Annotated in this window: 36 protein-coding genes; 17 read left to right on the forward strand and 19 right to left on the reverse strand. The window is 65.3% G+C overall.

The genetic code is table 11. From position 1 onward, the window contains the following. Positions 1–193 precede the first annotated feature (193 nt). On the forward strand, positions 194–1,099 hold the full coding sequence (locus tag BLV20_RS00005) for a LysR family transcriptional regulator (RefSeq protein ID WP_092295168.1): 906 nt from the start codon (positions 194–196) through the stop codon (positions 1,097–1,099). 53 nt (positions 1,100–1,152) lie between these two features. On the opposite strand, the gene BLV20_RS00010 is transcribed toward BLV20_RS00005, so the two are convergent. From BLV20_RS00010 to tssA, 17 genes are all read right to left on the reverse strand, one after another. Continuing rightward, the gene (locus BLV20_RS00010; RefSeq protein ID WP_092295171.1) at positions 1,153–2,412 is read right to left on the reverse strand and encodes a TIGR02270 family protein; all 1,260 of its coding nucleotides are present in this window, start codon (positions 2,410–2,412) and stop codon (positions 1,153–1,155) included. A gap of 61 nt (positions 2,413–2,473) precedes the next feature. Beyond that, positions 2,474–3,388, reverse strand: coding sequence for a hypothetical protein (locus tag BLV20_RS00015; protein WP_092295174.1), 915 nt, complete (start codon positions 3,386–3,388; stop codon positions 2,474–2,476). Between the two features lie 107 nt (positions 3,389–3,495). After that, positions 3,496–4,503 carry a PAAR-like domain-containing protein gene (locus BLV20_RS00020; RefSeq protein WP_092295177.1) on the reverse strand — a complete coding sequence of 336 codons (1,008 nt, stop codon included), beginning with the start codon at positions 4,501–4,503 and terminating at the stop codon, positions 3,496–3,498. Then, entirely contained in the window at positions 4,503–5,543 is a 1,041-nt protein-coding gene (locus BLV20_RS00025; protein WP_092296930.1) for a 3-oxoacyl-ACP synthase, read from the reverse strand. Before BLV20_RS00025 ends, BLV20_RS00020 begins: the two co-directional genes overlap by 1 nt. Then, a complete protein-coding gene (locus BLV20_RS00030) occupies positions 5,540–6,652 on the reverse strand; it encodes a DUF2169 family type VI secretion system accessory protein (RefSeq protein WP_092295180.1) in 1,113 nt (370 codons plus the stop codon). Before BLV20_RS00030 ends, BLV20_RS00025 begins: the two co-directional genes overlap by 4 nt. A 15-nt stretch (positions 6,653–6,667) precedes the next feature. Next, a complete protein-coding gene (locus BLV20_RS00035) occupies positions 6,668–7,114 on the reverse strand; it encodes a DUF6484 domain-containing protein (protein ID WP_092295183.1) in 447 nt (148 codons plus the stop codon). A gap of 160 nt (positions 7,115–7,274) precedes the next feature. Next, positions 7,275–9,500, reverse strand: a complete 2,226-nt coding sequence (locus tag BLV20_RS00040) for a type VI secretion system Vgr family protein (protein ID WP_092295186.1) — start codon at positions 9,498–9,500, stop codon at positions 7,275–7,277. 30 nt (positions 9,501–9,530) lie between these two features. After that, positions 9,531–12,242, reverse strand: coding sequence for a type VI secretion system ATPase TssH (gene tssH / locus BLV20_RS00045; protein ID WP_092295189.1), 2,712 nt, complete (start codon positions 12,240–12,242; stop codon positions 9,531–9,533). Then, positions 12,235–13,269 (reverse strand): type VI secretion system baseplate subunit TssG, encoded by a 1,035-nt coding sequence (gene tssG, locus BLV20_RS00050; RefSeq protein ID WP_092295192.1) that lies wholly within the window; start codon positions 13,267–13,269, stop codon positions 12,235–12,237. Before tssG ends, tssH begins: the two co-directional genes overlap by 8 nt. Further along, positions 13,251–15,110: a type VI secretion system baseplate subunit TssF gene (gene tssF, locus BLV20_RS00055; RefSeq protein ID WP_092295196.1), complete on the reverse strand. Its 1,860-nt coding sequence runs from the start codon at positions 15,108–15,110 to the stop codon at positions 13,251–13,253. The genes tssG and tssF overlap by 19 nt, the downstream gene beginning before the upstream one ends. After that, positions 15,107–15,622: a type VI secretion system baseplate subunit TssE gene (tssE, locus tag BLV20_RS00060; protein ID WP_038633344.1), complete on the reverse strand. Its 516-nt coding sequence runs from the start codon at positions 15,620–15,622 to the stop codon at positions 15,107–15,109. The genes tssF and tssE overlap by 4 nt, the downstream gene beginning before the upstream one ends. Positions 15,623–15,785: 163 nt before the next feature. Next, positions 15,786–16,229, reverse strand: a complete 444-nt coding sequence (locus tag BLV20_RS00065) for a hypothetical protein (RefSeq protein ID WP_092295199.1) — start codon at positions 16,227–16,229, stop codon at positions 15,786–15,788. Then, positions 16,226–16,657 carry a type VI secretion system amidase effector protein Tae4 gene (locus BLV20_RS00070; RefSeq protein WP_175540129.1) on the reverse strand — a complete coding sequence of 144 codons (432 nt, stop codon included), beginning with the start codon at positions 16,655–16,657 and terminating at the stop codon, positions 16,226–16,228. Before BLV20_RS00070 ends, BLV20_RS00065 begins: the two co-directional genes overlap by 4 nt. Positions 16,658–16,732: 75 nt before the next feature. Beyond that, the gene (locus tag BLV20_RS00075) at positions 16,733–17,221 is read right to left on the reverse strand and encodes an Hcp family type VI secretion system effector (protein ID WP_009044340.1); all 489 of its coding nucleotides are present in this window, start codon (positions 17,219–17,221) and stop codon (positions 16,733–16,735) included. Positions 17,222–17,318: 97 nt separating this feature from the next. Continuing rightward, on the reverse strand, positions 17,319–18,812 hold the full coding sequence (tssC, locus tag BLV20_RS00080) for a type VI secretion system contractile sheath large subunit (RefSeq protein ID WP_092295205.1): 1,494 nt from the start codon (positions 18,810–18,812) through the stop codon (positions 17,319–17,321). 15 nt (positions 18,813–18,827) lie between these two features. Continuing rightward, on the reverse strand, positions 18,828–19,343 hold the full coding sequence (gene tssB / locus BLV20_RS00085; protein WP_009049566.1) for a type VI secretion system contractile sheath small subunit: 516 nt from the start codon (positions 19,341–19,343) through the stop codon (positions 18,828–18,830). Positions 19,344–19,398: 55 nt separating this feature from the next. Next, positions 19,399–20,427: a type VI secretion system protein TssA gene (gene tssA / locus BLV20_RS00090; protein ID WP_092295208.1), complete on the reverse strand. Its 1,029-nt coding sequence runs from the start codon at positions 20,425–20,427 to the stop codon at positions 19,399–19,401. A 375-nt stretch (positions 20,428–20,802) separates the two neighbouring features. On the opposite strand from tssA, the gene tagH reads away from it, so the two are divergent. The 16 genes from tagH to BLV20_RS00170 all read left to right on the forward strand — a co-directional run bounded on the left by tagH (position 20,803) and on the right by BLV20_RS00170 (position 44,520). Next, the gene (tagH, locus tag BLV20_RS00095) at positions 20,803–22,215 is read left to right on the forward strand and encodes a type VI secretion system-associated FHA domain protein TagH (RefSeq protein WP_092295211.1); all 1,413 of its coding nucleotides are present in this window, start codon (positions 20,803–20,805) and stop codon (positions 22,213–22,215) included. A gap of 107 nt (positions 22,216–22,322) precedes the next feature. Then, positions 22,323–22,790 (forward strand): type VI secretion system lipoprotein TssJ, encoded by a 468-nt coding sequence (gene tssJ / locus BLV20_RS00100; protein WP_092295214.1) that lies wholly within the window; start codon positions 22,323–22,325, stop codon positions 22,788–22,790. Between the two features lie 21 nt (positions 22,791–22,811). Continuing rightward, positions 22,812–24,146 carry a type VI secretion system baseplate subunit TssK gene (tssK, locus tag BLV20_RS00105; RefSeq protein WP_092295217.1) on the forward strand — a complete coding sequence of 445 codons (1,335 nt, stop codon included), beginning with the start codon at positions 22,812–22,814 and terminating at the stop codon, positions 24,144–24,146. Between the two features lie 6 nt (positions 24,147–24,152). Continuing rightward, positions 24,153–25,520, forward strand: coding sequence for a DotU family type VI secretion system protein (locus BLV20_RS00110; protein ID WP_092295220.1), 1,368 nt, complete (start codon positions 24,153–24,155; stop codon positions 25,518–25,520). Next, positions 25,517–29,029, forward strand: a complete 3,513-nt coding sequence (gene tssM / locus BLV20_RS00115; protein ID WP_092295223.1) for a type VI secretion system membrane subunit TssM — start codon at positions 25,517–25,519, stop codon at positions 29,027–29,029. Before BLV20_RS00110 ends, tssM begins: the two co-directional genes overlap by 4 nt. Then, positions 29,026–29,718, forward strand: a complete 693-nt coding sequence (gene tagF / locus BLV20_RS00120; RefSeq protein ID WP_092295226.1) for a type VI secretion system-associated protein TagF — start codon at positions 29,026–29,028, stop codon at positions 29,716–29,718. The genes tssM and tagF overlap by 4 nt, the downstream gene beginning before the upstream one ends. 16 nt (positions 29,719–29,734) lie before the next feature. Next, complete coding sequence (locus BLV20_RS00125) at positions 29,735–30,460, forward strand: PP2C family protein-serine/threonine phosphatase (protein WP_092295229.1); 726 nt, start codon at positions 29,735–29,737, stop codon at positions 30,458–30,460. A 34-nt stretch (positions 30,461–30,494) separates the two neighbouring features. Next, on the forward strand, positions 30,495–33,572 hold the full coding sequence (locus BLV20_RS00130) for a serine/threonine-protein kinase (RefSeq protein WP_175540130.1): 3,078 nt from the start codon (positions 30,495–30,497) through the stop codon (positions 33,570–33,572). Next, positions 33,572–34,288 carry an ABC transporter ATP-binding protein gene (locus BLV20_RS00135; RefSeq protein WP_092295232.1) on the forward strand — a complete coding sequence of 239 codons (717 nt, stop codon included), beginning with the start codon at positions 33,572–33,574 and terminating at the stop codon, positions 34,286–34,288. The genes BLV20_RS00130 and BLV20_RS00135 overlap by 1 nt, the downstream gene beginning before the upstream one ends. Beyond that, positions 34,288–35,475, forward strand: a complete 1,188-nt coding sequence (locus tag BLV20_RS00140; protein WP_092295234.1) for an ABC transporter permease — start codon at positions 34,288–34,290, stop codon at positions 35,473–35,475. The genes BLV20_RS00135 and BLV20_RS00140 overlap by 1 nt, the downstream gene beginning before the upstream one ends. A gap of 73 nt (positions 35,476–35,548) precedes the next feature. After that, positions 35,549–37,213, forward strand: a complete 1,665-nt coding sequence (locus BLV20_RS00145; protein ID WP_371914289.1) for a formylglycine-generating enzyme family protein — start codon at positions 35,549–35,551, stop codon at positions 37,211–37,213. Between the two features lie 144 nt (positions 37,214–37,357). Continuing rightward, positions 37,358–38,296, forward strand: coding sequence for a type VI secretion system-associated lipoprotein TagQ (tagQ, locus tag BLV20_RS00150; protein ID WP_092295240.1), 939 nt, complete (start codon positions 37,358–37,360; stop codon positions 38,294–38,296). Positions 38,297–38,751: 455 nt separating this feature from the next. After that, the gene (locus BLV20_RS00155; RefSeq protein ID WP_092295243.1) at positions 38,752–40,542 is read left to right on the forward strand and encodes a type I secretion system permease/ATPase; all 1,791 of its coding nucleotides are present in this window, start codon (positions 38,752–38,754) and stop codon (positions 40,540–40,542) included. Then, positions 40,508–41,836 carry an HlyD family type I secretion periplasmic adaptor subunit gene (locus tag BLV20_RS00160; protein ID WP_175540111.1) on the forward strand — a complete coding sequence of 443 codons (1,329 nt, stop codon included), beginning with the start codon at positions 40,508–40,510 and terminating at the stop codon, positions 41,834–41,836. The genes BLV20_RS00155 and BLV20_RS00160 overlap by 35 nt, the downstream gene beginning before the upstream one ends. Before the next feature lie 3 nt (positions 41,837–41,839). Continuing rightward, positions 41,840–43,234, forward strand: coding sequence for a TolC family outer membrane protein (locus BLV20_RS00165; protein ID WP_092295246.1), 1,395 nt, complete (start codon positions 41,840–41,842; stop codon positions 43,232–43,234). Between the two features lie 569 nt (positions 43,235–43,803). Further along, positions 43,804–44,520 (forward strand): response regulator transcription factor, encoded by a 717-nt coding sequence (locus tag BLV20_RS00170; RefSeq protein ID WP_092295250.1) that lies wholly within the window; start codon positions 43,804–43,806, stop codon positions 44,518–44,520. Between the two features lie 251 nt (positions 44,521–44,771). On the opposite strand, the gene BLV20_RS00175 is transcribed toward BLV20_RS00170, so the two are convergent. Then, positions 44,772–55,010 carry a T1SS-143 repeat domain-containing protein gene (locus BLV20_RS00175; protein WP_092295253.1) on the reverse strand — a complete coding sequence of 3,413 codons (10,239 nt, stop codon included), beginning with the start codon at positions 55,008–55,010 and terminating at the stop codon, positions 44,772–44,774. Between the two features lie 425 nt (positions 55,011–55,435). Beyond that, a partial coding sequence (locus BLV20_RS00180; protein WP_092295256.1) for a T1SS-143 repeat domain-containing protein occupies positions 55,436–57,156 on the reverse strand: 1,721 nt, incomplete at its 5' end.

Raw genomic sequence — 57,156 nt, forward strand, 5'->3', positions numbered from 1 at the left:
CTGCGTTGCCGTTCGCAGCCTCGCAAGCTCGGCAGCGGCTACACAGGCATCGCGGTCCCTGTAGCCGCTGCCGCAGGCTGCGATCGGCGGCGTAGTCGTCGTAAACCAGGTGATGTGGTTTTCCAGGTGGAATGAGGCGCCGGAACGCGAAAAAGCCGCTATAAAGCGTTCAGCTGTCAACCAGAGAGTGACAATGAATCCGTTCGAAGATATGCGCATTTTCTGCCAGGTCATGGACTCTGGCAGCTTCACCGCGGCGGCGGATCAGTTGGGCCTGTCCAAGCAGTTCGTCAGCCGGCGGCTGATGCAGCTGGAAGAGCGCCTGGGCGTGCGCTTGCTCAACCGCTCGACCCGGCGCCTGGACGTGACGCCCCTGGGGCAGAGTTACTACGAGTCGGCCTTGCGCCTGCTCGGCGAAGTCGAGCAGGTGGAGCAGGGCATCGCCGGGCAGACCGTCGAGCCCCGCGGCACCATTCGCCTGAGCGCGCCGCTGTCGTTCGCCATGGCCCATCTGGGGGACCTGCTGCCGGCGTTCCTGCAGCGCTATCGCGGGGTCTCGGTCGAGGTCGACCTCAGCGACCGTCCGGTGGACCTGCTCGGCGAAGGCTACGACCTGGCCCTGCGCATCGGCGTGCTGGAAGACTCGACGCTGATCGCCCGGCGCATCGCTTCGATCCAGCGGGTGTATTGCGCCAGCCCGGCCTACCTGGCCGAGCGCGGCACGCCGCTGCGCCCCGAAGAACTGCATGGGCACGACTGCCTGCCTTACGGCCATGGGCGCCAGGTGCAGTGGCGGTTCGAAGGGCAGGGCCACAAGCCCTTGCTGGTCAATGTCACCGGCCGCATGCGGGTCAACAACGGCGAATTGCTCAAGGACGCGGCCATCGCCGGCATGGGCATTACCTACCTGCCGACCTTTATTGTCGAGACGGCCCTGCGCGACGGGCGGCTGGTGTCGCTGCTGGACGCCTTCGAGCCTGCGCCCCTGGCCTTGTCGGCGGTCTATCCGCAGCACCGCCAGGGTTCGCGGCCGGTGCGGGTGTTTATCGAATACCTGCGCGAACAGTTGAATCGCGGCGTGGTGCCGGGAGCACGATAAGCGCTAGGGAGAATGCAGTGCGTTAGCGGGGGCAGTCCGGTGCAGCTGCCTGTTTATCGTCGCCCGAACGCCGCCGGCTCTCCCAACAATGCCTTTTGCCGCCAGGCGGGTGCGCTGGTGGGGAACAGCACTTCGGTCGGCCGCAAGCGCGCGATGCCGCATGCCGCGGCGATCCGCTGGCGTTGCTGGCCGCGGACAAGCGCTTGCCGATAACTGCTTTCGCTCTGTTGCAGCCCCAGCACATAGCCCACGCCCGCCTGGAAATCGCCTGCATGGGCTTGCCACCAGGCGGCGATCAACTGCGGGTCGGGCCAGGGCAGGTTCTCATCGGGGTCCATGACGACATTGGAGTCCTCAGGGTCGTCGTTCGGCCCGGCATCGAAATCCGGCAGATCCTGCAATTCCAGATCGAGCAGCGCCAGGTCCGCGCCGGTCATCAGGCTGAAGGCCTCGCCAGCGACGCGGGCATGCGGCAGGTCGCTCATCTGCTGGATCAGCCAGGGCACGCTGACCGGGTCGCCCAGCAGCCCGACGGCCTGAATGCCGATGCGCCGCTGTTCGGGGTTCTGCATCAACTGGCGGATCCAGGCGATGCTGTACTCGCGCTTTTGCCAGGCCAGCCATACGCAGAGCGCGCGGTACTGGAATTCGCCCGCTTGCTCGGCGAACTGGCGCAGCGGCTCCAGCGCTTCCTCGTCGCCCATCTGCGCGGTAGCCCAGTTGGCCCAGAAGCGGGTGGCTGCATCCTGATGCTGGCGATGGGCGTGAATCGCCGGCATCAGGTCGCGACGGCGCAGCTCGCCGGCAGTACGGGCGGCCCGCGCCAGCACGCTGGGGTCGGCATGGGACAGCCCGGCCAGCAGGGCGGGGCCGGGATCGTGGCGGTGCATGCCACAGGCGGCCAGGCCGAGGCGGCGGAACAAGGGCTCGGGGGAGGCGAGCATGCGCTCGATCCAGGGCGATACCCGCTCCCAGTCGAGCCAACCCAAGGCCGCGGCCATAAAGCGTTCACTGCCCGTATGCAGGCGTACATGCTCGACCAGGATGCCCATGGCTGTCGCATTGTTTGTCTCGAAGGACAACACCGTGGCGGCAAATACCTCGCCCCGTGCGTTGGGGCCCAGTTGCTGCGACAAGGCCTCCAGTCCGGGCAAATCCGCTATGCGCAGACCATCCAGATGGGCTTCGATGCGGTTGTCCAGGGTGGTCAAGTGCTTGAGGTCATAGTGGGGCGCTCGTACGGCATAGTCGCGCAGGCCGGCGAGGAAGGCGGCTTCTTCGGCATGTTGGTCTATAACCTGAGCGATAAACATATGATCGGTCAGCCTCTGAGGCTTGAGTAAGATGAGCAGAATTGGGTAAGCAGTCGAAGCATTAACTCATGATTGTTTGCCATTGATCGTTCTGAATGAGCCCAACAGTGCGCTCGGCAAATGACCATACGCCCCAGTCGCTGCTGCGCAGAACGGTAAATTGCAGATTCTTGCTGTTCGGTATTTTCAGCGCGATGAGGTCTTCCCCCGATACTTTGTCAATCCCCGCAAGATGAGCCGCGTAAATAGAACCGGCATGGGACGCTATACCCCAATAGTGTCGTTCTTCATCGTCATGGTTGAGGACTTGCCACTGGTCGCCCGAGCCAATCAGAACCACGCCATCGCCACCTGAAATTGCATAGTTCTGACCTGCAAGGGGGCAGATGCTGGTTAGGTCGGTATTGGTCGGAATATCCAGCGTTGCCCAGCGTTTGCCGTTGAAGTGTGCGGCATAGCCGTCGGATGTGACGGCAACGAAATCGTTTCTGCTGGTGCCGGCGATGTCTTCGATGGTGACGTAATTGCCCTCGACTCTGAGGGACGGTAGCGCTTCGATTTTCTCATTGTTCAACCAGTAAACTTGCCCGACTGAGCCTGCGCAGATCACATCGCTGCCAATGATGCGTATCCGCCGTAACGGTCCTTTGTCGTATACCGGCAGGTTTGGAAACAGCGTTCGGGACGCGCCCAACTCATCCTTGGTTGCAGGGCGCTTCCAATTGAAACGGACAATGGTGCCGTTCTCCCCTAATACATAGGCGAGGCCGTCGGCGCTCGCATCGATCGACAATATCGCTTCGCCGGCCAAGGAAAAGTCGAGCCAGAGGTCACCCTTCTTAACACCTACTCGGTTCTTGGGGTCGTCATAGTCATCGCCAACAGTGCAAGCGAGGATGAAAACATCGGGTGTGGGGCTTACGCCTTCCTGGATAAAGGCATCTTGGATGAATTCGGAGTCTGAAATGTCATTCATGGGCGGCTTCCTTTATTAAGAATCTGTCTCAAAGTTGCTGCGGTTTGGCGATCCTTCTGCGCTTTTATCCTTGCCTGCCTCGCGAGAGCCGAAACAGGTTCCGAGCATCAGGTTCGCATCGGTCGGCGCGGCTGTTTGGCTCGTGGTAGCGGGTCGTTGGGGCCTACGGTCAAACTCATCTTGGCGTGGCCTGTATCCAATTGTTTTTTCAAACACTTCTCATCACACCCTTCTGCTCCGCGTGGCACTTTCACTTTGCCCACCGCTGATTTGGCTCCCACAGCGCAGCCCACGGCCAAGGTGTAGGTTTTGTTTTGATTGGCAGGGTCGTTCAGCCAATTGTTTCGCTCGACGGTGTAGTTGCAGCCAACCTGGCCGTGTTCCGTGCGTTTTGAGTGGCTGGTTCCTTCCACGCACAGACAGGGCGCTTTGTTGGAAACGTAATTGGTTGCGGCATCCGGCGCTCCACGGCCTTCGTGAGCCACGAACTCTTTGGAGGGTAAGAGGTGATGCCCCGTCATTTGTTTTCCGTCGGAACCGTTGCAACAGCGATTCGGCTCCTTCGGCATGACCAAGCATTTGCGCGCCTTGCAGCATTTGGCGCTGTAGTCGGTGGCGCCCGTGCAGTCGCTTTTAATCTGTTTGGCCATCCCGCGGCAGGGGTGTCTGGCCTTATCCATGGCTATCGCGTCTGAGTAGGGCCAAGGCCCGGTGTTCGAGGTCGAGCCGTGGTTATGGGTGGTCAGGTCGAGATTACGGACCACGTTTTCGCCCTCGAACTTCACATTCATCGACCAAGCGGTGAAGTACACTTTTCCCTTGATTTTGCTGGTGATCACCCCCTTTTTCGGCGCGCATCCGGCCTCGTCGCCGTAACTGGTCTTGAAGTAACTCTTGTCCTTAAGCATCACCTCTTTTCCGGTAATTTTTACTGTACGCGTGCCGTTGGTGGTGTCCTTGGCCATGCCGGTATTGGGGTAGGGAATGGGCACTCCCGTCGGAGTCGGCGGCGTCTGAGGCGGGGTAAAGCAGACATCGGGGAAACAAGCGATGGATTTCCCATCCGCCGCCTTGCAGGAAACTTCCATATTGTTGGCATACACCTCGTTGCCCATCAGGCGGCCCTCACGGTCTGATAACTGAGCAGGGCGGCGGCGCGTTGGCCGGCGTCGTTGCCGAGGTGGCAGAAGATATTCGGGCCTTCGCCATAGCCCTTGCGGCTGGCGGCCAGGGCCACGGCGAGCATCGCCGGGCCGATGGCGGCGCCGGTTTCGCCGATGCAGTCGGCGGGGTGCCAGAGGTGGAAGAATTCCTTGCGCACCCGCAGGGTGCGGCTCAGGGCCAGGGAGGCTTCCTTGAAGTAGTACTGCTCGCCGGAGAGGTCGGTGAGCCGATAGTCCATCTGCTCCAGCCCGCAGCCGGCTTCGCTCAGGGCCGCGCGCACGGCCTGGGTCAGGCCGTCGGCGCGCAGCGGAAGGTCTTCGGCCTCCACCGTGGCTTTTTCCACGCCGAACCCCAGGCCGATGCAGGCCAGCTGCGGTGCTTCGCTGGCGGTCGGGGCGTTGACCAGCACGGCGGCGGCACCTTCGCCGGGGATAAAACCATTGGAGTTCTGGCTGGTGAGCAGGCGTTCGCGCTCTTCGAAAGCGGCCAGGGTCGGGCCGCTGAGGAAGGAGTCGACGCCGGCGATCAGCACGTGGCGATGGCCTTGCTGGTAAATCAGTTTGCGCGCATTGAGCAGGGCGACCGCGCCGCTGACCCGACCACGGGCAATGACATTGGAGCTGCCATGAAAACGCAGGCCCAACTCATGCTCAATGTCGTGCAGCAGGCCCAGGTCCAGGCCGTCGAGACGGCCGGGGCGGTCGGCCTCCGCCACCCCGAGCAGCAGCGGGGTGTTCTCCGGGTCGACGCCCGGCGTGCCCTGCAGCGCCTCGGCGATGGCCCGCGCCGCCATCTTGACCAGCTTGCTGCGCCCGCGCCAGGGCTGTTCCAGGGGCACGCTGGCAGCGATCAGCCATTCGCCGCCGCGGTCGATAAAGCGGGTTTCCTGGAAGTTGTCGATGGCGCAGCGGATCGCCGCGCAGCTCGCGGGGGCGCTCAGGCCTACGGCGCTGACCATGCCGGAGCCGATGATGCACAGCGCGGTCATCAGGGCGTCTCCTCGGGTGTGCGTTTGGCTTTCACCAGGGCCGACAGCGACGGGTAATAATCCTTGCCCAGTTCGCGGGCGCGCCACCAGCCCGTGGACATGCTACCCACCAGTACCTGGGCGATTTCGAACAGGTTGCGTTGTAGCGGACGGGAGACACGCCAGGTCAACTGCACCTGGCACGTGTCGGTGTCGATCAGCAAGGTGTCGATCACCGCCTGCACGGTTTCATGGCCGCCTTTTTTCAGGAAGAAGGTCACCGGCACCTCCATCTGGGGAATGCGAAAGCCCGCGCGCTCCTGGGGCGTGAGGTTGAGCAACAGCACATCCTCGCCACCGCGCAGGTAGTGGGTCTGCTGATCCTCGGGTGCCGCCTGAAAGTAGCGCTGGTCGAAATCTGCCGGCAGAAAGGGAAAGCAGTCGGCCAGCCAGGCCTCGTCGTAGGTGCCGGCGAAGCGGGCGCGTTGTGGCCAGCCACGGCCGAGGGGGCCGAGGGCCATGGGGCGGAAGTCGCCAGAGGGACTGTCGATCGGTTTGCCCAGCTCCTCGGTGCTCGGCATCGGCATGCCGACGATGTCGGCACTGTCGGCGCTGCGCGGATACCAGCCGCAACCGGTCGGGTTGTCCAGGTAGCAGTGACGCAATTGGGGGTCGTTGGCGATCGGATGGCTGCCGCCAAACGCCCGGGCGTAGGAGATGTCCTGCTCGGTAAACGGCTGCGGCAAGCCGGGAGCAACGCCCAGCAGCCCCGATTGCCATTGCCGTGGACCGAGGACGGAAAAAGCCTTGCTCATCCGCCCGACGCGAATGCCCGCGGTCAGCTGCGTCACGGGGCGCCCGCCGGGGGCGTAGGCCTTGCCGCGCACCAGGACATCGCAGCATGGTTTGACCGGGGCGAAGTCCATTTCCTGCAGCGGCGCGCTGAGGCCGGGCTCGCCGAGGAAGGTGTCGGCCATCAGCAGCGGTTGCTGGGTATCGGCGAGGGTGGCCGCGCGGCCGTCCAGGGGCAGGTTGAACGTGCCTTTGGCCACCACCACCAGGGATTCGCGGCCATCGGGCGCCAGGCCCTGGGTATAGGCCGCAAGCAGTTGGCTGGCGTTGAGCAGTTCCATAGGCCGGATACCTGTCTAGTTGATCTGCACCGAACCGCCCTTGATGCGGTTGACCCCGCTGGAGCGGCTGGACAGGTAGGCGCCCTGGATGATCACCTTGCCCGCGCGGGTCAGGGTGATGCTGGCCTTGCCGCAACGCAGCACGATCTCGCGTTCGGCGCTCAGTTCCAGGCACTGCTCGTCCAGCCGCACGTGGGCGACGGGCTCGGGCGCGGCATCCGCGCCGAGCAGGCGGCCGATCACCAATGGGCACGCCGGGTCGCCGCCTTCGAACATCAGCGCCACCTGGCCGCCGATATCCGCCGGCCCCAGCCGCGCGGTGCAACGGGCAACGACGCCGCTGGCATCCGGGCAACCCGGGTAAACGACCCTGGGCGCACTGGCGTGCGGCAGCTCGAGCAGGGTGCCGATGACGACAGCGTCGATGCGGGCCTGGGCGGGTAGCGGGTGTTGAACCGTCATATACATACCTCCACTGTGCTGGCTCTGTACGAAAAGTGGCTGCGCTCGGCCATGCTGCGTTAAAAACAGGCTCGGAATGCTCATTTAGGCCCCTAAACTCCGCTTCCTCGCCTGTTTTTGCCTTGCCTGACCTTCGCTCGCCGACTTTTCGTACAGACCCCTAGTTCTGCAGGATCTTCTGGCCTTTGACGACGACGTTCCTGTTGGCCTTGATGTTGATGGCGCCGGAGCCGTCGATGGTGATGTCCTTGCCGCGAATCATGATGGTGCCGTCCTTCTTCATGGTGATGCTGGCCGCGCCCGTGGTCAGGGTGATGGAGTCGCCGGCGGTGAGGGAGAAGTTCTTGCCGACGTCCAGGCTGTCGTCCTGCTGGATGTTGGTGGTGCGGTTCTGGGTGACGTCGCGGGATTCGTTCTGGCCGATCTGGGTGCTCTGGTTGCCGTTGATCTCGATACCTTCGTTGCCCTTGACCGTTTCGTTGCGGTTGCCGGTGATGTCGATGGTCTCGTTGCCGCCCACGTCCTCGGTGCGGTTGCTGACGATGGTGATGGTTTCGTTGGCACCGACCTTTTCCGTGCGGTCCGCGCCTATGGTGATGGTCTCGTTGTTGCCCACGTCCTCGGTGCGGTTGGCGCCGATGGTGATTTTCTCGTCGCTGCCGACATCTTCGGTACGGTTCACGCCGATGGAGATGGTCTCGTTATTGCCGACCTTTTCCTTGCGATCCACGCCGATGGTGATGGTTTCGTTGTTATCGACGGTTTCGGTGCGGTCGTGTTTGACGTGCACGGTTTCGTCGTTGTCGATGGTCTTGCTGCGGTCGTGGCCGACCCAGTGGGTCTCGTCGTTCTCGACCTCGATGTCCTGGTTCTTCTCGGCGTGGATGAACAACTGCTCCGCGCCTTTCTTGTCCTCCATGCGGATTTCATTGAAGTTGGCGGGCGAACCCTCCTTGCTCGAGCGGCTTTTCACCCCGCTCTGGGTGGCATTGGCCGGCAGTTCGTAGGGCACGGTCTGTTCGGCGTTATAGACGCGGCCGGTGATGATCGGGCGGTCCGGGTCGCCTTCGAGGAAACCGACTATCACTTCCTGGCCGATCCGCGGGATCTGCACCGACCCCCAGTTCTTGCCGGCCCAGGCCTGTGACACGCGCATCCAGCAGGAGCTGTTCTCGTTGGATTGGTCGTGGCGATCCCAATAGAAATGCACCTTGACCCGGCCATACTGGTCGGTCCAGATCTCCTCGCCAGCGGGGCCCACCACCCTGGCGGTCTGCGGCCCGCGGACAATCGGCAGGGGCGTCAGGGGCAGGGGGCGGAAGGCCTGGCTGGCATCCATGCAGTCCAGCTCGCTGGTGAACTGCTCGGCCAGGTCCAGTTGCCCGCTTTCATAAAGCTCCTGGCGGATCTGATAGCGGGCGACCACCACCAGGTATTCGCGATTCTGGTCGGCGCGCTCGTAGCCGGTCAGCTTGAACAGATGCCCGCAGCCCAGGCCACGCGCCCGACCGCGCAACTGCACGCGCTCGAACTGGCTGTGAATGGCCTGGATACGGGTGCGTGCGTAATGCTCGCCATCCTTGCTCTGGACGTATTCGCCCGGGTAGTCGTAGAGCGGATGGTCGCCGTTGCTGTGGCTGCGCGACACGCTGGAGCGCACTTCGAGGCTGGCGCCGGGGCGCTGGAAGTCGTAGTCGTTCAACGCCAGCGAGCCCGGCTGGACTTCCCGCGCCAGTTGCCAGTCGTAGAAGTGGTCGCGCTCGCGCATCTGCTGATCGGGCGGGTAGAAGGGCACCGAGGCGTAGTCGGCCACCGTCGAGTGGGCGCCGTAGGCGTCGGCCAGCACCAGGACATGCCGCGCTTTCTCATGGCGGAAGTAGTAGTAGATGCCTTCCTGCTCCATCAGCCGGCTGAGGAAGTCGAAGCTGGTTTCGCGGTATTGCACGCAGTATTCCCACTCGCGGTAAGTGCCGCTCAGGTTGTCTTCGAAATCGGAGAAACCGAGGTCGCGGAACACCTGCTTGATGATGTCCGGCACCGTCTTGTTCTGGAAAATCCGGCAGTCCGAGGTGCGCGTGAGCAGCCAGAACCAGGGCCGCAGGCTGACCCGATAACCGGCGAACTGGCCGTGGCCGGTCAGTTGCCGGCAGCCGCAGGCAATGCCATGGAAATAGCGTTTGCCGCCGCCGTGCAGCTCCAGGGTCAGGCCCATCGGCTTGCCCAGCAACTGGTCGAACTTGATCGCCCGGTCTTCGGACGTGAGGTCCAGTTCGTAATGGAACAACCGCCCCAGCTCCTCGCTGCCTTCCATGCCCTGCAGCAGCAGGACCTCGCCGCCGAGGGGGCTGTCGACCTGCACCAGGCGGGTGCTTTGCGTGATTGCCATAAACGGCTTCCTCCGGCTCGCGTTCGGGCGTCAGTCGGTATGCGGGTCGAATGCGTAATGCAGCGCATTGTCCCGCTGGCTGATGCGCACGCCCGCCAGCGGCTTGCCCTCGAGCATGCGGGTGAGAAACTCCCGGCTCATATCCGGCAACAGGGTATTGGTCAGGATGGCGTCGATCATCCGTCCGCCGCTCTCGATCTCGGTGCAGCGCGAGACGATCAGGTCGACCACGCTGTCGTCGTAGGCGAAGGGCACCTTGTGCCCGCTTTCCACGCGCTGCTTGATCCGTTCCAGTTGCAGGCGGGTGATGGCCTTGAGCATTTCGTCGCTCAGCGGGTAGTAGGGGACGGTCACCAGGCGCCCGAGCAGGGCCGGCGGGAACACCTGGAGCAACGGCTCGCGCAGCGCCTTGGCGATGGCATCGGGATCGGGCAGCCGTTGCGGGTCGCGGCACAGGCTGGCGATCATCTCGGTGCCGGCATTGGTGGTGAGCAGGATCAGGCAGTTCTTGAAATCGATCAGGCGGCCTTCGCCGTCCTCCATCACCCCCTTGTCGAACACCTGGAAGAAGATTTCGTGCACGTCCGGGTGGGCCTTTTCCACCTCGTCCAGCAACACCACGCTGTAGGGTTTGCGCCGCACCGCCTCGGTCAGCACGCCGCCTTCGCCATAACCGACATAGCCGGGCGGGGCGCCCTTGAGGGTGGAGACAGTGTGGGCCTCCTGGAACTCGCTCATGTTGATGGTGATGATGTTCTGCTCGCCGCCGTACAGCGCCTCGGCCAGGGCCAGGGCGGTTTCGGTCTTGCCCACGCCCGAGGTACCGGCGAGGAGGAACACGCCAATCGGCTTGCTGGGGTTGTCCAGCCCGGCGCGCGAGGTCTGGATGCGCTTGGCGATCATCGCCAGGGCGTGGTCCTGGCCGATGATGCGTTTTTTCATGTGCTCGTCGAGCCTGAGCACGGTGTCGATTTCGTTACGCGCCATGCGCCCGACCGGAATGCCGGTCCAGTCGGCGACCACCGCGGCCACCGCCTGGTAATCCACCGTGGGCAGGATCAACGGGCTTTCGCCCTGCAAGGTGGCGAGGCGGCTTTGCAGTTCGCCGAGCTTGTCGCGCAATGCCGTGCGTTCGGCTTCAGCCAGGCGCGGCGATGCAGCGCCGGCCTCGCCGCTGGTGTCGTCCAGCGGTTCGGCGGCGGCGCGCAGGGTGGCGCGGGTCGCCAGCAGTTCATCGACCAGGGCTTTCTCTTCGCTCCAGCGACCTTCCAGGGTCGCCAGGCGTTGGCGTTCCTCGCAGAGGGCCGCCTCGACCTCCTGCTGGCGAGTGCCGATGGCGATGCCAATGGCCTGCTCGCGGCCGATGATCGCCAGCTCGGTGCTCAGCGCCTCGATGCGTCGGCGGCTGTCGTCCACTTGCGCCGGTACCGCATGCAGGCTGATGGCGACCCGCGCGCAGGCGGTGTCGAGCAGGCTCACCGATTTGTCCGGCAACTGCCGGGCCGGAATATAACGGTGCGACAGCTTGACCGAGGCCTCCAGCGCCTCGTCGAGGATCTGCACCTTGTGGTGCTGCTCCATGGTCGAGGCAACGCCGCGCATCATCAGGATCGCCTTGGCCTCGGACGGCTCGTCGACCTGCACCACCTGGAAGCGCCGGGTCAGGGCCGGGTCCTTCTCGATGTGCTTTTTGTATTCGGCCCAGGTGGTTGCCGCCACGGTGCGCAGGGTGCCACGGGCCAGGGCCGGCTTGAGCAGGTTGGCGGCATCGCCGGTACCGGCCGCGCCGCCGGCGCCGACCAGGGTATGGGCCTCGTCGATAAACAGGATGATCGGCCTGGGCGAGGCCTGCACATCCTCGATGACCTGGCGCAGGCGCTGCTCGAACTCGCCCTTCATGCTCGCGCCGGCTTGCAGCAGGCCGACGTCCAGGGTGCGCAGTTCGACGTCCTTGAGGCTCGGCGGCACGTCGCCGGCGACGATACGCAGGGCGAAGCCCTCGACCACCGCGGTCTTGCCGACCCCGGCTTCGCCAGTGAGGATGGGGTTGTTCTGCCGGCGGCGCATGAGGATGTCGACCAGTTGGCGAATCTCCTCGTCGCGCCCGACTATCGGGTCGAGTTTGCCGCTGCGGGCCTGTTCGGTGAGGTCGACGGTAAAGCGCTTGAGCGCCTCCTGCTTGCCCAGCGCGCTGGGCGCCAGGGCGCCGCTCGCTTCGCCCGGCGCGGCGGTGGCGTTGAAACCGTCACTGGCGGCCAGGCCGTTTTCCGGCGAGTCGCCGAGGTATTCGTCGAAGCGCTCGATCAGGTGCTCTACCTTGATCTTGTCGAACTCGCGGGAGATGGCCGAGAGGGCGTGGCGCAGGCTCGGTGTCTTGAGCATGCCGACAATCAGATAGGCACTGCGCACCTGGCTCTCGCCGAACAGCAAACTGCCATAGACCCAGCCGCGCTCCGCGGCTTCCTCGACCTGCAAGGACAAGTCAGTGATCGAGGTCGAACCACGCGGCAGGCGGTCCAGGGCGTCGGTGATATCCCTGGACAGGCGCGCCGGGTCGAGGCTGAACTGGCGGACCAGGCGATGCAAATCAGAGTCCTGCAATTGCAGGAGCTGATGCAGCCAATGCACCAGTTCCACATAGGGGTTGCCGCGCAGTTTGCAGAACACGGTGGCGGCTTCGATGGCCTTGTAGGTCGGGCTGTTCAACTTGCCGAACAGCGCGGCGCGGCTGATCTCACTCATGATCGCTGCTCCTTGAGGGGGTGGTATGGCTGGCGTATTCGCGGGCCAGCAGCAGGTCGCCGGCATCCGTCGGCGGGCTGCCGAGCCAGGTGTCGAAGCCCAGGCGGGTCTGGCCGTCGAGATCGATGCGCGGCACTTCCTGGTGCCGCAGCAGCAGATTGACTTCCCAATCCAGCTCCTCGCCCTGGTACTCGGCGACCCAGGCGGCCAGTTCGCCGAAGCTTTCCTGGCCGGGCAGCAGGCGGCGGTATTGCTCCAGGCTCAAAGGCCCCAGGCGGATGCGGAATTTATGCTGGCGATCCCAGACGTGGGTGCCCAGGCTCAGGTCGCTGCCGAGCGAGCAGAGCGCCACGCCCAGCTGGCTGCGCTGCGGCAACTCCAGCCACTGGCCGACGTATTCCTCGATGCTCACCGGCACGCCGAAATAGTCTTCCAGGATCGCGCGCAAGCCGTCCGGGTAGCGGGTTTGCGCCGCCAGGTGGCCGGTGAAGTGGTAGCGCGCCGAGTCGGCGATCGGGCCCTGGCCGAGCAGGCTGCTCATGCCCCGCCCGGACAGCGCGGCCAGGCGCATCGACCAGTAGTCGTGGTCGGGGCGGTCATGGCTGACGGTCGGCCGCGCCTCGGCCCAGGCGCGGTAGAACAGGCATAACAGGCGGTGATTGAACACGTCGAGAAAGCGCGTGAAGCTGGCGTCGTCGTTGTTGCGCTGGCGATCGCGGGCGTATTCGGTCAGGTGCAGCGGCAGCGGGCCATTGGGCCCGGTGAGGCCGAAGAAGAACTGCTCGATGCGCGGCGCGGCGCCCTCGGGGCCGGTCTCGATGCTGGCCAGGGTCGAGGGGGCGAAGCCGCAGTCGGGTTTCTGCCCCAGGCGCAGCGGGTCGTCGTGCAAGCGCAAGGAGTGGCCGATGCGCGGCCAGTCGCTGGCCTCGCACTCGATGCGCCGTAGCGCCTGGAAGAAGTCGTAGGCCCAGGGCTCGTCGGTCATCCGCTCGATGCTGTGCAGCGGTTTCAGAGGTTCGGTCGACATCCGGGGTGCGCCTGCCATCGCATGATTTCGCCGCGCTCGGTGGTGCGCAGTACGGTTTCGGTGAAGCTGTTGATCGACACGTAACGGGCCAGGAAGCGCTCGAACACCGCGCCCAGCAGGTACACGCCGGTGCCGCGGAAGGCGTTTTCGTCGAACTCCATGCTGATCTCCAGGCCACGGCCAAACACGATCGGTCCCGGCATCGGCAACCGGCGGGTGCAGGGCGTGCTGCGCACCTGGCGCAGGCCTTCGATTTGCAACTGCAGCGCCGAATCGCCGGGGTCGCCGTACAGGCGCAGCAATTCGCGCAGCGCCGCGGCCCCCTGGCCCTGTTCGCTCAGCGACAGGTAGTTCAGCGACAGCTGGCTGATCAGCCGCCAGGCGCTGGCATCGTGCGCGCGGCTCGGCCGCGGCCGGCTTGGCCCGGCCAGGCAGCGCACGGCCAGCACCGGGGCGCTGTCTTCCAGGGTGAAATCGCTTTTGCCCGTCCCCACCGGCATCAGCAGCGGCAGGTCGCGGTTGGTGCACAGGGCGCCGAGACCGAGCTGGCGCAAGTCGTGGCGATAGGGCGCCTGGTTGACATCCACCAGCGAGACGAAGGTTTCGCTGCCGATATAGGTCGAGCGTGGCCCGCGTCGCCGTTGCTGGCTGGACAGGCGACGCGGCTCGCGGCGGAGGATGTAGTAGGCCTGCTCGCGGCCATAACGCAGCGGGTCGCGGATCGCATAGAACGGCTGGAACGGCTGCTCGGGGCCGCTGCCATGGCCGGTGACCTGGGTCAGGGAATGGATCTCGAAATCCAGCGGCCGGGTGCGGTCGGCGATCACCTGGTGCTCATGCACCCGCTCGCTCAGGTGAATGCGATCGGTGCGGCGTGGAAACAGGTTCACCGCCGGGGTGCAGAAGGGCAAGAACTGGGCCGCCGATACCGTGCCTTCCAGGGTGCTGTCGAGGCGATCGAACAGCACCACCAACTCCAGTTCCTGGCTGGTGCAGCGCTGCACACCGGCGCTCAGGCCGGTGAAGTCGACGAACAAAAAACGATTGGGCAGGGCGAAATATTCCTGCAGCAGGCGATACCCCTGGAAGGCCCGGGGCACCACGGGTAGCACCGCGTCCTGATCGTCGAAGCCGCGGGGTTTGAGGCTCTCCACGGGCAAGCGCTCGACCCAGTCGCCATCGACGCTCTTGATAAACACCGCGCAGGCGTTGCCGAGCAACTGCTCGTACAGACGAAAAGGTTGTTCGTCGGCGCCATTGAGGTAGAGCGGCAGGCTGTCCAGCGCCAGGGCGTTGAACGGCAACCCGGCACCACAGCGCAAGCGCAGGCGCAGCCCGGCCTTGGCCCTGGGTTCGCTGGCGGCCAGTTGGCCGAGGGTCGCGGCTGGGTTGCCGAAGTATTCGGCATGGCCGACCTGCAACGGCCACAGCGTCACGGCATGGGCGCTACGGTATTCGCAGGCGGTCTGCTCGCCATGGCCGAGCTGGCCGCGCAGGGCGGCCTGGCGTTCGACCGTGAAGCCGCTGGTCAGTGAGCCCTCGTTGGGGTCGGCGAGCAGTTGAACCACCACCACCGAAGGCGTCGGCGCCAGGTAGTGGGGGTAGGCGATTTCCAGCAGATTGTGGGTGAAGGTCGGGTACTCGGCGTCCAGCTTCAGGTGGACCCGCGCGCTCAGGTAGGCGAAGCCCTCCAGCAGGCGCTCGACATAAGGGTCGGCGCATTCGATGCCGGACAGGGTCAGGCGGCTGGCGATCTTGGGGAACTCATGGGCGAACTCGGCGGCGCTCTCGCGGATATGCTGCAGCTCCTGGTTGTAATACTCGAGCATGCGCGGGTTCATTGGCGTCTCCTGACGGGTTCGGCCGGCGTCACCTTGACGTGCCCGGTTTCCAGGTCCAGGGCGGTGCTGAGCAGCAAGCGCAGGGGCACCGGCTCGGCCCACAGATCGCCCTCGATCTCGAAGCTCAGGGCGTTGTGACTCATGTCATTGCCGTCGAGTCGCGCGCGAACCTTCAACGAGCCTTTGAGGATGCGCGGCTCGAAGGTGGCGATGGTGTCGCTGAACAAGGCTTCGATGGCCTGTACATCGACACTCGAGGCGGTATGTCCGGCCAGGGGCGGCAGGCCGAAATTCAGCACCGAGTTGCCCGCCGGCATCTGCGCGGCCTGCTCCGGATCGAACAGCACGCAGGTGTTGAACAGCCAGGCCAGATCGCGCAGCACGCAAGCTTTCAGCTGGGTCAGCGACATGACGCGGCGCTCGGCGGCTTCTTTCGGGTTGTGCGGATCATCGTCGGTCAGGCGATCGAGCAACGAGGGTTGCAGGCGTTCTTGCAGGGTCAGCTCGGCCATCTTCAGTTATCCCTGTCGGCGCAGCCGAGGCTGCGCAGTTGATCCCGCAGGGCCCGGAAGGCGCCGCCCAACTGACCTGCAGACATCGGCTGTTCGGCGTTCATGGCCATCTCCTTATTCGCAGGTTTAGTTCGCAGGCTTCGAGCCGAGCCCTGGCGTGCGGTCAAGCGTCGGGTTCGAACAGGCCGATAAACATTTTCTCGTCCCACTGGAAGGGCGGGCAGGCCGTCACCCGGCTCACCGCCGACGAGGCTTCCAGAGTCTGGTCGGAGCCGCTGCGTATCGCCTGGATCTCGGTGCGGCAGTCCCGACTGGGCGAGGGCAAGTGCTCGCTGCTTTCCACCAATATCACCTGGCGTGTCCCCACCTGCCTGGTGCGCAGGGTGCCGCTGGGGTCACGGTGGAACTGGCAAGGCCATTTCAGGCTCAGGTCGATGCCGGGCTGCTGCGGGACCAGCACGCGACAGTTGCCATTGCGCTCTTCCAGCAGCAGGTCCCGGGCCAGGAAGCGCGCCTGGGTGGCGTTATCGGCCGGGTTCTGCGCGCAGGCGGGCAAAATCAAACCCGCCAGGCCTGCGACGATAAGGCGAAGCAGGCGCTGACTCATGACAGCTCCCAGAACCACACCTGGGCGGAGTGGTTGGCCGGGTCGTCGTAGGTCTTGGTGAAACCGCGGCTCCACAGGTCGATATGATCGCCGACCGCGCGACTCTCGCCACTGCGGGTAAAGCAATCCTTGAAAAAAATGATCCCGTTCTTCTCATTGAGCTGCAGCTTGGCCTTGGCCGCGTCGGTAAAGATGCTTGGCCGGCCCAGATGCTGTCGCCACAGCCAGTTCGCCAGCGACTCGGCGCCGCGGGCGTGGCCGTGGCTGCAGCGCGGCTCCGAATAGGTGTGGCCATCCACAAGGATGCTTCGCTCGGCGTTGAGCGTAATGCTCAGGCGGATCGCGCATTGATTTTCCCAACCGCCATCGCAAGGCTGGCTTTCAGTCGGGTAGTTGTTCCACAGATTGATGAACGCGGGTCTGGCCATCATCGAACCTCCTGTTGCGCCGTGGCCCCTGGTACAAGCCGAGCACCCTGCGGCAGGGCTGCAGGGTGGCTGGCGTCACACCTTGACGTTTTGGCGGATGTTCCAGCCGTACTTGACCGGGCCGCCGTCCTTGGAACCGTCCTGCTTCTGCGGTTGGTAGTCGACCAGCACCTGGCCGAAATTCAGCGCGATGTTTTCGGTCAGGCGATCCGCGCCGCCGCTGCCGCCGGTGCCGATCGAAGACACCAGGACCTCCTTGAGGGTGATGGTCAGGTACTCGACCGGATCGTCGCCGCCGGCCTTGCGCACCGTCAGCTTGGCCTCGTCGTAATGCTTGCCGCTGGAGCAGGCCATCATCAGGTTGGGGGAGGATTTATCCACCCACTTGGTCAACGTCAGGTCATGGATATTGACCTTGCCGGCACCGCCGCCACCGCCCACATGCATGTTGCCGGACTGGGCCATGGCCCAGCTCCAGGAGAGCACGTCGATCTCCTCCTTGTGGTTCTTGTCCTGGGACTCGCCCTTGACGTCGCCGATCTTGATAAACATATCAACAGCCATCATGCCTCCTTGAGTGGTCTACACCACTGTGCTCCAGCGATTGGCCACGCTGTGTTGCAGTGCACCCGCCACCACGGCGAGTGCCACCGGGGATGGATCAAACCGCCTTGGCGGATGGAAGTTTGGATACCAGCCGCAGCGATACCGTGAGCCCTTCGAGTTGGTAGTGCGGGCGCAGGTAGAACTTCGAGCTGTAGTAACCGGGATTGCCCTCGACCTCTTCGACCACCACCTCCGCCGCGGCCAAGGGGTGTTGCGCCTTGGTGGTTTCGGTGGAGTGGGCCGGGTCGCCGTCCACGTAATTGAGAATCCAGTTCTGCAGCCAGCGCTGCATGTCGTCCTTTTCCTTGAACGAGCCGATCTTGTCGCGAACGATGCACTTCAGGTAATGGGCGAAGCGGCAGGTGGCGAACAGGTAGGGCAGGCGTGCCGCCAGGTTGGCGTTGGCGGTGGCGTCGGGGTCGTCATATTCGGCCGGCTTCTGCAGCGATTGCGCGCCGATGAAGGCGGCGAGGTCGGTGTTCTTCTTGTGCAGCAGCGGCATGAAACCGTTCTTCGCCAGCTCCGCCTCGCGCCGGTCGGCGATGGCGATTTCGGTCGGGCACTTCATGTCCACGCCACCGTCGTCGGTCGGGAAGGTGTGCGTCGGCAGGTTCGGCACCTCGCCGCCGGACTCCACGCCGCGAATCCGCGAGCACCAGCCATAGAGCTTGAACGAGCGGTTGATGTTCACCGCCATGGCATAGGCCGAGTTGGCCCAGGTGTACTTGGAGCTGTCGGCGCCGTTGGTTTCCTCCTCGAAGGCGAAGGCATCCACCGGGTCGGTCTTGGCGCCGTAGGGCAGGCGGGCGAGGAAGCGCGGCATGGTCAGGCCGATATAGCGCGAATCCTCGGAATCGCGCAGCGAACGCCAGGCAGCGTATTCCGGCGTGGTGAAGATCTTGGTCAGGTCGCGCGGGTTGGACAGCTCCTGCCAGGAGCCCATGCCCATCACCGTCGGCGAGGCCGCGCTGATGAAGGGCGCATGCATGGCCGCGCAGACCTTGGCCAGCTCGCCGAGCAGCTCGACGTCCGGCGACGACTGGTCGAAGTAGTAATCGCCCACCAGGCAGCCGAACGGCTCGCCGCCGAACTGGCCGTATTCCTCTTCGTACATTTTCTTGAAGATCGGGCTCTGGTCCCAGGCGGTGCCCTTGAACTTCTTCAGGGTCTTGTGCAGGTCGCCCTTGGCGATGCTCATCACGCGGATCTTCAGTTGCTCGTCGGTTTCCGTGTTGTTGACCAGGTAGTTGAGGCCGCGCCAGGCGCTTTCCAGTTGCTGGAAGTCGGCGTGATGCATGATCAGGTTGACCTGCGCGGTGAGCTTGGCGTCGATCGCGGCGATGATCGATTCGATGGATTTGATCGCGTCGTTGGAGATCAGCTCGGTCTTGCTCAGGACCTGCTCGGCCAGGGTGCGCACGGCGCTTTCCACCGCCTCGCGGGCGTGCTCGGTCTTGGGTTTGAACTCTTGCAGGAGCAGGGCGGCGAAGTCGCTCGGTGCGGTCGCGGCGTCTGCCTGGGCCTGCGGGTCTTTCATCAATTCGGCCATGGTCTGCATCCTCTGTCAGGCTTGCGGCTCGGGTTCGGTCGGTTTTGGCGCGCTGGCCAATGCCTGCAACAGCGCGGGGTCCTTGATCGCCTTCATGATCATGTCCTCGGCGCCGGTCTTGCCGTCCATGTAGGTCAGCAGATTGGCCAGCTGGGTGCGGGCTTCGAGCAGTTGGTTGAGGGCATCGACCTTGCGCGCCACCGCGGCCGGGCTGAAGTCGTCCATGCTCTCGAACGTGATGTCCAGGCTCAGGTTGCCTTCACCGGTCAGGGCATTGGGCACATTGAACGCCACCCGCGGTTTCATCGCCTTGAGCCGCGAGTCGAAGTTGTCGACATCGATCTCCAGGAACTTGCGGTCGGCCACCGCCGGCAGCGGTTCGGCGGGCTTGCCGACAAGGTCGGCCATCACCCCCATGACGAAGGGCAATTGCACCTTCTTCTCGGCACCGTAAAGCTCTACGTCGTACTCGATCTGCACCCGGGGAGCACGGTTACGGGCGATGAATTTCTGGCTGCTGGTGTTAGCCATTTTTCCTCCTGCGCTGCCTATGCGGCTGTGTTGGATGGGCGTCGGTTAAGCGTTCTCACTCGGACTGTTCACCTTCAGGCCCGCGCAATTTTTCGAACTGGGAAAAGCCGTCCGGAATCAGGTTGCTCACGATGGTGGCGAAATCCGCGCTGACCAGGCTTTTGGCGCGGCTCAAGAGCACTGGCACCGGGCTTGAGGGCTCGTGCCTGACGTAGTAACCGAGGATGCGGTCGAGGCTGCGCAGCACATCGTCGCGGCTGACGATTTCGCCAGCGATGCGCGGCGCGGCGGCGACGGGGGCAGTGGACATGGCTGTATCGACAGGCTCGCCGGCCTGCGCGGCAGCGCTGGAAACACCCGGTTGCGGGGCGTGCTCGGCGATGATTTGCACGGCATGCCGAAGCAGTTGCTTGATCGTGCCCAGGTCCGCGCCGCGCGCGGAGCCGACCCGTTCGTTGACCTCGCGCTCTATGGTCAACAGCGTGCCATGGGCATCGTTCAGGGCGGCGCGGCAGGCCTCGAGCTGTTCGCCCGCGCAGTCCTGAAAGGCCGCGCCGAGCTGGTCCGGGCTGAGGCTTTCACTGGCGAAGCGTTGCAAGCCGGCGGCATTCAGCGCGGCCCGCAGGCCGATGCTGCCAAATGCCCGCGAGCTGATCAGCGGCATGCTCCAGAGCAGGCGAATGACCGGCTCGGCGTTGAGGCCGGCGACGGCGTTGATCCGAAAAGTGGGGTCATTGCCGTCCTCTGCATCCAGCTTGGGATGCAGGTCGTCCCAATACTGCGCGAGCAACTGCTGGATCAGCTGCAACCCTTGCACCAGGCCGGGCAAGCCTTGCAGGGCAATGGCGCTTTGCAGGAAGTAGTTGGCGATGCGCAGGTCTTTGCTGCGCGTGAACAGCTCGACGCAGAGGTCGCGGACCTGGCGCCATTCCGGCGGCGTGGCGGGTAACACGGCATCGCCCATCTGCCGTTCGGGCTGGCCTTGCGCGGCGCGTTCAAGCTCGAGAAAGGCGGTGTCGTACTCGAGGTCGCCGCCACAGGGGGAGTCAGGGGAAATGGTTTCCAACAAACGCTGTACATCCATCACGGACGTGATCTCCATATCGGCCCGGCAATCGACGCCCGGTCAGGGTGAGCGCACGACTAAATCCCTTTTCCTGCGGATAAGTGTTCTATCCAGAGCCACTGTTTGGCGTCATTTCTGAATTCAACAATTGACCTGAAGTTTTAGCTCAGTTCAATTGTTGTCAAGAAACTCTCCGACCAGTGGGGAACATGTTTGAAGATAGGCGGTCGCAGGCCGGTTTTTTAGTTTCTTTTGTTATAGGGGTTATTTGAAAAAATCGAATATAAGCGCAGGAACTTTGGCGACACCGAAATCTTTTAGGGGGCTATACTCGGTTTGCACTCGCTGGCATACAAGCGGTTGTTATTGAGCAATACCGTACAAGGAGTTCTAATGCCGCTGCGTTTGACAATCACCAGTTATCACAAGCTGACTCCCGGCCAACGCGCGGAGTTCGAGCTTGATCGCGGTGAGCTGAAAATCGGCCGCAACCCCGAGAACGACTGGATACTTCCAGACCCGGAGCGCCTGGTGTCCGGCCAGCATTGCGTCATTCAACTGCGTGACGGCACCTACTACCTGACCGACACCAGCACCAATGGCGTACAGCTGGTGAATACCGGCGTGCGCATGCACCGCGGCAACAGCGAACCCTTGCGCGACGGCGAACTGTTGCGCGTCGGCGAGTACGACATCCTGGTGCAGATCAACGGCGCGCCACAGATCGTCAACGACGCACCCGGGATGAGCGATCCCTTTACCGGCTTCGATGCGCTGCTCAAGCGCCAGGCGGCCGGCGAGATTCCCGGCGCAGCGGCGGCGCCCCCCGGCAGGGTACAGATTCACGCGGGCGGTTCATCCCTGGACACCAAGCCCGACCTGTTCGATTTTCTCGCGTCCCCGGCCGTTCCCCCTCCGGCCCAGGCCGACCACGTGCCGCCCGAACGCCATGATTTTCGCCCGCCTGAGCCACAACGCCCGAGCGCGCCTGCGGCCAGCGAAACCGGCGCGGCACCGGCGATCCCGGCGGATTGGGACCCCTTCGCCGAGCTGGGCGCACGTCCGGCGCCGGTGGCGCCGGCCACTGTGCAAGCCACCACGCAGGCCCAGCCGCAACCATTGCCAGCGGCATCGGAGAATATTCCCGGCAGCGCACCCGAACCGGCCGTGCAACGGGCCGCGGTTGCGCCTGCGGCGCCGGCAAGCGGGGGCGACAATGAGCAGGTGCTGGAAGCCTTTCTCAGGGGCGCGGGGCTCGAACAATTGCGTATCGACAGAGGCGAAACCCGCGCGCAAATGGAGGCCATCGGCCGCAGCTACCGGCATATGGTCGAGGGGTTGATCGAGGTGCTGCGCGCCCGTGCCAGCCTCAAGGGTGAGTTCCGCATGACCCAGACCATGATCCGCCCGGTGGAGAACAACCCCCTCAAATTCGCCCCCAATGTCGATGAGGCGCTGCTGTTATTGCTGCGTTCCGGCAACCAGGCCTTCATGCCGGCCGACCAGGCGATCAAGGAAAGCTTCGACGACCTGAAAGCGCATCAACTGGCGGTCATGGCGGGCGTGCAAGCCTCGATCAAACACCTGCTCGAGCGTTTTCAGCCAGCGGTACTGGAAGCGCGTTTAAGTCAACCTTCGGCTATTGGCGCTTTGCTGCCCGGTAGACGTCAAGCGCAATACTGGGAGTTGTTCACGGAACTCTATGCGAGCATTTCCAGGGAGGCCGAAGATGATTTCGAGGATTTGTTCGGGCGCGAATTCAGTCGTGCCTATGAAGAGCAAAATATCAAGTTGCGAAAAGGCTGAGCGCCATCGGTTAGTTGCATAAAGGCTAATGGCTACTAAATAGTGAGTTGATCTTGTTGGGCGATCGGTAGTTTCGATTTGGAATAATAAGCGTCATGGAGGACGACATGCCAAAGTTCTTGTTGTTCGCAACAGTACTACTGCTGACTGCCTGTGCTTCGAGTCCGCCGCCGCCTACTCCTACTGTCGTGGTCATGCATATCCAGGCCGCTGCCGATCTGAATCTTTCGGCGGGCGGCCAGGCGACGCCGGTGCGGGTGCGTTTGTATGAGTTGAAGAGCGGTGGAGCTTTCAGCCGCGCCGACTATTTCTCCCTGGTGAATGCCACCGGCGCGACCTTGTCCGCGGACCTGGTGGCGCAGGACGAATTGCTCATCCAGCCGGGTCAACGGCTGACCCTGGAGCGCACGCTCGACGAGCAGAGCCGTTTGCTCGGCCTGGTGGTGTCCTACCGTGAACTGGACAGCGCCGTGTGGCGCCAGATGGTCAATATCCCGAGCAATGAAACCACGCCATTGACGGTTTCCCTGAAGGCCAGGGCGATCAGCGCGGCAGCCACGAAACCTGCGAACTAGTCCTGTCGAGGAAGCCAGCCCATGTCCTGGAATAACCGTGTGGTGTGGTCCGAAGGAATGTTTCTGCGGCCGCAGCATCTCCAGCAGCATGATCGCTATATGGAAGCCCTGATCGATGGCCGTTGCCGCCCGTTGAGCGCCGGCGGCTGGGGGTTCTCCGAGCTGCGCATCGACGAGTCCCTGCTCGGCCAGGGCAAGGTGGCGATTGTCAGCGCGCGCGGGGTGCTACCCGATGGCACGCCTTTCGACATTCCCGGCGACGATCTGCCGCCGCCGCCACTGAACGTCAACGACAACCTGCGCGATGCGCAGGTCTTCCTCGGTTTGCCGCTCAAGCGTGCCGGCAGCCGCGACACCGTGGGGGAGGGCGAAGCTCCGGGCGGTGCGCGCTATATCAGCCAGGTGCGTGAGGTGCGCGATGACAACGCGGCCTTCGAGAGCCGGGCATCGCTGGCGATCGGCGGCAAAGCCCTGCGCCTGCTGACCGAGCGCGACGGCCTCGGCGAATATGCCTGCCTCGGTTTGCTCCGGGTCCTGGAAAAACGCGCGGACAATGCCGTGCAACTGGACGACGACTATATTGCGCCGCTGCTCGATGTGGCCGCCTCCAGCGTGCTGGCGGCCTTTCGTAGCGAGCTGCAAGGGTTGTTGCACCAGCGCGGCGAGGCCCTGGCCGGTCGGGTGGTGGCCTCGGGGGCCGGCGGCGCCTCGGAGATCGCCGACTTTCTGCTGCTGCAACTGGTCAATCGCGCCGAGCCCTTGCTCAGCCACCTGGCCCGGTTGAGTCCCTTGCACCCGCAGGACTTCTACCGCGAGGCGGTCTGCCTGGCGGGGGAGTTCGCCACCTTTTCCACTGCCGGGCGTCGCCCCAGCGACTACCCGGCCTATGCCCACGACGACCTGGCGAGCAGCTTCGCCCCGGTGATGCATGACCTGCGGCAAGCCTTGTCGATGGTCATCGATACCCGCGCCACGCCGATTCCCATCGTCGAGAAATCCTACGGCGTGCATGTGGCGATGCTGGCCGACAAGAGCTTGCTGGAAATGGCCAGCTTCATCCTGGTGGTGCGGGCCGAGGTACCGGCCGAAACCCTGCGCACGCATTTCCCCCAGCAGGCCAAGATCGGCTCGGTGGAACACATCCGCGACCTGGTCAATCTGCAGTTGCCCGGCATCGCCTTGCTGTCCATGCCGGTGGCGCCGCGGCAGATTCCCTATCACGCAGGTTCAAGCTACTTCGAACTGGACCGTGGCAGCGAACACTGGAAGCAGTTGACCCACTCAGGGGGATTCGCCTTTCACATTGCCGGCCAGTTCCCGGGCCTGAACCTGGCCTTTTGGGCCATCCGAGGATAGTTCGTCATGCACCCGATCGATGATCCCTTCGGCAGCTCTGGCATAGGCGGCACTTCAGGCGGCGCCTCGCCGGGCGGCAACGACCATACCCTGATCATGCCGCGGCCCGGCGGGCGCTCCGTCGATGCCTCTGGCCCAAGGAAGGATGGCGCCAGCGCCGCCGATCCGCACATTGCGATGCCGGGCGCGCCGGTGGCGAGCAGCCTGGCCCAGGGCCTCAACCCGCTGGAGCGGGCGGCCGGCCCGATACTGGCGTTGCTGACCCGCTTGCGCAGCACCCTCGCTCACCCGCAGCCGGCCAGCCTGCGCGCCCAGTTGCTGGCCTACCTGCGCCAGTTCGAGGAGCAGGCGCGCGCCGCCGGCGTGGCCCAGGATGAAGTGATGCTCAGCCGTTATGTGCTCTGTACCGCGCTGGACGAGGCGGTCCTCAGCACCCCCTGGGGCAGTACCAGCGACTGGGGCAAACAGAGCCTGCTGATCACCCTGCACAACGAAGCCTGGGGCGGTGAAAAAGTCTTCCAGCTGCTCGAACACTGTCTGCAGAACCCGCAGCAGCGCCTGCACATTCTCGAGTTGCTGTACCTCTGTATCTGCCTGGGCTTCGAGGGCCGTTACCGGGTCATGAATGACGGCCGCAGCCAGCTGGAGGCCTTGCGCGAACGCACCAGCGCGACCATTCGCAGCGTGCGCGGCGAATTCGAGCGCGAGCTGTCGCCGCATTGGCGGGGGCTCAGCGTGGTGCGCGATCGCTTGTCGCAGTTCCTGCCGCCCTGGGTTGGCGTGGCCATTTGCCTGGCCGTGCTGTTGCTGCTGCTGTTCGGCTTGCGCCTGAAGCTGGCGGCCGACGCCGAGCCGGTGTTTCGCAATATCCACGCCCTGGGCGAGATCCCGGTGCAAACCATCGACCGTCCACCGCAGCAGCCTAAATTGATCGAACGCCCGCGCCTGGCGCGCTTCCTCGCCGAGGACATCAAGGCCCAGCGCGTTGCCGTGGAGGATGCGCTGGATCGCTCGGTGGTGACCATCCGTGGCGACGAGTTGTTCGCCTCGGGCAGCGCGAGCATTTCCGAGCAGTTGCAGCCATTGCTGCTGCGCGTCGCCGATGCCCTGCGCCAGATCAAGGGCACGGTGCAGGTCACCGGGCACAGCGATAACCGACCGATCGCCACCTTGCGCTACCCCTCGAACTGGAAGCTGTCGCAGGATCGCGCGCAGCAAGTGATGGAGATCCTCGCCGCCCGCAGCGGGCAACCCGAGCGCTTCACCGCCGAAGGGCGCAGCGACGCCGAACCTGTCGCGTCCAATGACAGCGCCGCCGGACGCGCCAGGAACAGGCGCGTGGAGATCACCGTGCTAGCGGAGGGCAACCAGTGAAGGCCTTTATCAATTTCCTGGTGCGCTGGGTGGTGCCGCTGCTCGGCCTGCTCGCCCTGAGCCTGGTGGTCTGGTTCCTCGGCCCGCTGATCATCGTCGCTGGCTATGAACCCTTGGCCCCGGCGGCCGTACGCTGGGCACTGATCGGCCTGTTGTTCCTGGCCTGGATCGGTGTGCGCGTATTGCGCATCGTCCAGGCCCGGCGCAACGCCGCCAAGGTCATGCAGGGCCTGGCGGCGGTGGCGCCGGATGCGGCCAGCGTCGCCACCGCCGAAGAGTTGGCGGCCCTCAAGCAACGCATGGACGAAGCGCTGCAATTGCTCAAGCGCAGCAAGCTCGGCGGTAACGAGCGGCGCAACCTTTACGAGCTGCCCTGGTACGTGATCATCGGCCCACCGGGCTCGGGCAAGACCACCGCGCTGGTCAATTCCGGGATGCACTTTCCGCTGGCCGAACAGATGGGCAGCGGGGCGATCCGCGGAGTCGGCGGTACGCGCAACTGCGACTGGTGGTTCACCGACGAAGCGGTGCTGCTGGACACCGCCGGGCGCTACACCACCCAGGACAGCCATGCGGCGGTGGACAAGGCGGCCTGGCTGGGCTTTCTCGACCTGTTGAAGAACCAGCGCAAGCGCCGGCCGATCGATGGCGTCTTCGTCGCCATCAGCCTCTCCGACCTGCTATTGGGCAGCGAGGCCGAGCGCGGCGCCCATGCCCGGGCCATCCGCACGCGGGTGCAGGAGTTGTATAGCCAGCTCGGTGTGCGCTTCCCGATCTACGTGATGCTCACCAAGTTCGATCTGGTGCCGGGGTTCATGGAGTTCTTCGACGCGCTGAGCAAGGAAGAGCGCGCCCAGGTCTGGGGCGTCACCTTTGCCCTGGACGATGGCAAGAGTGCCCAAGGCCCGCTGGCCCGTTTCGACGAGGAATTCACCGCCCTCGAGGCGCGTCTTACCGAGCGCTTGGTCGAGCGCCTGCAACAGGAGCGCGACCCCAACCGACGCGATCTGATCTACGGCTTCATCCAGCAGTTCGCGGCGTTGCGTCATAACCTGTCGTCTTTCCTCGAAGGGGTATTCAAGCCCAATCCCTATGAAGAGCGTGCGCTGTTGCGCGGGCTGTACTTCACCAGCGGCACCCAGGAAGGCAGCCCCATCGACCGTCTGATCGGCAGCATGGCGCAAAGCATGAACCTGGATCGCCAGCACCTGGCGCGCCAGACCGGCACAGGTCGCAGTTACTTCATCACCCGCTTGTTCCGCGATGTCGCCTTCGGCGAGCGCGGCCTGGTCGGCAGCAACCCCAAGGTCGAGCGTCGGCATCGCTGGATCAACCGTGGCGTACTCGCCGCCAGTGCCTTGGTGTTGCTGACGGTGACGGCCATCTGGGTTGCCAGCTACCGCGCCAACCAGGCCTATATCGCCGAGGTGGACGCGCGCCTGGCGCCGCTCAAGGGGCAGGTCGAATCCCTCAGCCCGGCGCAGCGCGAGGTATTGGCCGTGCTGCCGCTGCTCAACGCCGTTCGCCATGTCGCCGACAATTCGCTGTCCTGGGCCGAAGGCTATGGCCTGTTCCAGGGCGACATGCTCGGCGCCGAAGCCGCCAGCGTGTACCGCAAGCTGCTGATCGCGGTGCTGGCGCCGCGTCTGCTGACGCGCATCGAGGAACAGTTGCGCAGCGGCGGCAACACCGAGTTTCTCTACGAAGGCCTCAAGGTCTACCTGATGCTGGCCAGCGCCGAGCACTATGACGCCGATGCCATCAAGACCTGGATCAACCTCGACTGGGACCGCAGCCTGCCACGCGACCTGGCCCCGGAACAGCGGCTGGCCCTGGCCGAGCATCTCAATGCGCTGTTCGCCCACAAGCCACCACCGGCGAGGCTGGACGAGGAGCTGTTGGCCGACCTGCGCCGACAGTTGCAACAGATGTCCGTGGCGCAGCGGGTCTACAGCCGGGTGAAACGCCAGAAGCTGCCCGAGGGCGTAGCGGATTTTCGCCTCAGCGAAGCGGCCGGGCGCGACGCCGCCCTGGTGTTCACGCGCAAGAGCGGCAAGCCGCTGAGTGATCCGTTATCCGGTTTCTATACCTACCGCGGCTACCGCCAGGCGTTCATGGTCGCCAGCCTCAGCCAGTCCGGCGCCCTGGCCGAGGAACAATGGGTACTCGGCCGGCCACTGAACGACAACCAGGATGTCGCCAGCCTGGCCCTGGAGGTGCGTGCCCTGTACTTCCAGGATTTCCTCAACCAATGGGAAACGCTGCTCGGCGATCTCGACTTCGTCGCGATCAACAGCATCGCCCAGGCCGCCGATGTGCTGCGGGTGCTCTCCGGGCCAAACTCGCCACTGAAGAAACTGCTCGCCGCGGTGGCCAGGGAAACCAACCTGCAACAAGAGGATCGCCTGCTGGCCGAGAAGCTCAAGGCCGCCGACGGCACCGTGGACAAACTCAAGCAGCAGCTCGGCTCGCTGGTCGGCCAATCGACCCAGGAAGATTCGCCGACAGCCTCGCAGGTCGATCCCATCACCGCACGCTTCGCCGAGCTCAATAGCCTGCTGGCCACCAGCGGGGAGGGGCCCGCGCCGATCGACGATCTGCTGGCCCAGCTCAACGAACTCTATGTGCAGGTCAGCGCCATGAGCGGCGCCAGCGGCGATGCCTTGCTCGGCGAGGCGAAGAACCAGGCGGTGGCCACGGCATCGCGGGTCAAGCTCGGCGCCGAACGTCAGCCGCCACTGGTGCAGAAGCTGGTCAACTCGGTGGTCAGCTCTACCACCAGCAGCATGATGGGCGGCATCCGCACCCAGCTGAACGCGGCCTGGGTCAGTGAGGTGGTGAATGTCTACCGCCAGTCCCTGGCTGGCCGTTACCCCATGGTCAGCTCCAGTTCGCGGGAGGCGACCCTGGAGGACTTCGGCAACTTCTTCGGCGTGGGCGGGGTGATGGACAACTACTTTCGCAAGTACCTGCAACCCTACGTCAACACCTCGACCAGCAACTGGCGCTGGCAGCCCGGCGCCGCGGAAAAGCTCGGCATAGGCCCGGGCGTGCTGCAAACCTTCCAGCGCGCCGCGGCCATTCGCGATGCCTACTTCCGCGCCGGAGGCACCCGGCCGACGGTTCGCTTCGAACTCAAGCCCGTGGCCATGGACGCCTCCATCAGCCAGTTCCTGCTCGACCTGGACGGCCAGCAGCTCAGCTACGACCATGGCCCCAGCCGGCCGATGGCGATGCAATGGCCGAGCCCCAACAGCCTGGGGGTGGTGCGCCTGTCTGTCACGCCGCCCACCAGCGCCGGTCGTTCGGGACTGACCCTGGAGGGGCCCTGGGCCTGGTTTCGCCTGCTGGAACAGTCCGACCTGACCCAGGGCAACGCCCCGGACCGCTTCACCCTGCGCATGCGCGTCGACAGCTCCAGCATCTCCTGCGAGCTGCGCGCCAGCAGCGCGTTCAACCCGTTCAAGGGCCGGCTGCTGTCCGGCTTCAGCCTGCCGGAGCGCTTGTGAGCAGCCCCGGTTTCTACGGCAAGCTGGCCGGCCGCGGGGACTTCATCCATCGCGGCCTGTCGCCGACCTTTGTCGAGCGCTGGGATGCCTGGCTCTCCGCCGGCATGGCCACCAGCCAGGCGGCGCTGGGGACGGCCTGGCTGGATGCCTACCTGGTCAGCCCGCTGTGGCGCTTTGCCGTGGCGGCGGGCCTGCTCGGCGGCGAGGCGGTGGTGGGGGTGATGATGCCCAGCGTCGACCGGGTCGGGCGCTACTTTCCGCTGACCATAGCGCTGTCGCTGGAGCCCGAGAGCGATCTGGGAGCGCTGGTGGCCGGCCCGGATGACTGGTTCGAGGCCGCCGAGGCCCTGTTGCTCTCGACCCTGGAGCCCGAGGCCGATGTCGAGGCCTTCGAGGCCGCGGTGCCGGCCCTCGGTAGCCCGGTCTGTAGCGCGCAGGTGCCGGGCATGCAGGCGCTGCCGGGGCAGATGCGCTTCGCCGCCACGACCGCGGCGGCGCGCGGGGCGGTGCTGATGCAGCACGCCTGCGAGGGCGCGAGCCTCTGGTGGGGCAAGGGCTCCGGACGGGTCGCCGCCGGCCTGCTGCGCTGCCAGGGGTTGCCGGCGGCGCAGGATTTCAGCGGTTTTCTGCTGGGCGAGGGCGGCTGCGCGTCGCTTGCGCAAACCGTGCAGTTCGATTTCGGGAGCTGATTTTGGGAGCCAGGGCATGTCATCAGCCGTAACGCGTTACGAATCCGCCAGCCACAGCCATGTCGGCATGGTGCGTCAGGTCAACGAGGATGCCTGTCTGGATGCGGTGCAAGCCGGCCTCTGGGTGGTGGCCGACGGCATGGGCGGGTATACGGCGGGCGATTTCGTCAGCAGCCTGATCGTCGATACGCTGCGCGCCATCCCGCCCGAGCCCTCCTTGCCGGCCTATGTCCAGGCGTTGGTGGCGGCGCTGGAGCAGGCCAACGCGGCGGTTCGCCAGGAAACCGCACAGCGTGGTGTCAGCATCATGGGCAGCACCCTGGTGCTGCTTGCCGCCCGAGGAGCCAACGCCACTTGCCTGTGGGCCGGCGACAGCCGCCTGTATCGCCTGCGCGAGGGCCAGCTGGAGGTCATCAGCCACGACCACAGTTATGTCCAGGAGTTGCTGGACAACAGGCTGCTCAACGAGGCCGAGGCGCGGGAGCATCCCATGGCCAACATCGTCACCCGTGCCGTGGGCACCCAGGACCAGCTGGAACTCTCGGCCGTGGACCTGGAGGTGCGTCCCGGCGACAGCTTCCTGCTGTGCAGCGACGGGCTGACCAAGACCGTCGAAGACCATGAACTGCGCGAGGTGCTGGGCAACGCGAGCCCCTATGAGGTGGTCCGCAGCCTGGTGCACCTGGGGCTGACCCGGGGCGCTCCCGACAACATCACGGCGGTAGTCGTCAATGCCCACTGAAAACGCATCAGCCGAAGAACGCTCGAGTCTGGACATGGACATTCCCGGCTATGCGATCGAGCGCGAGCTGGGCGAGGGCGCCATGGCCACGGTCTACCTGGCGACCCAGCGCTCGCTGGAGCGCAAGGTGGCGCTCAAGGTCATGGCCGCCGCGCTGGCCGCCGACCGCACCTTCTGTGAGCGCTTCCTGCGCGAGGGCAAGACCCTGGCGCGGCTCTCCCACCCGCACACCGTGACCATTTACGACATCGGCAATGTCGGCCACTTCTATTACATGGCCATGGAGTACCTGCCAAACGGGACGCTGAAGGAACGGATCGCCGAGGGGCTCAGCCCGCAGCAGGGCCTGGTCTACCTGCGCCAGATCGCCCTGGCCCTGGGGTATGCCCATGCCCAGGGCCTGGTGCACCGGGACGTCAAGCCGGCCAATATCCTGTTCCGCGCCAACGGTTCGGCGGTGCTCTCGGACTTCGGCATCGCCAAGTCCCTGGAGGACCATACCCAGTTCACCCAGGCCGGTTTCGCCGTGGGCACACCCAGCTACATGAGTCCCGAACAGGCCCGCGGCCGGCAGATCGACGGGCGCACCGACCTCTACGCCCTGGGGGTGGTGCTCTACGAGATACTCACCGGCAAGCTGCCCTATACCGGCAGCGACTCGCTGTCCACGGCCCTGGCCCACTTGACCGAGCCGCTGCCCGAACTGCCCATGACCCACGGCCGTTACCAGGGGATTCTGCGCAAGCTGCTGGCCAAGGACCCGGCCGAGCGTTTTGCCGATGCCGATGCCCTGATCGCCGCGCTGGACAACCTGCCGCCCGCCGGGCCGGCCGATGCCGAGGCGACGCAGTTGCGCCCATTGCCGTTGCCGCCCGCAGCGACCGCCGGCCAATCCGCGACGACCGGCCTGGGCGGGCTGACGCCGGTTTCCCTCGACATGCCGCCGCTCGCTGCGCCAGAGCCCGCACCTGAGCACGCACCCCAGCCAGCCGCCACGGCCACATCCACAGGGGCCGCAAGCCTCGGCGCGGAGCCGCCGACCGGGTCGCGCGGGCCGTCGTGGGCGCTGCTCGGTGTGGCCGTGGCCGGGGTACTGGCCTTGGCTGGCGGGGGCTACTGGTGGCTGCGCTCGGCGCCGCCGGTGGAACTGCAAAACGGCCAGGTCGAGGCCAGAAAAACGCCGGCTGGCGATGAGCAGGACTCGCCCGCCAAGACGGCCAGCGCAGCGCAACCGCCGCTGGCGACGAACGCCGACGGCGGCGACCGTCCGCTGTTGATGCCGGGCAAGAAGACCCTGTTCCAACGGGTGCTGAGCAAGCCCGGCGCACAGCTGTCCGGGCAGCCCGGAGCGGCGCCCAGCGGCGCAGCGCTGCCGGCGTTCTCGGTGCTGTATGTCTATCAGCGCCAGGCGGTGGCGGGTGGCACCTGGCTGGAGGTCGGCGCCGCCAGCGATGGCCAGCGCGATGGCTGGTTGCCGGCCGAGCAGGTCAGCGACTGGAAGCAGAGCCTGGTGCTGAAGTTCACCGAGCGCTCCGGCCGTTCGCCGGTCATGTTCCTGCGTGAAGCAAGCACCCTCGAACGGTTTCTGGCGGACACGGCCCAGGCCCGTAGTGCACTGCTCAAGGCGCAGAACGAAGGCGGCGTGGACCCGCAGATCGTCGCGCTGGAGCCTGCGGCCAGCGCCATTCCCCAGGACCAGTTCTACCTGCTGCCGATTTTCGAGGCCCGCGAGAGCTTCGATGCCAACGGTCTGCCGGTGCAACTGCTCAACGTGGCCTCCATCGACCCCGGCAATACGCCCCTGGGCAAGGCCGGGGGGGCGGCCAAGGCCGCCAGCGATGCCTTCCGCACGGCGATCGTGCTGGTGGTCGACACCTCGGTGTCGATGCAGCCCTACATCGACCGGGTGCGCCAGGTGGTGCAGGCGTTGCACCAGCAGATCGCCAGCCGTGGCGACCTGGACAGCGTCAGCTTCGGCATGGTGGGGTTTCGCAGCAACGTCGAGAAGACCCCGGGCCTGGAATATGTGGCGCAAACCCTGGTGAGCCTGGAGGAGGGCCGCGATCCACGGCGCTTCCTCGAGCTGGCTGGCCAGGTCAAGGCCGCCCAGGTGTCCAGCCACGCCTTCAATGAAGATGCCTTCGCCGGTGTGATGGCGGCGGTCGAGGGCATGGACTGGAGTGCCTATGCCGGGCGGCTGATCCTGCTGGTCACCGACGCTGGCGCCCTGCGCAAGAACGATCCGCTGGGGCGCACCCAGATGAACGAAGCCGAGGTGCGCGAAGCCGCCCTCAGCAAACAGGTCAAGATCTATGCGCTGCACTTGCGCACCGAGGCCGGCCGGAAAAACCATGACTTCGCCGAGCAGCAGTACCGCAGCCTGACGGCCGACGCCAACCCGCAGATCGGCGACCTGTATATCCCGGTGGCGGGCGGCGATGTCGGGCGCTTCGGCGATACGATCGCCGAGATCGGCTCGGTATTCGCCGAACAGGTGCATCAGGCGCGCAATAACCAGCTGCCGAGCCTGCCGCCGCTACAAGGGACACCGAGCATCGCGAGCAAGGCCACGGCCATCGGCTACGCCATGCAAATGGACTTCCTCGGCCGCCAGTCAGCGGTCCGTGCACCGCAGTTGATCACCGCCTGGACCTCCGACCACGACCTGACCAACCCCTCGCTGCCGGCGTTCCAGGTCTGCGTGCTGCTGACCAAGCTGCAGCTCAACGACCTGCAGCAGTCGCTGAAACTGATTGTCGACGCGGCCCGCCGCACCCAGACCTCGCCCAAGGATTTCTTCCAGGAAATCGCCAGCGCCAGCGCCCATATGAGCCGCGACCCGACGCGGTTGAAGCAGGGCGGCAACCTGGTCGAAGGCGGCGTTCTCGGCGAGTACCTGGACGGCCTGCCGTATCGCAGCAAATCGCTGACCATGACCCAGGATCTCTGGTTGTCCCTGAGCGTGGCCGAGCAGCAGGACTTCATCGACGAACTGGAATCGAAGATCCGCCTGTACGAGACCTTCCACAACGACATTGCCAACTGGGTCCGCTTCGGCGAGGCCCAGCCGGGCGATGCGCTGTACCGCGTGCCCCTGGCGACGCTGCCCTGATGCTCAAGCTCAGGGATATCCGCAAGACCCGCGGCGAGGGACCACAGCGCTACAGCCTGGTGGTGCCCCAGCTCGACCTGCGACCGGGCCAGCGCCTGGCCCTGGTAGGCCCCAGCGGCAGCGGCAAGAGCACCTTGCTGGACCTGCTGGCCCTGGTGCTGTCGCCGGACCCGGGCGGCGTCTTCGAATGCCGCGCCGACGACCGTACGCTGGATGTCGCCGGGCTCTGGCGCGGCGGCCGCCAGGATGTGCTGGCCGGGCTGCGCAGCCGGGTCATGGGCTATGTGCTGCAGACGGGCGGGTTGCTGGGGTTTCTCGACGTGCAGCGCAATATCGGCTTGTCGCGGGCGCTGCTCGGCCTGCCGGCCGATGCCACGGTCAGGCGCCTGGCCGAGCAGCTGGAAATCGCCGACCAGTTGCACAAGCTGCCGGCGGCACTGTCCGTGGGCCAGCGCCAGCGGGTCAGCATCGCCCGGGCCCTGGCCCATGGGCCGAGCATCGTGCTGGCGGACGAGCCCACCGCCTCGCTGGACCCGCTGAACGCCGAACGGGTCATGCAACTGTTGGTGGCCCAGGCCGAGGAGCGTGGCGTGTGCATCCTGGTCGCCACCCATGACGAGGCGCTGGCCCGGCGCGCCGGGCTGCAGCTGCATCCCTTGCAGGTGCAGCGCGGCGCGGATGGCGGGGTCACCGCGACCCTGGCGGGAGGTGGCTGATGCGCCTTGCCCTGATGGCCCTGCTGGCCTGGCACGACTACCGCGCCGAGGTGCGCCTGTCGGCTTGCGCGGTCCTGGCCCTGGTCGCCGTGCTCGCGCCCTTGCTGGTGCTGTTTGGCCTCAAGTTCGGCCTGGTCACTACCCTGACCGAACGCCTGGAGCGCGACCCCGCCGTGCGCGAAGTGGTGCCCATGGGCGGCGGGCGCTTCAGCGCCCAGGCCATCGCCGAGCTGGCCGCGCGTCCCGAGGTCGCCTTCGTCGTGCCGCGTACCCGACAGATCGCCGCGACCGCCGACCTCTACCCGGACGCGGCCGGCCAGGCGCTGACGGTGGAGATGATCCCCACCGCCGCGGGCGACCCGCTGGTGGCGCCGGCGCTGCTGCCCGATGCGCCGGACCAGGTTCTGCTCAGCCAGCGGGCGGCGGAGAAACTCGGGGTCCGGGGCGGCGACGTGCTGAGCGCCGCGTTCGGCCGTCAGGTCGGCGGGCGCCAGGAATACCAGCGCACCCGCCTGCGGGTGCAGGGGGTCTTGCCACTCGCGGCCTTCCCGCGCGATGCGCTGTTCGCGCCCCTGGCGCTGCTGGAAGCCGCCGAAGACTACCGCGACGGCCAGGCCTGGCCTGGGTATGAGCCACAGGTGAACACGGCGCGGGTGTATCCGGGGTTCCGTCTCTACGCCGCGGACCTGGACGGCGTGGAGCGCTTGCGCCGGTATTTCGCCGAGCGCCAGCTGGAAGTCGCGACCCAGGCCGGCGTCATCGCCCAGGTGCGCTCCCTCAGCCACAACCTGAGCCTGGTGTTCTGGATCATCGCCAGCCTGGCCCTGGCCGGGGCCTTCGCGGCGATGACCGCCAGCGCCCTGGCCACCGTCGAGCGCAAGCGCAGGGCCTTGTCGGTGTTGCGCCTGCTGGGGTTTTCGACCGGCGCCCTGGTCGCCTTCGTCGTCCTGCAGGCGCTGTACACCGGGGTGTTCGGCCTGCTGTTGGCCTGGGGCTTGTACGGCATGGCCGAAACCGGGCTGAACCGGCTGTTCGCACCGGCGGCGGGGGAGTACGCCTGCCGGCTGCTGCCGGTCCACTACCTGCTGGCCCTGCTGCTGACGCTGCTCTGCTGCCTGCTGGCGGCGGCCTCCGGTGGCTGGCGCGCGGCGCGGGTCGAAGCATCGGAAGGACTGCGCGATGTGTAACTGGCTGAGGGTTCTGGTCTGGCTGAAGGGCCTGGTCTGGCTGAGGGGCCTGGTCTGGCTGAGGGCTCTGGTCATGCTGGCGCTGGCCGGCGCGGCGCAGGCGCAGGACGCCCCGGCGGATAATCCGAAACCGCTGCCCGATGACCTCAGCCTGCCGCTGCCCTGCGAGGGCGAATTGGTGCTCCGCTACGTCTATGTCCTCGCCAAGGGCACCCTGGACGACCGTGAGGTCAATCTCGGCTATCCCTTCAGCGATGACGATCCGGGCTACCGGCAATCCTTCATCTCCGGTTACCGGCGCGACTACATCAACGGCCAGTTCGTCCTCGACGACCTGCCGGCCGACTGGCAAGCCAGGATCGCCCCGGCCCTACCCAAGAGCGGGGCCGACAGCCTGCTCAAGCCGATGTTCTATTTCGTCGGCAAGTACGAGGTCACCGAGCGCCAATACGCCCTGGTCATGGCCCAGGAGGCGGCCTTGGCGGGGCAGGGCGAGGCACCGGCCTGCGCCCCCATGAGCGACATGTCCGCGCGCTTGCCCAAGGTCAAGCTGTCGCGCCTCGAGGCCGAGCGCTTTGCCGCGGTGTACAGCGCCTGGTTGCTCAAGTACCACCGCGACCGGTTGCCGGTCAGCGGTCGCGGCAAAGCGGCCGAGGACGGCGGGATGGGCTTCGTCCGCCTGCCGACCGAAGTGGAATGGGAATTCGCCGCCCGCGGTGGCCATGCGGTCAGCCGCCAGGCGCTGGAGGCGCGGTTGTTTCCGCGCAAGGTGCAAGGCAGCGACAGCGATGGCCCGCTAGGGGACTGGGCGGTGTTCAGCCAGGTCGCCGGGGGCACGGGGCAGGGCGCGCGGCTGCTGCCGGTCGGGCTGAAAAAGCCCAATCCGTTGGGACTGTTCGACGTGATCGGCAATGCCGCGGAGATGGTCCAGGAGTCCTTCCAACTGGTCCACGCCGGTCGCCGCCAGGGCAGTTACGGCGGCTTTGTGGTCAAGGGCGGCAACTACCTGGAAGGCGAGCTGACGCTGTTCACCGGCATGCGCCGCGAATACCCGCTGTTCGCCGCCGACGGCAGCGAACAGCGCAACGCCACAACCGGTTTCCGGGTGGCCCTGGGCGCGTTGTCGGCACCGCGCTCACGCTATGAGGAGCTGTTCGAGCAGTGGCAGAAGGAGGGCCGTCTGGCGGGCCTGACCGATGAAATCGAGGCTGCCGAAGACCCGACCCAATTACTGGACAGTCTCATCGCCAGCAGCACCGACCCGAACCTGCAGGCCCGCCTGGCGCGGGTGAACGAAGAGCTCAAGCGCAATGTGTCGCTGATCGCCCGGCAGCGCGAGGAGGCCGCGGGCAACCTGATCCAGTCGGCGGCCCTGGTGGCCGAGACGGTCAACAACTACAACATTCGCCTGACCAACCTGAAGAAGGATCGCGATCAGGCGCGGGCCGCCCAGGACGAAGCCACCGCCAAGCTCTATGAAACGGCCATCGGCAATGGGCGCAGTGCGCTCGAGGGTGCCCTGGCGATCTACATCGACAACCTGGCGACCGGAACGCGCTACACCGATGAGGTGATCCAGACGCAGTTCCAGCGGACCCGGGAAGAGCTCAATCACAAACCTGTCCTGGGAAAAAGCCTGGTCACCCGTGCCACGCTTTTCGTCAGGCACGTGGGGCAGTTTCGCCAGCAGCAGCGAGCCGATCCGGAGACGATCCTGAAGGAGCTTCTTGGACCCTGAGCAGGGTGTCGGAACTGCCGTCGGTGGCGGCGAAGACCCGCTAGGCTGGATGTAGCGTCGGCAGGCTTGGCTCACGCTGGACGCAGCCCGCTCTGCGCGTAAGCCGAAACGCAATTGATACGCACAAAAAGGAGAGACATCACCATGGATACTTCACTCAAGAACTGCGCTTGCACCCTTGCTCGTACCCTGCCGTTGCCTACCGCGGTCTGCTGCGCAGTGCTGCTGAGCGGTTGCGCGAGCTTCGGGGCGCCAAGCTCGAAGGTCGCGGCCCAAACCAAGGTCGAGTACTACCCGCAATGCTATGAGCCGGTCAGCCAGCTGCGCAGTTCCGACAAGTCGATGACCAAGTCGGTGGCCACCGGCGCCATTGCCGGTGGCCTGCTCGGCGGCCTGACCGGGGCCCTGGTCGGCAATAGCGGCGATGCCGGCCGCAATGCCCTGATAGGCGCCGCCGCCGGGGCCCTGGTCGGGGGCGCGACCGGCTACTACAGCGAACGCCAGAAGCAGATCAGCGACGACCGTGCGCGCATTGCTTCCTACGCCAGCGACATCGGCCAGAGTACCGGCGAAATCGACCGCAGCATCAGCTACACCCGTACCGCGCAGAACTGCTACCAGCGTGAGTTCACCTCACTGCTCAATGCGCGCAAGGCGAAGAAGATCAGCGACAGCGAAGGGCGCCTGCGTCTGGCCGAGATCGTCAGCGGCCTGAAGGAAACCAACGAGCTGATGGCCGCCGTGGATGGGCGTGCCGGCGAGAGTATCGATGTCTACACCCAGGCCTATGAGAAAGACCTGCAGACGGTCGGTGTGCAACGCCAGGACGTTGCTCAGGTGGCCGCCGTGAAGCCTCCGGCCGCCACCGATAAGAAGGCGGCCAGCAAGAAGGCCAGCACCAAGACAACGACGAAGACGGATGTGCCCAAGGAAGCCGTCACCACCGAGCGCACCTTGCAGCAAGCCACGGCCAAGCGTGAGGAAGGCCAGAAAATCGCTGCCCGTGGCCAGACCATGGTCAACGACGTGTGCAGCAACCCCGACATGGGGGACTGGGCACCGCCGGCCTGCTCGAAAGCCTGATGCGAGAAAAGGGGGGCGGGATCCTGTGCCGATCATCAGCCCCGCCTACCTGATATCCGCCGCGAATGCACCGCTGGTCCTGGCAAGGCCGGCCGGCCAATCCAGCGGCTAGACTCATCGGGATACCCAGGCTCGGCGTGCACTGCACCTGTCGCTACCGACAATCGGATTTTCCAGGGCGTAGCGGGTGTGCGGCGAACCTTGTCGCGCACCTGCAAGGCCTGTCCCGGCATCCCGCGGCGCCCCCGCAGCAGCCACCTCCAATCCGCCCGAGACGGCGCCAGAAGCCCGTGCCAGAGCCATCCGCTCTCCAGCCCGCGGGGCTCTTGCGCATGCTTGCGCGCCGGGCCGTTGGGGGCATGCCGATTGTCCGAGGCGAACCGGCCGATAGCTGCGCGCAGCTGTCCGGCATGATCTAAGCTCCACAAAGGTTGGCTCTCCGCGTAGGAGTTTCAATGCAAAGCACATCTGAAAACAGTCTGAAAGTTGCGTTGAAGGCCTGTAGAGACAGCTTCATTTCTGTTGGTTTTTTCAGCTTCTTCATCAACGCACTGATGCTCGTCCCGACCTTCTACATGCTCCAGGTGTACGGGCGAGTCATGACTAGCGGAAGCCTGACGACCCTGGCCATGTTGACGCTGATCATGACCGGGCTGGTGATCACGCTGGGCTCATTGGAATGGGTACGTTCGCGCATCATGGTCCGGGTCAGCACCCGCCTGGATGTGTTGCTCAGCCGCCAGGTCTACAAGGCCAGTTTCAAACGCGCTCTGGAAAGCGGCGGCATGGACGCTTCGGCCCAGTCGCTCAACGACTTGACCGGGTTGCGGCAGTTTCTGTCCGGCAACGGCCTGTTCGCCTTTTTCGACGCGCCCTGGCTGCCGATCTATATCGCCGTGATGTTCCTCTTTCATCCCTGGTTTGGCTGGGTGGCGACGGGCAGCGCCCTGGTGCTGCTGGTGCTCGCGGTGATCAACGAGATGCTCACGGGTTCGGTGCTGGCCCAGGCCAACAAGGAGCACATCGGCGCCACGCTGCATACCACCAAGAACCTGCGCAATGCCGAAGTCATCGAATCCATGGGCATGCTCGAAACCCTGATGGATCGCTGGGGACGCCGGCAGGGCAGCATTCTGCAGCTGCAATCGCTGGCGAGCGACCGCGCGGCCATTATCAGCACCCTTTCGCGAACCTTCCGCCTGCTCGTGCAATCGCTGGTGCTGGGCCTGGGTGCGTACCTGGCGGTCGACAACCAGGTCGGGGCCGGCATGGTGTTTGCCGGTGCCGTGCTGCTGGGGCGCGCGCTGGCCCCTATCGACCTGATGATTGGCAGCTGGAAGGGCTTTATCGCGGCGCGCTCGCAGTACGGCCGGCTGAACGCCATTCTCGCCAAGCAACAGGCGCAACCCGAGCGCCTGTCCCTGCCGCCGCCCGAGGGGCATGTGCAGGTCGAGAACCTGGTCGTCAGCGCACCCGGTTCGCCCGTCCCGATCATCAAGAACATCAGCTTCAACGTGCCCGCCGGTTGCGTGGTCGGCATCATCGGCCCCAGCGCCTCGGGCAAGTCGACCCTGGCCAGGGCGCTGATGGGCGTATGGGCGCCGCAGCATGGGGTGGTCCGGCTCGACGGCGCGGACATCAGCACCTGGGACAAGCATGAGCTTGGCCCGTATATCGGCTACCTGCCGCAGGACATCGAGCTGTTCGAAGGCAGCGTCGGCGAGAATATCGCGCGCTTCGCCGAGGTCGACCCGGTGAAAGTCATCCAGGCGGCCAAGACCGCCGGCGTCCACGAAATGATCCTGCTGTTGCCCGATGGCTACGACACCATCATCGGCAGCGAGGGCGTCATGCTCTCCGGCGGACAGCGCCAGCGCATCGCGCTGGCCCGCGCGCTGTACGGCAACCCGCGGCTGATCATTCTCGACGAGCCCAATTCCAACCTCGACGAAGTCGGCGATCGCGCCCTGGCGGCGGCGATCCAGAGGATCAAGCAGACCGGCGCGACCCTGTTTGTCATCACCCACCGCACCAACATCGTCGCACAGCTCGATCGGCTCCTGGTGATGATCGCCGGCAGCATCAGTCTCTATGGGCCACGCGAACACGTGCTGGCCGAACTCAGCGCGCAGCAACAGGCGCAAAAACACGCCGTGCCGGCACCCGTGGGCGCCAGCGTGGCTTCGGTCGATACCCGTAAGGACCAAGGCGATGAACCCTGTGATGCTGCCCAGTCGGCAAATTGAAAGCTATATCGACGTGCCGGTATCGGACCACAAGGCGCGTCGCCTGGGTATCATCATCATCGCTCTGACATTCGGCCTGTTCGGCACCTGGGCGGCCCTCGCGCCCATCGACGGCGCGGCTTACGCGCCGGGGGTGGTCACCGTGCAGGCCTACCGCAAGACGGTCCAGCACCTTGAAGGGGGCATCGTCAAGGCCGTGCAGGCCCGCGACGGCGACATGGTCAAGCGCGACGATCCGCTGATCGTTCTTGACGATGCCCAGTTGCGTTTCGAATACGAAATGACCCGCGGCCAGCTGGTCGCGGCCCGGGCCATGGAGGCCAGGCTGATCGCCGAGCGTGACGGGTTGCCGGCCATCAATTTCGAGAAAATAGCCGGTACCGCCAGCCTGCGAGGCGATGAAGCGCGCCAGGGCGAGACCCAGGTGTTCAATGCCCGGCGCGGCTCGCGGCTGGGCCAGATCGCCGTGCTGCGCGAGCGCATCGGCCAGTTGCATCAACAGATCAAGGGGCTGGAGTCGATGGCCGCGGCCAAGGTCCAGCTGCAGGGTTCCTACAGCGGCGAAATCCGTGAGCTGAGCGACCTGCTCAAGCAGGGGTTCGTCGACAAGCAGCGCCTGCTCGAGCAGGAGCGCAAGCTGGGGATGCTCAAGTCGGAGGTGGCCGATCACCGCTCGACCATCAGCAGGACCCATTTGCAGATCAACGAAACGCAATTGCAGATCCTGCAGATCGACAAGGATTTCGATGCCGAAGTGGCCAAGCAACTGGCCGAGGTGCAGACCAAGATCTACGACCTGCAAGAGCGCACCTCGGCCCTGGAAGACCGGCTCAGCCGCATCGTCATCCGCGCCCCCGAGGCGGGCATGGTGATCGGCATGACCGTGCACACCATTGGCGGCGTGGTGCGTCCGGCGACGCCGCTGCTGGACATCGTCCCCTCGGTTTCCGAACTGGTCATAGAAGCCCAGGTGGCACCGGTGGATATCGATCGGGTCGCCATCGGCAAGCGTGCCGATATCCGTTTCGGCGCGTTCAACAGTTCGACCACGCCACCGATCGAAGGCGAGGTCAGCAGTGTCTCTGCCGACCGCCTGACCAATGAAAAAACCGGGGCGGGTTATTACCTGGCCCGGGTCCGGGTCACCGAGGATGGCGTACGCACCCTGGGCGATCGCAAATTGTTGCCAGGGATGCCGGCAGACGTGTTGATCATCACCGGGCAACGCACCTTGTTGCAGTACCTGCTGCAACCGGCGCGCGATGTCATGGCTCAATCAATGATCGAGGAATGACCCATGGGCGTCTCATCGGTTGTGCTGGGAGGGGCATTCATGCTGGCAGCGGGGGGCGTCCTGGCGCAGACCCCACCAGCGACCACGACGGGCGGGGTCAGTGCCTCGACCTTTTCCACGGACCTGTTGCAGTTGTATCGCGAGGCGCGCCTGGAGGATCCGCAGATCCTCGCGTCCCATGCGCAAGCACAGGCCGGCAAGGAGCATCAGCGCGAAGCCCTGGGATCGTTGCTGCCGCAACTGTCGCTCAATGCCGGGACGAACCGCATCCACCAGGAAAACGACCTGATCCAGGAACGCAGCTACGACAGCGAAAGCTACAGCCTGGTGTTGCGCCAGTTCCTCTACAACAAGGCCGCGTGGGAGAACTACCAGAAGTTCAAGAGCCTGGCCAAGCAGTCCGAATCGGAAGCGCTGGATGCCCAGGCCGAAGCCACGGTGGAGCTGGCGCGGCGCTACTTCACAGCGTTGGCGGCCGAGGATGAACTGGAGCTGGTGCGGGCCGAGCGCCGCACCACGCAAAAGAGCCTGGACCGGGTCAATGCGCTGTATGAAAAGCAGTTGGCCTTGATTACCGACCAGCTCGACCTCAAGGCCCGGGTGGACTTGCTCGCGGCGCAGGAGATGGACGCCCGCAACCAGGCCAGTATCAGCCGCGAGTCGCTGGCCGAGATCGTCGGCCGGCCGGTCAAGGAGCGGCTCAACCGGATTCGCAACGACGCGCAGCTGCGGGTCTCGGCGCTGAGCCTGGAGAGCTGGGTGCGCGAGGGTATGGCGCTGAACCCGACGCTCAAGGCAAGCGAAAGCGGGGTCGAGGCGGCGGAAGCGGCGTTGCGCGGCGGCAAGGGCGGGCACTATCCGACCGTGAGCCTGAACCTCAGCGCGCAACAGACCAACGAGGGCTACAACAACACCCTGACCCCGCGCACCGACAGTTACGTCGCCGGCATTGGCGTGCAGGTGCCGCTGTACAGCGGTGGCTCGACTTCGGCGCGGGTTCGCGGGCTCTACCAGGACCAACTGGTGGCCGAGCAGCAGCTGGAAGCGATCCGTCGCCGGGTGGTCAAGGAGATCACCAGCGCTTACCTGACCGCCAATTCGAACGGCGAGAAAATCGACGCCAGCCGCCTGGCCCTGGACTCGGCGCAGCTGTCCAGGGTCGCGGCGGAAAAGGCTTTGAGCTATGGCATGGTCAATGCCGTCGATGTGCTGAACAGCGTGCGCAATGAATTTCGCGTTCGGCGCGACCTGCTCAAGACGCAATACGAGTTCCTCACCAATGTCTTCACCCTTAACCGCTGGGCGGGAAAACCGCCGGTCGAAAGCGTCGAAAGCGTGAATGGCTGGTTGAGCCCCGGCAGTGCCGTCCAGGCCGTGGACGTTGGATCCGAATATTGAGGGGGCGGGATCCAGGCCACCGCCATGGCCCGCGACACAGCGGTTGGCATTGCGAAACCCTCGCCCTGGGCCTGGTAAAACAGGCCGTCGATAAATTGACGTATTAAAAACGCACCCCTCAAGATGCCCGCCATTCGTCTGTTAATTGACGATTTTGCTCGCGACCAGCGGCCTATATCGATTCTTCGTTTTACGTCTAACACCTTGATTTCCCTGAGCTAAAACACCTCGTCGGGAGCCGCGGCGGGGTGCGCGCGTGGGCCCGAGTCGACGACTGACAGATGGACAGGCAGGCAGCGCACCGGCCTGGCCTAGACTCAGTTGAGGGCTCGTGGATACCCAGCGCGCACGCAAGCTATTGATACCTGTTCTTATTTACCTGCTTCGATCGCTTTGCCGGCTTATTGGGAAACTTCCGCAACATCCGCCTGTGCCCGGGTCGCTGACCCGGGCAGGCGTTGTCAGGGCCTTTCGGCGCTCGCATCCGTCCTTCAAGAGCGGGTTGTCGATCATGGAAGGCCAACGCGTATGAAGGTCATGGTTCGTTTTAAAGGGGAGGCAGGAAGATCATGCCAGACCATAAAAAAACGATACGCGTGATGCTGATCGATTGCCGTCCTCTGGTGCTCATGGGGCTTCAGGACTTGATCAATGCGAGGAGGCCCCGGATGGAGGTGAGTGGCCAGGCCACCACCTACACCAATGCGCTGGACCTTGCCGATCGGCTGCGTCCCAATGTGATTTTTTTCAGTTTCTTTCCAGATGCACTGAACCCGCTGGAAGTGGTCGCGGGGCTCACCCACAGCAGCGAGATGAAACTGCTGGTGCTCAAGGGTTTGTACGAAGCGGTGCCGGTAGCCCAGGCGATAGAGGCGGGGGCGCGCGGCATCGTGCTGGCGGAGGACCCGACGGAATCGATCATCAGCGCCATCATCAAGGTCCACCATCACGACGCCGGGCTGGACCGGGCTTGGTCCGGCGGGCTTTCGGGCTATGCCGCGACCCGGCATATACCCTTGAGGTGCAACCTGGAACAGGCGAAACAGGCGCGGCTGACCCTGCGCGAGCGCGAGCTGATTCGCGCCATCGTCGGCGACCCGTCCGCCAAATACATGAGCATCGCCGAGCGCCTGGGCATCAGCGAGCACACCGTGCACAACCACCTGAGCAACATCTACCAGAAGCTCAATCTCATCAATCGCATCGACTTGCTGATGTACGCGCTCAAGCATGGGCTGGTCGACAATGAAGAACCGCCCGACTCGACGTGGGTGGAACTGGATTGAATGCCACCTCGGGACAGGCGGGGCTGCCAGCCCTGTCGCTGTCCTGGTCGCCGGCCGGCTACCCGGATCGAGGGTAATGCCGTAGCCGGCATTTTTTCTTCGATGACTGTGCGGGCAGGCCGTCGCGCCCGCCGAGCCTGGTGCTGCCCGGGTGTTCGCCGCGCGGGCGAACGAGGGTGTCGCCGGCCCGGCAAAAAAAATGCGAGGGTGGTTTCCAGGCCACCCTCGCATCGTTCTGCTTGCGCGATATATCAGACGCTGCTCATGACGATGTCGGTGTTGAGCAGGTCGACCCCGACCAGGGTAATGGTCGTTATCTGTCCGCCGGTCTCGGCCACCGTGACGATGCTGTCGGCGCCGGCGTTGTCGATCGACTGCACGACCGCGCCCGCATCACCGACCAGCACCACCGCATCGCGCTGGCCTGCTCCGGCATCGAAACCGCTGACCTGATACAGGTTATCGGTGCCCGCCAGATTGATGTTGAAGGCGTCCCGTTCCCCAGCCGTGCCCACCAGCCGGAAGTCGAAGAGATCGGCCGTGTCGTTGGCGAACAGGTTGGCGTCGAAGGTGCTCGTCGCCGTGTCGCCATCCCTGTCCGTCACCGTCGCGTTGAACGACAGCAGGACATCGCTGGCCAGGCTCTCGACCTCCTGGGCGAACTCGATCGTCGGGATCTTGATCTCGCCCCGGGCCATGACCAGCTGGACCGCATCGAGAAGCGACGTGGCCGACTGCTCGACGGTGAAGGACACCTGGCCCCCGGCTTCCGGAGTCAGGGTGTTGACTTCGATGAGGTCGGAGAAGGTGCCATCTTCATAGAAGGCCCTGTAGTACAGGTCCTCGGTTGCCGTGTTGTAGCCGCCCACGGAGTTGTCGATATAGACCTTGATGCTGGTCAACAGGCTTTGCGGGTTGATGACGAAGCTTTCATCGCCCGCGCCGATCGCCGCCTGGTTGTCTCCCTGGAACAGGTTGTTGGCGATGCCGATACCGGCCGTGCTGACGTTCATGGCCGCCGAGCCGATGAACGATGGCAGCGGCATGGTCTGCAACTGCGGTTCGGTCGGATCGGTTGCCCCGAGCCCGATGCCGGTCAGGATGCTGTTGTCACCGCTTGGCAAAGCCAGCGGGTTGGCGCCGAAGAAGACAATTTCCTCGGTGCCGATGGTCAGCGTGCGTACCGGGTCCGGGCCACCGGCATCCAGCGAGCCGTCGGCGCTGCTGAGGACGATGGTCGAGCGGAATCCTTCCTCCAGGTCCAGGGCATAGGTGCCGTTGGCATAGGCCGTCAGCGTGTAGTTGACGCTGGTATTCGCCGTGGCCGCATTGTTGTCGAAATCAGCGGTCAGGGTTCCGGCGAACTGGTAGGCGCCACTGCCATCCGGCGACGGCGACTGCTCGACGAGCGTGCCGGTGCCGATGCTGGTGGTGCTGTCCGGCCGGACCAGGGTGAACTGGCCGTTCACCAGGGAGATATCCAGGCCGGCCGCACCCAGGCCGTCGGCACCGGTGCCTGCGCTCCAGTAGCCTTGTTGCGCCAGTTCGGTGCCGGTGCCAATCAGGTTGCCGAACGCCAGGACCGGCGTGTCGTCATTGACGCCAATCACCAGCTTGTCGGCGGCCGCGGTCACCGTGTCGCCGTCCTTGTCGGTGGCTTGCAGCAGCGTGCCGAGGTTGAGGATGAGATTGTTCTCATCGTTGCCCGCCGGGTGGTCCAGCGCCTGCAGCAGGGTAAAGGTGTAGGCACCCGCGACCGTGAGGCTGAGAGTGAACACATCGGTGGTGCCGGCCTTGGCGGTCAGGGTATTGCCCACGACGCTGTAGACCAGCGCCACCCCGCCCGACGTCAGGGCTGGCAGGCCGCTGGTGTTACTCGACAAGGAATAGCTCAGCGGCACATCGGCCCCGGACTGGAAGATCCCCGTCACGTTGCCGGTGGCCACCGTGGCTTCGCCCGGCACGTCTCCAACGCCACCGGCGATGCCGTTCGGCAGGCCGTCTTCATCGACGATGCCGATCTCGGCGGTGCCATTGGCGGTAGGCGTGTCGTCATCAATGGTGATGACCAGCTTGTTGGCTGCGGCCGTCACCGTGTCGCCGTCCTTGTCGGTGGCCTGCAGCAGCGTGCCGAGGTTGAGGCTGATGTCGTTTTCATCGTTGCCGGCCGGGTGGTCCAGCGGTTGCAGCAGGGTGAAGCTGTAGTCACCCGCGGCGTTGAGGCTGAAGGTGAACACATCGGCGCCACCCGCGCCGGCCTTGGCGGTCAGGGTATCGCCGCTGACGCTGTAGACCAGCGCCACGCCGCCCGAACTCAAGGCTGGCAGGCCACTGGTGTCGGCGGCCAGGGCATAGCTCAGCGGTACGTCGGCACCCGATTGGAAGATGCCGGTGACGTTGCCGCTGACGGTGGTGGCTTCGCCCTCGACATCGCCGATACCGCCGGCGATGCCATTGGCCAGGCCGTCTTCATCGACGGTGCCGGCCGCGGCGGTTCCATTTGCCAATGGCGTGTCGTCGTCAACGGTGATGACCAGGCTCTCGGCCGCGGCGGTCACTGTGTCGCCATCCTTGTCGGTGGCTTGCAGCAGGCTGCCGAGGTTGATCTCCAGGTCGTTTTCATCGTCGCCCGCCGGATGATCCAGCGGCTGCAGCAGGGTAAAGGTGTAGGTCCCCGCGGCACTCAGGCTGAAGGTGAAGACGTCGGCGCCACCGGCGCCGGCCTTGGCGGTCAGGGTGTTGCCGACGACGCTGTAGACCAGCGCCACGCCGCCCGACGTCAGGGCTGGCAAGCCGCTGGTGTCGCTGGACACGGAATAGCTCAGCGGTACGTCGGCCCCCGATTGGAAGATGCCGCTGACGTCGCCGCTGGCGGTGGTGGCTTCGCCCTCGACATCGCCGATGCCGCCGGCAATGCCATTGGCCAGGCCGTCCTCATCGACCGTGCCGGTCACCACGTTGCCGGTCACCGCAGGCGTGTCGTCATCGACAGTAATGACCAGGCTTTCAGCGGCGGCCGTGACTGTGTCGCCATCCTTGTCGGTGGCTTGCAGCAGTGTGCCGAGGTTGATCGCCAGGTCGTTTTCCTCCTCGCCGGCCGGGTGGTCCAGCGGTTGCAGCAGGGTGAAGGTGTAGGCCCCTGCAGCGCTGAGGCTGAAGGTAAAGACGTCGGCACCACCGGCGCCGGCCTTGGCGGTCAGGGTGTCGCCGCTGACGCTGTAGACCAGCGCCACGCCGCCCGAACTCAGGGCGGGCAGGCCGCTGGTGTCGCTGGACACGGAATAGCTCAGCGGTACGTCGGCCCCGGACTGGAAGATGCCGGTGACGTTGCCGCTGGCGGTGGTGGCTTCGCCGTCGACGTCGCCGATACCGCCGGCGATGCCGTTCTCCAGGCCATCTTCGTCGACGGTGCCAGCCTCGGCATCGCCGGTGGCGGTCGGCGTATCGTCATCGACGGTAATCACCAGGCTTTCAGCCGCGGCGGTCACTGTGTCGCCATCCTTGTCGGTGGCTTGCAGCAAGGTGCCGAGGTTGATCGCCAGGTCGTTCTCGTCGTCGCCCTCTGGGTGATCCAGCGGTTGCAGCAGGGTGAAGGTATAGGCCCCCGCGGCGCTGAGGCTAAAGGTGAAGACGTCGGCGCCGCCTGCGCCGGCCTTGGCGGTCAGGGTGTCACCGGAAACGCTATACACCAGGGCCACGCCACCGGAGCTCAGGGCTGGCAGGCCGCTGGTGTCGGTGGACAAGGCATAGCTCAGCGGTACATCGGCACCGGATTGGAAGATATCGGTGACGTCGCCGCTGGCGGTGGTGGCTTCACCTTCCACGTCGCCGACCCCGCCGGCAATGCCGTTCTCCAGGCCGTCTTCGTCGACCGTGCCGACTTCGGCATCGCCGGTGGCGGTCGGCGTGTCGTCATCGACGGTAATCACCAGCTTATTGGCGGCCGCGGTCACTGTGTCGCCGTCCTTGTCGGTGGCTTGCAGCAAGGTGCCGAGGTTGATGGCGATGTCGTTTTCGTCGTCGCCCTCTGGATGATCCAGCGGTTGCAGCAGGGTGAAGGTGTAGGCACCTGCGGCGCTGAGGCTGAAGGTGAACACGTCGGCGCCACCGGCGCCGGCTTTGGCCGTCAGGGTGTCGCCGGAGACGCTGTAGACCAGTGCCACGCCACCGGAGCTCAGCGCTGGCAAGCCGCTGGTGTCGGTGGACAAGGAGTAGCTCAGCGGTACGTCGGCGCCGGACTGGAAGATACCGGTGACGTTGCCGCTGGCCACCGTGGCTTCGCCTTCCACATCGCCAATTCCGCCAGGAATGCCATTGGCCAGGCCATCCTCGTCGACGGTGCCGCTTGCGGCGGTACCGGTGGCGGTTGGGGTGTCGTCGTCGACGGTAATCACCAGCTTGTCGGCTGCTGCGGTCACGGTGTCGCCGTCCTTGTCGGTGGCTTGCAGCAGGCTGCCGAGGTTGATGGCGAGGTCGTTTTCATCATCGCCGGCCGGGTGATCCAGCGGTTGCATCAGGGTGAAGCTATAGGCGCCCGCGGCGCTGAGGCTGAAGGTGAAGACATCGGCGCCACCCGCGCCGGCCTTGGCGGTCAGGGTGTCGCCCGCCACGCTGTAGACCAGGGCCACGCCGCCCGACGTCAGGGCTGGCAGGCCGCTGGTGTCGGTGGACAGGGCATAGCTCAGCGGCACGTCGGCGCCGGATTGGAAGATGCCGGTGACGTCGCCGCTGACCGTGGTGGCTTCGCCCTCGACATCGCCGATACCGCCGGCAATGCCATTGGCCAGGCCGTCTTCGTCGACGGTGCCAGCTTCGGCATCGCCGGTGGCGGTTGGCGTGTCGTCATCGACGGTAATCACCAGCTTGTCGGCTGCTGCGGTCACTGTGTCGCCGTCCTTGTCGGTGGCTTGCAGCAGGCTGCCGAGGTTGATCGCCAGGTCGTTCTCGTCATCGCCGGCGGGGTGATCCAGCGGTTGCAGCAGGGTAAAGCTGTAGTCACCCGCGGCACTGAGGCTGAAGGTGAAGACATCGGTGGTTCCCGCCTTGGCCGTCAGGGTGTCGCCGGCCACGCTGTACACCAGCGCCACGCCGCCGGAAGTCAGGGCGGGCAGGTTGCTGGTATCGCTGGACAGCGAATAGCTCAGCGGTACGTCGGCCCCGGACTGGAAGATGCCGGTGACGTTGCCGCTGGCGGTGGTGGCTTCGCCGTCGACGTCGCCGATACCGCCGGCGATGCCGTTCTCCAGGCCATCTTCGTCGACGGTGCCAGCCTCGGCATCGCCGGTGGCGGTCGGCGTATCGTCATCGACGGTAATCACCAGGCTTTCAGCCGCGGCGGTCACTGTGTCGCCATCCTTGTCGGTGGCTTGCAGCAAGGTGCCGAGGTTGATCGCCAGGTCGTTCTCGTCGTCGCCCTCTGGGTGATCCAGCGGTTGCAGCAGGGTGAAGGTATAGGCCCCCGCGGCGCTGAGGCTGAAGGTGAAGACGTCGGCACCACCGGCGCCGGCCTTGGCGGTCAGGGTATCGCCGGCGACGCTGTAGACCAGCGCCACGCCGCCCGACGTCAGGGCTGGCAAGCCGCTGGTATCGGTGGACAGGGCATAGCTCAACGGCACATCGGCTCCGGACTGGAAGATGGCCGTGACGTCGCCGCTGGCGGTGGTGGCTTCGCCCTCGACATCGCCGACGCCACCGGCAATGCCGTTGGCCAGGCCGTCCTCGTCGACCGTGGCGGGCTCGGCGGTGCCGGTCGCGGTAGGCGTGTCGTCATCGATGGTAATCACCAGTTTCTTGGCGGCCGCGGTCACCGTGTCGCCGTCCTTGTCGGTGGCTTGCAGCAGCGTGCCCAGCTTGAGGGTGATGTCGTTTTCATTGTTGCCCGCCGGATGATCCAGCGGTTGCAGCAGGGTGAAGGTGTAGGCCCCCGCGGCGCTGAGGCTGAAGGTGAACACGTCGGCGCCACCGGCGCCGGCTTTGGCGGTCAGGGTGTCGCCGGAGACGCTGTAGACCAGCGCCACGCCGCCCGAACTCAGGGCTGGCAGGCCGCTGGTATCGCTGGACAGCGAATAGCTCAGCGGCACATCGGCCCCGGACTGGAAGATACCGGTGACGTTGCCGCTGGCCACCGTGGCTTCGCCTTCCACATCGCCAATTCCGCCGGGAATGCCGTTCTCCAGGCCGTCCTCATCGACGGTGCCGGTCACGGCGGTGCCAGTGGCGGTTGGGGTGTCGTCGTCGACGGTAATCACCAGGCTTTCAGCGGCGGCGGTGACCGTATCGCCATCCTTGTCCGTGGCCTCCAACAGCGCGCCCAGGTTGAGGGTGATGTCGTTTTCATCGTCACCGGCCGGGTGATCCAGCGGCTGCATCAGGGTGAAGCTATAGGCGCCCGCGGCGCTGAGGCTGAAGGTGAAGACATCGGTGGTTCCCGCCTTGGCCGTCAGGGTGTCGCCGGAGACGCTGTACACCAGCGCCACGCCGCCTGAAGCCAGGGCTGGCAGGCCGCTGGTATCGCTGGACAGCGAATAGGTCAGCGGTACGTCGGCGCCGGACTGGAAGATGCCCGTGACATCGCCGCTGACCGTGGTGGCTTCGCCTTCCACATCGCCAACCCCGCCGGGAATGCCATTGGCCAGGCCGTCTTCATCGACGGTGCCGGTCACTGGGGTGCCGGTGGCGGTAGGGGTGTCGTCATCGACGGTAATCACCAGGCTTTCGGCCGCGGCGGTGACGGTGTCGCCATCCTTGTCGGTGGCTTGCAGCAGGCTGCCGAGGTTGATCGCCAGGTCGTTCTCGTCGTCGCCGACGGGATGGTCCAGCGGTTGCAGCAGGGTAAAGCTGTAGGCCCCTGCGGCGCTGAGGGTGAAGGTAAACACATCGGTGGTGCCGGCTTTGGCCGTCAGGGTATCGCCGGACACGCTATACACCACCGCCACGCCAGCCGAATTCAGGGCGGGCAGGCCGCTGGTGTCGGTGGCCAGGGCATAACTCAGCGGTACGTCGGCGCCGGACTGGAAGATGCCGGTGACATCGCCGCTGACCGTGGTGGCTTCGCCTTCCACGTCACCCACGCCGCCGGGAATACCGTTCTCCAGGCCGTCCTCGTCGACGGTGCCGGTCACGGCATCGCCGGTGGCGGTTGGGGTGTCGTCATCGACGGTGATGACCAGGCTCTCGGCGGCGGCCGTGACCGTATCGCCGTCCTTGTCGGTGGCTTGCAGCAAGGTGCCGAGGTTGATGGCGAGGTCGTTCTCGTCGTCGCCGGCTGGGTGATCCAGCGGCTGCATCAGGGTAAAGCTGTAGGCCCCCGCAGCGCTGAGGGTGAAGGTGAAGACATCGGCGCCACCGGCGCCGGCCTTGGCCGTCAGGGTGTCGCCCGCGACGCTGTACACCAGGGCCACGCCGCCCGAGGTCAGGGCGGGCAGGTTGCTGGTATCGCTGGACAGGGCATAGCTCAGCGGCACGTCGGCGCCGGACTGGAAGATACCGCTGACCTCGCCGCTGACGGTGGTGGCTTCGCCTTCCACATCGCCGACGCCGCCGGCAATACCGTTCTCCAGGCCATCCTCGTCGACGGTGCCGGTCACGGCGGTGCCAGTGGCGGTAGGCGTGTCGTCATCGACGGTAATCACCAGGCTTTCGGCCGCGGCGGTCACTGTGTCGCCATCCTTGTCGGTGGCCTGCAGCAGGCTGCCGAGGTTGATGGCGAGGTCGTTCTCGTCGTCGCCCGCCGGGTGATCCAGCGGTTGCATCAGGGTAAAGCTGTAGGCGCCTGCGGCGCTCAGGGTAAAGGTGAACACGTCGGCGCCACCGGCGCCGGCCTTGGCGGTCAGGGTGTCACCGGAAACGCTGTAGACCAGGGCCACGCCACCGGAGCTCAGGGCTGGCAGGCCGCTGGTGTCGGTGGCCAGGGCATAGCTCAGCGGCACATCGGCGCCGGACTGGAAGACCGCGCTGACGTTGCCGTTGACGGTGGTGGCTTCGCCTTCCACATCGCCCACCCCGCCGGCGATGCCGTTGGGCAGGCCGTCTTCGTCGACGGTACCGGTCACGGCGGTGCCGCTCGCGGTAGGCGTGTCGTCATCGACGGTAATCACCAGGCTTTCGGCCGCAGCGGTGACCGTGTCGCCATCCTTGTCGGTGGCTTGCAGCAGCGTGCCGAGGTTAATCGCCAGGTCGTTTTCATCGTCACCGGCCGGGTGATCCAGCGGTTGCAGCAAGGTGAAGGTATAGGCCCCGGCAGCGCTGAGGCTGAAGGTGAAGACATCGGCGCCGCCGGCGCCGGCCTTGGCTGTCAGGGTATCGCCGGAAACGCTGTACACCAGGGCCACGCCGCCGGAAGTCAGGGCGGGCAGGCCGCTGGTATCGCTGGACAGCGAATAGCTCAGCGGTACATCGGCACCCGATTGGAAGATGCCGGTGACATCGCCGCTGGCAGTGGTGGCTTCGCCTTCCACATCGCCCACGCCGCCGGGAATGCCGTTGGCCAGGCCGTCTTCATCGACCGTGCCGGCCACGGCGGTGCCGCTCGCGGTTGGGGTGTCGTCGTCGACGGTGATGACCAGGCTTTCGGCCGGGGCGGTCACGCTGTCGCCATCCTTGTCGGTGACTTTCAGCAGCGTGCCAAGGTTGATGACCAGGTCGTTCTCGTCATCGCCGGCCGGGTGATCCAGCGGTTGCAGCAGGGTGAAGGTGTAGGCCCCGGCAGCGCTGAGGCTGAAGGTGAAGACGTCGGCACCACCGGCGCCGGCCTTGGCCGTCAGGGTGTCGCCGGAAACGCTGTACACCAGCGCGACGCCGCCGGAAGTCAGGGCGGGCAGGCCGCTGGTGTCGGTGGACAGGGCATAGCTCAGCGGCACGTCGGCGCCGGACAGGAAGATGCCGGTGATGTCGCCGCTGACCGTGGTGGCTTCGCCCGCCACATCGCCGACCCCGCCGGGAATGCCGTTGGCCAGGCCGTCTTCATCGACGGTGCCGAGCGCGGCAGTGCCGGTGGCCGACGGTCCATCGTCCTCGAAGATCATCTTCGAGCCGATTTCGGTAATGGACGTCGAGGCATGGCGCAGGGTGAAGCCACCGATGTCGAAGTCGGCGTGGTCATCGCCCCTGGCATCGACGGCAGCGCCGTTCTCGACCAGCACGCGGTTGTGATCCGCCGTGGTGGTGTATTCGATCTGGTAGCCGGCCTTGACGCCGGTGACGGTGGCAACCCCGTCGGCAAAGCTGATGACAAGGCCGGGATCATTCACCGAGCCGTCGGAGTTCTCGATCACCAGCCCGGTGCTGGTGTCGATGACCCGAACCTGGGTGATGGCCACCAACGTATCGTTCGCATAGCCGTTGATGAAGTTCACCCCGGGCTCGGCCGCGGTGTTGTAGGCACTGATTTCCACTACGGCAGTCTTGCCGCCTTGCAGCTGCACGACATCGAAGCTGGCGCTCTTGGTATTGAACACCGCGGTGAAGTCGATGTTGGCTTCCACATCCGCTTCGTTCTGGTCCAGGTTAGGCACGGTCACGCTCTGCCGGGCGCCGGTGACGAAGGTAATGCGAATGCCTTCCTGTTCCGTGATCATCTGGTTGTTGGTGCCCAGGGTGGTCGGGCCGCCGCCCTGGCTGGTGTTGACGGTATCGCCGGTGTTGATTTTCGCGCCGCTGGACTGGTCCGCCGGGTCTTTACCGGTCGCGACGAGCGTGGGGCTGCTGATGCGCAGGACACCGTCCTCGTTGACCACCGTCGGGTTGACCGCGGTGAACATCAGGAACAGGTTCTGCCCGGACGGTGCGTTGGCCAGGCTGAACCCCGCGTCGTGGACGGTACCGATAAATACCTTGTCCAGCAGGTTGAGGGCGTCGTCCGGGTTGCTGGCGTCCGGATGCATGAGCGGCTGGTATTCCACGGTCCAGAGCTTGCCGCCGCTGACCGGATCGCCGGTTTCCTCGATATAGGCGGCGAACACGATCGCGCCGTCGGGCCCGCCGGCCCGGCCCAGCAGGATGTTGTTGTCGGTATCGGTGTACAGCAGGATGGCGGTGCCATCGAGGGTGTCCAGGCCGCTGTCGAGGCCATCGAGCGGTGCACCGAGGCTGTCGGTGAACTTGATGTCGCCCGCGATCGTGCCGGGTGCCAGGGTAAAGGCATTGCTGCCGGTGTCGCCTTCGGCGCCGGTATACCCACTCAGGGCGGCATTCGTCGCGGTACCTGCGCCCAGGGCCGTCAGGCGGGTGGCGAAGGCCTCGGGCAGGGCCGACAGCAGGATGTCGTTGTCGTCAGCGTCTCCCGCAGGGCTTGGCGTCGCCGTGGCGTTCTGCAAGCCGGCTGTCTCGTCCAGGGTCACGCTCGCCCCGGTCGTTACGACCGGCGGTGGGGTCTGTGTCGGGGCGCTGCTGAGGCTCAGCGTGTCGTCGGTGGGGAAGACGGGATAAAGGTTGGTGGTGCTGTCAGTGGTCAGGTCGTTCGTGGGTGATGCGGTTTTTTTTGTGGTAATCATGACGTTCTCCTGTGCAATTCCAGTCGTAGTCGTCGAGGCCGCAGAGGGCCCTCTGCTGGCAGATGCAACAACTATGGGGATGCACCGCGGATTGCGCATTGGCCGATACTCCCAGGCGAAATGGGAGTTTCAGCCTATCGGGAAGGGCAAGCAGGCGAGGGCGGGAACAGCGATTGCGCCAAGGGCGTGGGGCGCGTTTTTAAGGGCGCACGACAGGGCATTCCCTGGCCAGCGGACGGGAATCTGGCGGTCGCGAAGAGCGGCGCGGCAATGGCCAGGCGGCGCATGTTCGAGCGACCACTGTGGTCAGGGCGATCAACCCTCGACGCCAGGCGCTACCTGGCCCGGCGCAATGAATGACGACACCGTGAAAAAGCGAGGGTGGTCTCCAGGCCACCCTCGCATCCGCTCGCATCGGCGATGGTTCAGACGCTGCCCAGGACGATGTCGGTGTTAAGCAGGTCGACCCCGACCAGGGTAATGGTCGTCAGTTGCCCGCCGGTCTCGGCCACCGTGACGATGCTGTCGGCGCCGGCGTTGTCGATCGACTGCACCACGGCTCCCGCATCGCCGATCAGCACCACCGCATCGCGTTGGCCCGGGCCGGTATCGAAGCCGCTGACCTGGTACTGGTTCTCGGCGGCCGCCAGGTCGATGTTGAAGGCATCCCGTTCACCGCCCGTGCCCAGCAGTCGGAAGTCGAAGAGCGCGTCGGCGGGGTCGTTGGCGAACAGGTTGGCGTCGAATGTGCTCGTCGCCGTGTCGCCGTCCTTGTCGGTTATCGTCGCGTTGAACGACAGCAGGATATCGCTGGCCAGGCTCTGGGTCTGGTGAATGAACTCGATGGTCGGGATCTTGATCGTGCCCTTGCCCATCGTCAGCTGGACCGCGTCGATCAGGCGGGAGCCGTCCCACTCGACGAGGAAGGAGGTCTGGCCTCCCGCTTCCGCCTGCAAGTCGGCGGCCTGCACCTTGATGGGCGCGCCCGAGGTGGTGCCGTCTTCGTAGTAGATCGTGTAGTACAGCTCTTCCGTGGCCGGGTTGTAGCCTTGCACCGAGTTGTCGATGAAGACTTTCATGGCCGTCAGCAGGGTTTCGGGGTTGATCACGAAACTCTCGTCACCGGCATTGATGCCCGCCGTGTTGTTGCCCTCCAGGTTGTTGTTGGCGATACCGATGCCGGAGGTGCTGACGTTCATCGCCGCCGAGCCGATGAAGGACGGCAGCGGGTTGGTCTGCAACTGGCCTTCGGTAGGGTCGGACACGCCGAGCCCGATGCCGGTCAGGATGCTGTTGGCGCCGGTTTGCGGCGCCAGCGGATTGGCGCCGAAGAACACCACTTCCTCGGTGCCAATGGTCAGCGTGCGTACCGGGTCCGGGCCACCGGCGTCCAGCGAGCCGTCGGCGCTGCTGAGGACCACGGTCGAGCGGAAGCCTTCTTCCAGGTCCAGGGCGTAGGTGCCATTGGCGTAGGCGGTCAGCGTGTAGTGGACGGTGGTATCCGCCGTGGCCGCGTTGTTGTCGAAGTCACCGGTCAGGGCCCCGGCGAACTGGTAGGCGCCACTGCCATCCGGCGACGGCGACTGCTCGACGAGCGTACCGGTGCCGATGCTGGTGGTGTTGTCCGGCCGGACCAGGGTGAATTGGCCGTTCGCCAGCGAGATATCCAGGCCATCCGCATCCAGCCCGTCGGCGCCGGCCCCCATGTCCCAGTAGCCTTGTTGCGCCAGTTGGGTACCGGTGCCGATCAGGTTGCCGAATGCCAGGGTCGGCGTGTCGTCGTCGACGGTGATGACCAGCTTGTCGGCGGCGGCCGTGACGGTGTCGCCGTCCTTGTCGGTGGCTTGCAGCAGCGCTCCGAGGTTGAGGGTGAGGTCGTTCTCATCGTTGCCCGCCGCGTGGTCCAGCGGCTGCAGCAGGGTGAAGGTGTAGGCACCGGCAACCGTGAGGCTGAGGGTGAACACGTCAGTGGTGCCGGCCTTGGCGGTCAGGGTATTGCCCGTGACGCTGTAGACCAGCGCCACGCCGCCGGAACTCAGGGACGGCAGGCTGCTGGTGTCGCTGGACAGCGAATAGCTCAGCGGCACATCGGCCCCCGATTGGAAGATGCCCGCGACACTGCCGCTGGCCGTGGTGAGCTCGCCTG

This window comes from Pseudomonas sp. NFIX28 (assembly GCF_900107395.1).
Lineage (GTDB): Bacteria > Pseudomonadota > Gammaproteobacteria > Pseudomonadales > Pseudomonadaceae > Aquipseudomonas.

Coding starts and splice junctions, on each gene's coding strand:
- tssE (WP_038633344.1), bottom strand. CDS start 15,622: ATGGCCGAGCTGACCCTGCAAGAACGCCTGCAACCCTCGTTGCTCGAT.
- BLV20_RS00135 (WP_092295232.1), top strand. CDS start 33,572: ATGCTCAAGCTCAGGGATATCCGCAAGACCCGCGGCGAGGGACCACAG.
- tssC (WP_092295205.1), bottom strand. CDS start 18,812: ATGGCCGAATTGATGAAAGACCCGCAGGCCCAGGCAGACGCCGCGACC.
- BLV20_RS00075 (WP_009044340.1), bottom strand. CDS start 17,221: ATGGCTGTTGATATGTTTATCAAGATCGGCGACGTCAAGGGCGAGTCC.
- tssK (WP_092295217.1), top strand. CDS start 22,812: ATGTCCTGGAATAACCGTGTGGTGTGGTCCGAAGGAATGTTTCTGCGG.
- BLV20_RS00155 (WP_092295243.1), top strand. CDS start 38,752: ATGCAAAGCACATCTGAAAACAGTCTGAAAGTTGCGTTGAAGGCCTGT.
- BLV20_RS00125 (WP_092295229.1), top strand. CDS start 29,735: ATGTCATCAGCCGTAACGCGTTACGAATCCGCCAGCCACAGCCATGTC.
- BLV20_RS00030 (WP_092295180.1), bottom strand. CDS start 6,652: ATGGAACTGCTCAACGCCAGCCAACTGCTTGCGGCCTATACCCAGGGC.
- BLV20_RS00040 (WP_092295186.1), bottom strand. CDS start 9,500: ATGGCAATCACGCAAAGCACCCGCCTGGTGCAGGTCGACAGCCCCCTC.
- BLV20_RS00035 (WP_092295183.1), bottom strand. CDS start 7,114: ATGACGGTTCAACACCCGCTACCCGCCCAGGCCCGCATCGACGCTGTC.
- BLV20_RS00145 (WP_371914289.1), top strand. CDS start 35,549: ATGCTGGCGCTGGCCGGCGCGGCGCAGGCGCAGGACGCCCCGGCGGAT.
- BLV20_RS00070 (WP_175540129.1), bottom strand. CDS start 16,657: ATGGCCAGACCCGCGTTCATCAATCTGTGGAACAACTACCCGACTGAA.
- tssG (WP_092295192.1), bottom strand. CDS start 13,269: ATGTCGACCGAACCTCTGAAACCGCTGCACAGCATCGAGCGGATGACC.
- tssA (WP_092295208.1), bottom strand. CDS start 20,427: ATGGATGTACAGCGTTTGTTGGAAACCATTTCCCCTGACTCCCCCTGT.
- BLV20_RS00160 (WP_175540111.1), top strand. CDS start 40,508: ATGAACCCTGTGATGCTGCCCAGTCGGCAAATTGAAAGCTATATCGAC.
- BLV20_RS00170 (WP_092295250.1), top strand. CDS start 43,804: ATGCCAGACCATAAAAAAACGATACGCGTGATGCTGATCGATTGCCGT.
- tssH (WP_092295189.1), bottom strand. CDS start 12,242: ATGAGTGAGATCAGCCGCGCCGCGCTGTTCGGCAAGTTGAACAGCCCG.
- BLV20_RS00110 (WP_092295220.1), top strand. CDS start 24,153: ATGCACCCGATCGATGATCCCTTCGGCAGCTCTGGCATAGGCGGCACT.
- BLV20_RS00175 (WP_092295253.1), bottom strand. CDS start 55,010: ATGATTACCACAAAAAAAACCGCATCACCCACGAACGACCTGACCACT.
- tssB (WP_009049566.1), bottom strand. CDS start 19,343: ATGGCTAACACCAGCAGCCAGAAATTCATCGCCCGTAACCGTGCTCCC.
- tagH (WP_092295211.1), top strand. CDS start 20,803: ATGCCGCTGCGTTTGACAATCACCAGTTATCACAAGCTGACTCCCGGC.
- BLV20_RS00005 (WP_092295168.1), top strand. CDS start 194: ATGAATCCGTTCGAAGATATGCGCATTTTCTGCCAGGTCATGGACTCT.
- tssF (WP_092295196.1), bottom strand. CDS start 15,110: ATGAACCCGCGCATGCTCGAGTATTACAACCAGGAGCTGCAGCATATC.
- BLV20_RS00020 (WP_092295177.1), bottom strand. CDS start 4,503: ATGGGCAACGAGGTGTATGCCAACAATATGGAAGTTTCCTGCAAGGCG.
- BLV20_RS00140 (WP_092295234.1), top strand. CDS start 34,288: ATGCGCCTTGCCCTGATGGCCCTGCTGGCCTGGCACGACTACCGCGCC.
- tagQ (WP_092295240.1), top strand. CDS start 37,358: ATGGATACTTCACTCAAGAACTGCGCTTGCACCCTTGCTCGTACCCTG.
- BLV20_RS00065 (WP_092295199.1), bottom strand. CDS start 16,229: ATGAGTCAGCGCCTGCTTCGCCTTATCGTCGCAGGCCTGGCGGGTTTG.
- BLV20_RS00165 (WP_092295246.1), top strand. CDS start 41,840: ATGGGCGTCTCATCGGTTGTGCTGGGAGGGGCATTCATGCTGGCAGCG.
- tssJ (WP_092295214.1), top strand. CDS start 22,323: ATGCCAAAGTTCTTGTTGTTCGCAACAGTACTACTGCTGACTGCCTGT.
- BLV20_RS00015 (WP_092295174.1), bottom strand. CDS start 3,388: ATGAATGACATTTCAGACTCCGAATTCATCCAAGATGCCTTTATCCAG.
- BLV20_RS00130 (WP_175540130.1), top strand. CDS start 30,495: ATGGACATTCCCGGCTATGCGATCGAGCGCGAGCTGGGCGAGGGCGCC.
- BLV20_RS00010 (WP_092295171.1), bottom strand. CDS start 2,412: ATGTTTATCGCTCAGGTTATAGACCAACATGCCGAAGAAGCCGCCTTC.